The organism is Micrococcus sp. EWR3.9.1, assembly GCF_052615555.1.
Map to the genome: position 1 here is coordinate 1 of NZ_JBQXFD010000013.1, position 56064 is coordinate 56064.

Annotated in this window: 50 protein-coding genes, 2 pseudogenes and 1 riboswitch (1 of these 53 only partly in view); of the genes and pseudogenes, 30 read left to right on the forward strand and 22 right to left on the reverse strand. The window is 73.7% G+C overall.

Translation table 11 applies throughout. The features are described 5' to 3' along the window. Positions 1-14 precede the first annotated feature (14 nt). The 4 genes from ACUJ8O_RS08650 to ACUJ8O_RS08665 all read left to right on the forward strand — a co-directional run bounded on the left by ACUJ8O_RS08650 (position 15) and on the right by ACUJ8O_RS08665 (position 4918). On the forward strand, positions 15-935 hold the full coding sequence (locus ACUJ8O_RS08650) for an SIR2 family NAD-dependent protein deacylase (protein ID WP_036317446.1): 921 nt from the start codon (positions 15-17) through the stop codon (positions 933-935). 106 nt (positions 936-1041) lie between these two features. Then, entirely contained in the window at positions 1042-2133 is a 1092-nt protein-coding gene (locus tag ACUJ8O_RS08655) for an iron ABC transporter substrate-binding protein (RefSeq protein ID WP_036317448.1), read from the forward strand. A 77-nt stretch (positions 2134-2210) separates the two neighbouring features. Then, positions 2211-3758, forward strand: coding sequence for an ABC transporter permease (locus tag ACUJ8O_RS08660; protein ID WP_010079202.1), 1548 nt, complete (start codon positions 2211-2213; stop codon positions 3756-3758). Positions 3759-3763: 5 nt separating this feature from the next. Continuing rightward, complete coding sequence (locus ACUJ8O_RS08665; RefSeq protein ID WP_197458565.1) at positions 3764-4918, forward strand: ABC transporter ATP-binding protein; 1155 nt, start codon at positions 3764-3766, stop codon at positions 4916-4918. An 18-nt stretch (positions 4919-4936) separates the two neighbouring features. Here the strand turns inward: ACUJ8O_RS08665 and ACUJ8O_RS08670 are convergent, their stop codons facing one another. From ACUJ8O_RS08670 to ACUJ8O_RS08680, 3 genes are all read right to left on the reverse strand, one after another. Beyond that, positions 4937-6343, reverse strand: coding sequence for a deoxyguanosinetriphosphate triphosphohydrolase (locus ACUJ8O_RS08670; protein WP_101967287.1), 1407 nt, complete (start codon positions 6341-6343; stop codon positions 4937-4939). Beyond that, a complete protein-coding gene (gene dusB, locus ACUJ8O_RS08675; protein ID WP_445373314.1) occupies positions 6336-7646 on the reverse strand; it encodes a tRNA dihydrouridine synthase DusB in 1311 nt (436 codons plus the stop codon). Before dusB ends, ACUJ8O_RS08670 begins: the two co-directional genes overlap by 8 nt. 119 nt (positions 7647-7765) lie before the next feature. After that, on the reverse strand, positions 7766-8182 hold the full coding sequence (locus ACUJ8O_RS08680; RefSeq protein WP_010079207.1) for an ankyrin repeat domain-containing protein: 417 nt from the start codon (positions 8180-8182) through the stop codon (positions 7766-7768). A gap of 139 nt (positions 8183-8321) precedes the next feature. Between ACUJ8O_RS08680 and ACUJ8O_RS08685 the strand changes: the two genes are divergently transcribed. The 7 genes and pseudogenes from ACUJ8O_RS08685 (at position 8322) to ACUJ8O_RS08715 (ending at position 14821) form a co-directional block, all read left to right on the forward strand. Beyond that, the gene (locus ACUJ8O_RS08685; protein WP_100058355.1) at positions 8322-8576 is read left to right on the forward strand and encodes an LLM class flavin-dependent oxidoreductase; all 255 of its coding nucleotides are present in this window, start codon (positions 8322-8324) and stop codon (positions 8574-8576) included. Positions 8577-8619: 43 nt separating this feature from the next. Further along, complete coding sequence (locus tag ACUJ8O_RS08690; RefSeq protein WP_445373315.1) at positions 8620-10056, forward strand: recombinase family protein; 1437 nt, start codon at positions 8620-8622, stop codon at positions 10054-10056. Positions 10057-10449: 393 nt separating this feature from the next. Beyond that, positions 10450-10697 (forward strand): annotated as a pseudogene (locus tag ACUJ8O_RS08695) (hypothetical protein). Positions 10698-11039: 342 nt separating this feature from the next. Then, positions 11040-12461, forward strand: a complete 1422-nt coding sequence (locus ACUJ8O_RS08700; RefSeq protein ID WP_073117383.1) for a Rep family protein — start codon at positions 11040-11042, stop codon at positions 12459-12461. Positions 12462-12586: 125 nt separating this feature from the next. Beyond that, the gene (locus ACUJ8O_RS08705) at positions 12587-13048 is read left to right on the forward strand and encodes a hypothetical protein (RefSeq protein WP_225348371.1); all 462 of its coding nucleotides are present in this window, start codon (positions 12587-12589) and stop codon (positions 13046-13048) included. Then, positions 13045-13506 (forward strand): annotated as a pseudogene (locus ACUJ8O_RS08710) (relaxase/mobilization nuclease domain-containing protein); the annotation flags it as partial. The gene ACUJ8O_RS08705 and the pseudogene ACUJ8O_RS08710, both read left to right, overlap by 4 nt. Positions 13507-13918: 412 nt before the next feature. Continuing rightward, positions 13919-14821, forward strand: coding sequence for a hypothetical protein (locus ACUJ8O_RS08715; RefSeq protein ID WP_445373316.1), 903 nt, complete (start codon positions 13919-13921; stop codon positions 14819-14821). 369 nt (positions 14822-15190) lie between these two features. Here ACUJ8O_RS08715 and merA read toward each other — a convergent pair whose 3' ends face one another. Beyond that, a complete protein-coding gene (gene merA / locus ACUJ8O_RS08720; protein WP_010079213.1) occupies positions 15191-16615 on the reverse strand; it encodes a mercury(II) reductase in 1425 nt (474 codons plus the stop codon). Between the two features lie 107 nt (positions 16616-16722). Here merA and ACUJ8O_RS08725 point away from each other — a divergent pair, with 107 nt between their 5' ends. The 3 genes from ACUJ8O_RS08725 to ACUJ8O_RS08735 are packed head-to-tail and all read left to right on the forward strand — an operon-like array spanning position 16723 to position 19278. Further along, positions 16723-17112 (forward strand): heavy metal-responsive transcriptional regulator, encoded by a 390-nt coding sequence (locus ACUJ8O_RS08725; RefSeq protein ID WP_010079214.1) that lies wholly within the window; start codon positions 16723-16725, stop codon positions 17110-17112. Between the two features lie 37 nt (positions 17113-17149). After that, complete coding sequence (locus ACUJ8O_RS08730; protein WP_144919193.1) at positions 17150-17926, forward strand: LLM class flavin-dependent oxidoreductase; 777 nt, start codon at positions 17150-17152, stop codon at positions 17924-17926. Then, a complete protein-coding gene (locus ACUJ8O_RS08735) occupies positions 17923-19278 on the forward strand; it encodes an MFS transporter (RefSeq protein WP_152743831.1) in 1356 nt (451 codons plus the stop codon). The genes ACUJ8O_RS08730 and ACUJ8O_RS08735 overlap by 4 nt, the downstream gene beginning before the upstream one ends. Before the next feature lie 127 nt (positions 19279-19405). Here the strand turns inward: ACUJ8O_RS08735 and ACUJ8O_RS08740 are convergent, their stop codons facing one another. Then, complete coding sequence (locus ACUJ8O_RS08740; RefSeq protein WP_095347178.1) at positions 19406-20542, reverse strand: GNAT family N-acetyltransferase; 1137 nt, start codon at positions 20540-20542, stop codon at positions 19406-19408. Beyond that, positions 20539-21921: a glycine--tRNA ligase gene (locus tag ACUJ8O_RS08745; RefSeq protein WP_095347179.1), complete on the reverse strand. Its 1383-nt coding sequence runs from the start codon at positions 21919-21921 to the stop codon at positions 20539-20541. Before ACUJ8O_RS08745 ends, ACUJ8O_RS08740 begins: the two co-directional genes overlap by 4 nt. 141 nt (positions 21922-22062) lie before the next feature. Between ACUJ8O_RS08745 and ACUJ8O_RS08750 the strand changes: the two genes are divergently transcribed. Beyond that, entirely contained in the window at positions 22063-22305 is a 243-nt protein-coding gene (locus tag ACUJ8O_RS08750; protein WP_095347181.1) for an RNA-binding S4 domain-containing protein, read from the forward strand. Positions 22306-22357: 52 nt separating this feature from the next. On the opposite strand, the gene ACUJ8O_RS08755 is transcribed toward ACUJ8O_RS08750, so the two are convergent. Beyond that, a complete protein-coding gene (locus tag ACUJ8O_RS08755; RefSeq protein WP_095347183.1) occupies positions 22358-23050 on the reverse strand; it encodes an alpha/beta hydrolase in 693 nt (230 codons plus the stop codon). Between the two features lie 80 nt (positions 23051-23130). Here ACUJ8O_RS08755 and ACUJ8O_RS08760 point away from each other — a divergent pair, with 80 nt between their 5' ends. Continuing rightward, a complete protein-coding gene (locus tag ACUJ8O_RS08760) occupies positions 23131-24024 on the forward strand; it encodes an SGNH/GDSL hydrolase family protein (protein WP_445373317.1) in 894 nt (297 codons plus the stop codon). A 75-nt stretch (positions 24025-24099) separates the two neighbouring features. On the opposite strand, the gene metX is transcribed toward ACUJ8O_RS08760, so the two are convergent. Then, positions 24100-25230 carry a homoserine O-acetyltransferase MetX gene (gene metX, locus ACUJ8O_RS08765; RefSeq protein ID WP_166437606.1) on the reverse strand — a complete coding sequence of 377 codons (1131 nt, stop codon included), beginning with the start codon at positions 25228-25230 and terminating at the stop codon, positions 24100-24102. Next, positions 25227-26594, reverse strand: a complete 1368-nt coding sequence (locus tag ACUJ8O_RS08770; protein WP_445373318.1) for an O-acetylhomoserine aminocarboxypropyltransferase/cysteine synthase family protein — start codon at positions 26592-26594, stop codon at positions 25227-25229. Before ACUJ8O_RS08770 ends, metX begins: the two co-directional genes overlap by 4 nt. Positions 26595-26724: 130 nt before the next feature. After that, positions 26725-26840: riboswitch (SAM riboswitch) on the reverse strand. Between the two features lie 177 nt (positions 26841-27017). Here ACUJ8O_RS08770 and ACUJ8O_RS08775 point away from each other — a divergent pair. Then, the gene (locus ACUJ8O_RS08775) at positions 27018-27653 is read left to right on the forward strand and encodes a VOC family protein (RefSeq protein ID WP_158183603.1); all 636 of its coding nucleotides are present in this window, start codon (positions 27018-27020) and stop codon (positions 27651-27653) included. Positions 27654-27671: 18 nt separating this feature from the next. On the opposite strand, the gene ACUJ8O_RS08780 is transcribed toward ACUJ8O_RS08775, so the two are convergent. Further along, positions 27672-28568 carry a CPBP family glutamic-type intramembrane protease gene (locus tag ACUJ8O_RS08780; protein ID WP_158184619.1) on the reverse strand — a complete coding sequence of 299 codons (897 nt, stop codon included), beginning with the start codon at positions 28566-28568 and terminating at the stop codon, positions 27672-27674. A 144-nt stretch (positions 28569-28712) separates the two neighbouring features. Between ACUJ8O_RS08780 and ACUJ8O_RS08785 the strand changes: the two genes are divergently transcribed. Continuing rightward, on the forward strand, positions 28713-29789 hold the full coding sequence (locus tag ACUJ8O_RS08785; RefSeq protein WP_445373319.1) for a phosphotransferase: 1077 nt from the start codon (positions 28713-28715) through the stop codon (positions 29787-29789). 15 nt (positions 29790-29804) lie between these two features. Here ACUJ8O_RS08785 and gatB read toward each other — a convergent pair whose 3' ends face one another. From gatB to ACUJ8O_RS08840, 11 genes are all read right to left on the reverse strand, one after another. Beyond that, on the reverse strand, positions 29805-31310 hold the full coding sequence (gatB, locus tag ACUJ8O_RS08790) for an Asp-tRNA(Asn)/Glu-tRNA(Gln) amidotransferase subunit GatB (protein WP_078025703.1): 1506 nt from the start codon (positions 31308-31310) through the stop codon (positions 29805-29807). Beyond that, complete coding sequence (gene gatA / locus ACUJ8O_RS08795) at positions 31307-32923, reverse strand: Asp-tRNA(Asn)/Glu-tRNA(Gln) amidotransferase subunit GatA (protein WP_445373320.1); 1617 nt, start codon at positions 32921-32923, stop codon at positions 31307-31309. Before gatA ends, gatB begins: the two co-directional genes overlap by 4 nt. Before the next feature lie 8 nt (positions 32924-32931). Then, a complete protein-coding gene (gene gatC / locus ACUJ8O_RS08800) occupies positions 32932-33228 on the reverse strand; it encodes an Asp-tRNA(Asn)/Glu-tRNA(Gln) amidotransferase subunit GatC (protein ID WP_002854348.1) in 297 nt (98 codons plus the stop codon). Between the two features lie 204 nt (positions 33229-33432). Then, positions 33433-33957 (reverse strand): GNAT family N-acetyltransferase, encoded by a 525-nt coding sequence (locus ACUJ8O_RS08805; RefSeq protein WP_144825340.1) that lies wholly within the window; start codon positions 33955-33957, stop codon positions 33433-33435. Beyond that, positions 33954-34436, reverse strand: coding sequence for a hypothetical protein (locus ACUJ8O_RS08810; protein WP_144825341.1), 483 nt, complete (start codon positions 34434-34436; stop codon positions 33954-33956). Before ACUJ8O_RS08810 ends, ACUJ8O_RS08805 begins: the two co-directional genes overlap by 4 nt. Then, a complete protein-coding gene (locus ACUJ8O_RS08815; RefSeq protein WP_145951423.1) occupies positions 34433-35350 on the reverse strand; it encodes an inositol monophosphatase family protein in 918 nt (305 codons plus the stop codon). The genes ACUJ8O_RS08810 and ACUJ8O_RS08815 overlap by 4 nt, the downstream gene beginning before the upstream one ends. After that, positions 35347-37740, reverse strand: a complete 2394-nt coding sequence (ligA, locus tag ACUJ8O_RS08820; protein WP_095347192.1) for an NAD-dependent DNA ligase LigA — start codon at positions 37738-37740, stop codon at positions 35347-35349. Before ligA ends, ACUJ8O_RS08815 begins: the two co-directional genes overlap by 4 nt. Before the next feature lie 40 nt (positions 37741-37780). Then, positions 37781-38539 carry a PP2C family protein-serine/threonine phosphatase gene (locus ACUJ8O_RS08825; RefSeq protein WP_336637549.1) on the reverse strand — a complete coding sequence of 253 codons (759 nt, stop codon included), beginning with the start codon at positions 38537-38539 and terminating at the stop codon, positions 37781-37783. A gap of 11 nt (positions 38540-38550) precedes the next feature. After that, entirely contained in the window at positions 38551-39690 is a 1140-nt protein-coding gene (locus tag ACUJ8O_RS08830) for an adenylate/guanylate cyclase domain-containing protein (protein ID WP_041103544.1), read from the reverse strand. After that, a complete protein-coding gene (locus tag ACUJ8O_RS08835; RefSeq protein ID WP_158184623.1) occupies positions 39687-40214 on the reverse strand; it encodes a PH domain-containing protein in 528 nt (175 codons plus the stop codon). Before ACUJ8O_RS08835 ends, ACUJ8O_RS08830 begins: the two co-directional genes overlap by 4 nt. A 30-nt stretch (positions 40215-40244) precedes the next feature. Next, complete coding sequence (locus tag ACUJ8O_RS08840; RefSeq protein WP_129866985.1) at positions 40245-41081, reverse strand: biotin--[acetyl-CoA-carboxylase] ligase; 837 nt, start codon at positions 41079-41081, stop codon at positions 40245-40247. Positions 41082-41270: 189 nt separating this feature from the next. Here ACUJ8O_RS08840 and ACUJ8O_RS08845 point away from each other — a divergent pair, with 189 nt between their 5' ends. From ACUJ8O_RS08845 to ACUJ8O_RS08870, 6 genes are all read left to right on the forward strand, one after another. After that, positions 41271-42854 carry an acyl-CoA carboxylase subunit beta gene (locus ACUJ8O_RS08845; RefSeq protein ID WP_002854382.1) on the forward strand — a complete coding sequence of 528 codons (1584 nt, stop codon included), beginning with the start codon at positions 41271-41273 and terminating at the stop codon, positions 42852-42854. After that, positions 42851-43144 (forward strand): hypothetical protein, encoded by a 294-nt coding sequence (locus ACUJ8O_RS08850; RefSeq protein WP_235187762.1) that lies wholly within the window; start codon positions 42851-42853, stop codon positions 43142-43144. Before ACUJ8O_RS08845 ends, ACUJ8O_RS08850 begins: the two co-directional genes overlap by 4 nt. A gap of 35 nt (positions 43145-43179) precedes the next feature. Continuing rightward, complete coding sequence (locus tag ACUJ8O_RS08855) at positions 43180-44868, forward strand: DUF885 domain-containing protein (protein WP_036317347.1); 1689 nt, start codon at positions 43180-43182, stop codon at positions 44866-44868. Beyond that, entirely contained in the window at positions 44865-45560 is a 696-nt protein-coding gene (locus ACUJ8O_RS08860; RefSeq protein WP_036340598.1) for a Maf family protein, read from the forward strand. The genes ACUJ8O_RS08855 and ACUJ8O_RS08860 overlap by 4 nt, the downstream gene beginning before the upstream one ends. A 164-nt stretch (positions 45561-45724) precedes the next feature. After that, positions 45725-47581: an acetyl/propionyl/methylcrotonyl-CoA carboxylase subunit alpha gene (locus tag ACUJ8O_RS08865; protein WP_036340595.1), complete on the forward strand. Its 1857-nt coding sequence runs from the start codon at positions 45725-45727 to the stop codon at positions 47579-47581. Between the two features lie 171 nt (positions 47582-47752). Then, the gene (locus ACUJ8O_RS08870; protein ID WP_445373321.1) at positions 47753-49189 is read left to right on the forward strand and encodes an MFS transporter; all 1437 of its coding nucleotides are present in this window, start codon (positions 47753-47755) and stop codon (positions 49187-49189) included. A gap of 116 nt (positions 49190-49305) precedes the next feature. Here ACUJ8O_RS08870 and ACUJ8O_RS08875 read toward each other — a convergent pair whose 3' ends face one another. Continuing rightward, the gene (locus ACUJ8O_RS08875; RefSeq protein ID WP_186315064.1) at positions 49306-50745 is read right to left on the reverse strand and encodes an NAD(P)H-quinone dehydrogenase; all 1440 of its coding nucleotides are present in this window, start codon (positions 50743-50745) and stop codon (positions 49306-49308) included. 64 nt (positions 50746-50809) lie between these two features. Between ACUJ8O_RS08875 and ACUJ8O_RS08880 the strand changes: the two genes are divergently transcribed. The 6 genes from ACUJ8O_RS08880 to ACUJ8O_RS08905 form a co-directional block, all read left to right on the forward strand. Next, positions 50810-51655 (forward strand): purine-nucleoside phosphorylase, encoded by an 846-nt coding sequence (locus tag ACUJ8O_RS08880; RefSeq protein WP_044659714.1) that lies wholly within the window; start codon positions 50810-50812, stop codon positions 51653-51655. Then, complete coding sequence (locus ACUJ8O_RS08885) at positions 51655-53385, forward strand: phospho-sugar mutase (RefSeq protein WP_063188790.1); 1731 nt, start codon at positions 51655-51657, stop codon at positions 53383-53385. The genes ACUJ8O_RS08880 and ACUJ8O_RS08885 overlap by 1 nt, the downstream gene beginning before the upstream one ends. Positions 53386-53405: 20 nt before the next feature. Beyond that, entirely contained in the window at positions 53406-54095 is a 690-nt protein-coding gene (gene deoC, locus ACUJ8O_RS08890) for a deoxyribose-phosphate aldolase (RefSeq protein ID WP_036340586.1), read from the forward strand. Positions 54096-54153: 58 nt separating this feature from the next. Further along, complete coding sequence (locus tag ACUJ8O_RS08895; protein ID WP_063188792.1) at positions 54154-54459, forward strand: hypothetical protein; 306 nt, start codon at positions 54154-54156, stop codon at positions 54457-54459. Between the two features lie 78 nt (positions 54460-54537). Continuing rightward, complete coding sequence (locus tag ACUJ8O_RS08900) at positions 54538-55605, forward strand: acyltransferase family protein (RefSeq protein WP_145951425.1); 1068 nt, start codon at positions 54538-54540, stop codon at positions 55603-55605. Further along, positions 55602-56064, forward strand: the 5' portion of a protein-coding gene (locus ACUJ8O_RS08905) for an arsenate-mycothiol transferase ArsC (protein WP_145951426.1). It continues 413 nt past the right edge of the window; the window shows 463 of its 876 coding nt (coding positions 1-463); it begins with the start codon at positions 55602-55604; its stop codon lies off the right edge, out of view. The genes ACUJ8O_RS08900 and ACUJ8O_RS08905 overlap by 4 nt, the downstream gene beginning before the upstream one ends.

Consider the following 56064-nt stretch of genomic DNA (forward strand, 5'->3'; position numbering starts at 1 on the left):
CCTAGGCTGGGGACATGGCCGATCCGCACCCCGTCCTCGCCGCCTCCGCCCCCGTCCTCGCCGCCTCCGCTCCCGTCCTCGCCGCCTCCGCTCCCGACCTCGACCCTGGCGCGCTGGACGCCGTCCGCGCGCTCGTGGCCGCCGCCGAGCGTCCCGTGGTGCTCTCCGGGGCGGGGATGAGCGCCGAGTCCGGCATCCCCACGTTCCGTGACGCCCAGACCGGCCTGTGGGAGCGCTTCTCCGCGGAACAGCTCGCCACGGAGGAGGCGTTCCTCGCCGATCCCGCGCTCGTGTGGTCCTGGTACCGGTGGCGTGCCCGGATGGTGCGGGCCCGCCGACCGAATCCGGGGCACGACGCCGTCGCCGCCTGGCAGCGCCGCACACCCGACCTGGAGGTGGTCACCCAGAACGTGGACGACCTGCACGAGCGGGCCGGCGCCCGCGTGCTCGCGCACCTGCACGGCTCGCTGTTCGAACACCGCTGCGCCGAGTGCGGGGCCCCGGCGGACGTGGACCCGGGCGCGCCCTCGGACGTGGACGCGGCCGGCTCGGAGGCGGACCTGGAGGCGATGCTGCGTGAGGCGCCGCCGGCGTGCCCGGCGTGCGGGACGGGACGGATCCGGCCGGGCGTGGTGTGGTTCGGCGAGATGCTGCCGCAGGAGCCGTGGGAGCGCGCCTACGAGGCGCTGGAGCGCTGCGACCTGGCCCTCGTCGTCGGCACCTCGGGCCTGATCCAGCCGGCCGCGTCCCTGCCGTTCGTGGCGCTGGGAGCCGGGGTCGCCGTCGTCGAGGTGAACCCCGTGAAGACCGAGCTGAGCGGCGCGGTGACGCACGCGCTGCGCGGCTCGGCCGGGGCGGTGCTGCCCGCGCTCGTCGCCGGCGTCTGGCCCGGGCCGTCGGGGGCCTTGTCGACTGCGAGGCACGTCACATGGTGACGCAATAGACAACACACGCATGACTTAATAGGCTCCCCTTGCCGGCCCGCCAGGAACCCCTGGCCCGCGGCGCCGCCCCCGCCACTCCTCCCGAATCGAGATTGCCATGCCCCAGTCCCGCGCCCTCTCGCGTGGTGTCCGCCTCTCGGCCGTGTCCGCCACGCTGCTGCTCGCCCTGACCGCCTGCGCCGGCGGCACCGGCGGCTCCGGCTCGGACTCCGCGTCCGGCGCGGCGTCCGGCTCCGCCTCCGCCGCCGAGTCGGACAAGAAGGTCACCCTGTACTCGGGCCGCAGCGAGGACCTCGTCCAGCCGATCCTGGACGAGTTCACCGACGAGACCGGCATCGAGGTGGAGGTCCGCTACGACAAGACCCCCGCCATGGCCGCGCAGCTGATCGAGGAGGGCGAGGGCTCCCCCGCCGACGTGTTCCTCTCCCAGGATGCGGGCGCGCTCGGCGCCGTCGCCAAGGAGGGCCTGTTCACGCCCCTCGCCCAGGAGACCCTGGACCGCGTGCCCGAGACCTACCGGGACGACGAGGGCGACTGGGTCGGCCTGACCGGCCGCGTCCGCGTGCTGGCCTACAACGAGGAGAAGGTCCCCGAGGCCGACCTCCCGACGTCGGTCGACGAGCTGACCGATCCGAAGTGGAAGGGCCGCGTCGGCGTCGCCCCCACCAACGCGTCCTTCCAGACGTTCGTCACCGCCCTTCGCCTGCAGAAGGGCGAGGACGAGGCCCGGACCTGGCTCGAGGACTTCGCCGCCAACGACCCGCAGCGCCGCGAGAAGAACGGCGAGATCCTCGCCGACGTGGACGCCGGCACCCTGGACACCGGCCTGGTCAACCACTACTACCTGTTCGAGCTGGCCCGGGAGAAGGGCGTCGCCCCGGAGGAGCTGGGCGCGTCCCTGCACTTCTTCCCCGACGGCGACCTCGGCTCGCTGGTGAACGTGTCCGGCATGGGCCTGGTGGGCGAGCAGGAGGACGGCGACGCCGCCGCCCTCGTGGAGTACCTTCTCTCCGAGGACGGTCAGTCGTACTTCGCCGAGGAGACCGGCGAGTACCCGCTCGTGGAGGGCGTGGAGCAGCCGGCCGGCTTCCCGGAGCTCTCCGAGGTCAAGGCCCCCGACGTGGACCTCAACGACCTGGACGACCTCCAGACCACCATCCAGATGATCCAGGAGGCGGGCCTGCTCTGACCCCCCGAGCACCGGAGCCGGCCGTCCGCCGCACGCGCGGACGGCGCGCTCCCGCGGCGCTGACCGCCGCGGCCCTCGTGGCCGCGGCGGTCGCGCTCGTCCCCATCGGCTACCTGTTCCTGCGCACCGCCCAGGGCGGGTTCGGCCCCTGGCTGGACGCCGTCGTGAGCCCGCGCGTGGGCGCCCTGGCCGCCACCTCGCTCGCGCTCACCGCCGTGGTGACCGCGCTGTGCCTGGTGATCGGCGTGGGCGCCGCCTGGCTCGTCACCCGCACCGACACGCCCGGCCGCGGCCTGCTGGCCGTCCTGCTGGCGCTGCCGCTGGCCGTGCCCTCCTACGTGGCGGCGTTCACGTGGGTGTCCGTCTCGGACCTGCTGCCCGGCGTGGAGGCGGGGCGCTTCGAGGGGTTCTGGGCCGCGGTGACGGTGATGACCCTCTACACGTACCCGTACGTATACCTGCCGGTGGCGGCCGCGCTCTCCCGCATCGACCCCGGCCAGGAGGACGTGGCCCGCTCGCTCGGCCGCGGCCCCGCCGCCACGCTGTTCACCGTCACGCTCGCCCAAGTGCGCCCGGCGATCGCCGGCGGCGCCCTGCTGGTGGCCCTCTACGTGCTCTCCGACTTCGGCGCCGTGGCCATCCTGCGCTTGGACACCTTCACCCGGGCGATCTTCACGGCGCTCGAGGTGGGCTTCAACCGGCAGCTCGCCCTCACCCTGGCCACCGTGCTCGTGCTGCTGACGGTGCTGGTGCTCTGGGGCGAGTCCCGCACCCGCCGGGCCGACGACGGCGTCCGCTCCGGTCGCACGGTCCGCCGGGTCAGCGTGCACCGGCTGGGCCGGTCCCGCTGGGTCGGCACCGGGCTCCTCGCCGTGGTCACGGGCGCCGCGCTGGGCGTGCCCGCGGTGAGCCTGGTCCGCTGGATGGGCGAGGGCACGTCCCTGTCCGCCGTCCGGGACCGCTGGCTCGACGCCGTCTCCGGCTCCGTGGTCCTGGCGGGCGCGGGCGCGGCGCTCACCCTCGCCCTCGCCCTGCCGATCGGCATCCTCGCCGCCCGCCACCCGGGGCGCGTCTCCCGGATCGCCGAGCGCGCCGCGTTCCTCGCGCACGGGCTGCCCGGCGTCGTCGTGGGGCTCTCCCTCGTGTTCCTCGGGGTCTCCCTGGTCCCGGCGCTCTACCAGACCACGTGGATGGTGGCCTTCGCCTACGCCACCCTGTTCCTGCCGCTGGCGGTCACGTCGGTGGCCGGGGCCGTCGCCCAGTCCTCCCCTGCCCTCGAGGAGGCGGCCCGGTCCCTGGGCTCCTCGGGCGCCGAGGTGCTGCGCCGCGTGACCCTGCCGCTGGCGCTGCCGGGGGTGGGCGCCGGCGTCGCGCTGGTGGCCCTCACCGCCATGAAGGAGCTGCCCGCCACGCTGCTGCTGCGGCCCACCGGCATGGACACGCTCGCCACCCGCCTGTGGAACGCCACCAGCGTGGGCCGGTACGCCGAGGCCGCCCCCTACGCGCTCACCCTCGTGCTGCTCGCCGCGGTGCCCACGTGGGTGGTGGTCCACCGCACGGGGATCGTCGCGGCCGTGCGCGGCCGCTCGAGCGCCCCGTCGACCCCGAACGAGGTGTCAGAATGACCGCCATGCCCTCCCCCGCCGCCTCGACCCGCGCGTCCCGCCCGGCCGGTCCCCGGCCCGGCGTCGGCCACGCCGTGTCCGTGGCCGACCTCGGCGCCTCCTACGGGGAGGGGCCCGTCCTGGAGGGCGTGCAGTTCGACCTGGAGCCGGGCGAGCTGCTCGCCGTGCTCGGCCCCTCCGGCTGCGGGAAGACCACGCTGCTGCGCTGCCTGGCCGGCTTCGAGCGCATCGAGTCCGGCCGCATCAGCCTTGCCGGCTCCGTGGTGGCCCTGCCCCGCGTGCACGTGCCCGCCCACCGCCGGCACGTGGCCGTGGTGCCCCAGGACGGCGCCCTGTTCCCGCACCTGAGCGTGGCGGAGAACGTGGGCTTCGGGCTGCGCCGCCGCCGGCCCGGGCGGATGGCCCGCATCCAGGAGTGCCTCGAGCTCGTGGACCTCGCCGGCCACGGCGAGCGCATGCCGCACGAGCTCTCCGGCGGCCAGCAGCAGCGCGTGGCCCTGGCCCGGGCGATGGCCCCGCGCCCGCCGCTGATCCTGCTGGACGAGCCCTTCGGCGCCCTCGACGCCTCCCTGCGCAGCGGCCTGCGCCGGGACGTGCGCCAGGCGCTGAAGGAGGACGGCGCCACGGCCGTGCTCGTCACCCACGACCAGTCCGAGGCCCTGTCCATGGCCGACCGCGCGGCCGTGATGCGGGCCGGGCGCCTGCGCCAGCTGGGCACGCCGGACGAGGTGTACGCGCACCCGGCCGACGCCTGGGTCGCCGCGTTCGTCGGGGAGGCCTCCCTGCTGCCGCTGCTGGACGTGACCGGGCCGGAGCGCGACGGCGGCCGGCGGATCGGGCGCACCGCCCTCGGCCCGGTGCCCCTGCACGGGGCGCGTGCGGCCACGGCTGTGCCCGGGGACCTCGTGGTGGTCCGCCCCGAGCACGTGCGCGGCACCCTCGACCCGACCGTTGACGTGGACGGGGTCGAGGCCGCGCGCGTCTGGACGCCCGCCACCGTGGTGGACGTGGACTACCGCGGCCACGACTCGGTGGCCACGGTCCAGCTGGCCGACGGCACCCGGGCCCAGGCCCGCGTGGAGGGGGCGCTGCCCCCGCTCGACGCCGCCTGCGGGGTCCGGCTCGCGGGCCCGTGCGCCGTCGTCGCCCCGGGCGAGTGACCGGCCCGGGGCGGCCCCTCAGATCCAGACGCGCCGGAACTCCGCGCCCTGCACCAGGGTGTGATGCCACTCGACGGCGGTCGAATCGGTGAGCGAGGCGATCTGGTCGATCACCACGCGCCGCCGGGCGGCGTCGTCGGGGGCCTGCGCCCAGTCGAACGCGAACATCGGCTCGAGGTACCGGTCCCCCGTGGCGTCCAGCAGCGCCACGAGCTCCGCAAGCACCTCGCGCTGCCGCGCGTAGAGCGGCTGACGCTGCTCCGCGGTCATCACGTAGGCCGCCGCGATGCCCTTCATCACGGCGATCTCGGTCTCCGTCTCCTCGGGCACCACGACGTCGGCGCCGTGGCGGGTCAGCGGCTCGTTGCCGAACACCTGGCGCGTGGCGTCGAAGGCGGCGGTGCAGAACCGGCCGATCAGCTGGCTCGTCATGTCCTTCATCGCCGCCAGCGCCCGCCGGGAGCCGTCCATCTCGGAGACCCACACGTCGGTGGCCTCGAGGCGGGCCAGGGCCGCGTCGACCTCGGCCGGGTCCGTGTGCGGCAGGTACCACTGGCGGGTGGTCTCCACGACGCGCTCCCGGTGCTCCGGGATGGCCAGCCACTTGAGCTGGAACACGGCGTTGACCACGCCGTCCTCGACGTCGTGCACGGAGTAGGAGATGTCGTCCGCGAGGTCCATGACCTGGGCCTCCATGGACGTGCGCGTGCCGGGCACCCCGGCGCGGAACCAGCGGAACACGGGCAGGTCGTCCTCGTAGACGCCGAACTTGCGCGACCGCGTGCCGTCCGGGCGCAGCGGGGCGTCCTCACGGGTCCATGGGTACTTGCATGCGGCGTCGAGGGCGGCCCGCGTGAGGTTCAGGCCCGCGGAGGAGCCGTCCGCGAAGAGCTTCTTCTGCTCGAGGCGGGCCAGCAAGCGCAGGGTCTGGGCGTTGCCCTCGAAGCCGCCGACGTCCTCGCTGAGCGCGTCGAGCGCCTTCTCCCCGTTGTGCCCGAAGGGCGGGTGGCCGAGGTCGTGGGACAGGCAGGCGGTGTCCACGAGGTCGGGGTCGCAGCCCAGCGACCGGCCGAGCTCACGCCCCACCTGCGCCACCTCGAGCGAGTGGGTCAGGCGGGTGCGGGCGAAGTCGTCCGCGTCCGGGGCGACCACCTGGGTCTTGGCCCCCAGCCGGCGCAGGCCCGCGGAGTGCAGCACGCGGGCACGGTCCCGCTCGAAGTCCGAACGGTAGGAGGACTTGGGCGGCTCGGGCAGCCACCGCTCCCGGTCCCACGGCGTGTAGCCGGGGGTCTGCACGGCGCGGCCGGCATACGGGGGCCGGCCTTCCGGGCCGAACAGCACCGGCTGGTGGGCGGCGCCGGTCCAGTGCGACGACGGCGCGGCGGGCGTTCCGGCGGCGGGCACCGGCGTCGTGGGCTCAGCCACCGGAGACGTCCAGCTCGGCGGCCTGGATCATGGCCTGCTGCTCGGCGTTGAGCTCGCGGGAGTCCAGCCAGCCGTCCGGCAGGTGCGGGCGCTTGGGGGCGCCGGCCCGGCCGCGGGGGCCCTCGGCGGCCTCGCCCGGGTAGGGCTGGTCGCGGTCCACGCGGGTGAGGATCTCGCGCATCGTGGCCAGGTCCGGGACGGTGGACAGCGCGGTGCGGATCTCCGAGCCCACGGGGTAGCCCTTGAAGTACCAGGCCACGTGCTTGCGGATGTCCCGCAGCGCCTTGAGCTCGTCGCCGCCGAAGGTGTCCACGAGCAGCTCGGCGTGGCGGTACAGCGTGTCCGCGACCATGCCCAGGGTCGGCTGGAACCGGTCCTGGCGGCCCTCGAAGGCGGCCTGCAGGTCCCCGAACAGCCAGGGCCTTCCCTGGCAGCCGCGGCCGATCACGACGCCGTCCACGCCCGTGCGCTCGACCATCGCGATGGCGTCCTCCGCGGACCAGATGTCGCCGTTGCCGAGCACGGGGATGTCCGGCAGGGCCTCGCGCAGCCGGGCGATGTCGTCCCACACGGCGGTGCCCGAGTAGAACTGGCGCGTGGTGCGGCCGTGGAGGGCGACGGCGGCGACGCCGAGGTCGCGGGCCGTGCGGCCGGCGTCGAGGAAGGTCAGGTGGTCCTCGTCGATGCCGCGGCGCATCTTCACGGTCACCGGGATGTCCTTCTTGGCCGCCTCGGTCACGGCCGCCTTGACGATCGAGGCGAACAGCTCCGACTTCCACGGCAGGGCGGAGCCGCCGCCGCGGCGGGTCACCTTGGGCACGGGGCAGCCGAAGTTCATGTCGATGTGGTCGCAGCGGTCCTCCTCGACCAGCATCCGCACCGCGGCGCCGGTGGTGACCGGATCCACCGAGTAGAGCTGGACGGAGCGGGGCACCTCGTCCGGGTCGTGCTGGATGATCCGCATCGACTCGGGCTTGCGCTCCACGAGAGCCCGGGCGGTGACCATTTCGTTCACGTAGAGGCCGCCGCCGTACTCCCGGCACAGGCGCCGGAACGCGGTGTTCGTGATGCCGGCCATCGGGGCGAGCACCACGGGGACGTCGATGGTCAGCGGTCCCAGCCGCAGCGGGGGCAGGGTCAGGCGGTCCGTCGTCGGGGCGGGGTGGCGGCCCTCGTGGAGCTGGTCGTCGTCGGTGATGCGTCGACCCGCGCCGGCGGACTTGGCGTAGTGCGCGGCGTGAGGGTCGGCAACGTCGTCGGCGTCGGTCATCGCCGCGGCGGGGAGGGTGTGGGAAGAAGTCATGTCGGATCCCATTCTTCCATTCCGCCCGGCACCCGCGTCACCGTGCCCCACGACGAGGCCCGCTGGGAGGCGATCACCGAGGCACCCCGCCGGGACGGGCAGACCATCCTCCCGGCGGGTCAGGCCTCCGACGCCGGCGCCGCGTCCCCGCCGTCGAGCACCGCCAGCAGGTCAGCACCGGCGAACATCTGAGCGGTCTGACGCGCCGAGGGGGTGCCCGCGTCCGGGTCCGCCCCGGCCGCGAGCAGATGCCGCATCGAGGCGACATCCCGTTTGAACGTGGCGCAGGTCAGGGCGCGCTGGCCGCGATCGTTGGCGTGCTCGATCTCGGCGCCGGCCTCGATGAGCATCGCCACGGTGTCCGGGTGCTCGTGGTAGGCGGCGAGGGTGAGGAACGAGTCGCCCGTGTGGTTGCGCAGGCGCGTGCTCACCCCGGCGTCCAGGTATGCCTTCAGCTGGGCCGTGTCCCCGTCCCGCGCCATGTCGAAGAGCCGGTTCGCCAGCTCGATGTCCTTCTCGCTCCACTGCTCGCTCATGCCCGCCAGTATGGCGGACGCCGCGGCGATCGACCGCTCCGCAGCGACATCTCCGCGGGTCTGCCCGCAGGTGATGTCGCCGGCCGGCGGTCAGACGAGCACCGTGAACAGCCCCGCCCGCCCCGCGGTTGCACCCGGCATGACCCGCAAGCACCTCGGCTTCCTCAACTTCGGCCACTGGATCCACCGGCCCGGCGCCGAACCGGACGCGCGGCAGGCCCTCGACGACGTCGTCGCCATGGCCGTGGCCGCCGAGGACGCCGGGCTCGACGGCGCCTGGCTGCGCGTCCACCACTTCCAGCGGATGTTCTCCTCGCCGTTCCCGATCCTCGCCGCGATGGCCGCCCGCACCGAGCGGATCAGCCTCGGCACCGGCGTGATCGACCTGCGGTAGCGCATGTCGGGGTTGCAACACTCGTCCACGTAAGCTTGGTTGCATGGTCGAACTGGTAGCGCTGAGGAAGACGAACGAGGTGGCGGCCTACGTCCGCGCCTCCATGGACCGCAAAGGCGACCGCTGGACGGTCGATACACAACTGAGGAAGATCGGGGCATTGGCCGAGGCCAAGGACTGGAACGTGGTCGAGGTCTACGAGGACAACGCGGTGTCGGCGACGAAGAAGCGTCGAGCTGGCACCCGCTGGGCCGAGATGTTGGACGACGCCCGAGCAGGTCGATTCTCGATGGTCGTCGCCGTGGACATGGACCGACTGCTGCGGAGCACGAAGGACCTCAACACGCTGATCGACCTCGGCCTGCGCGTCGTCACAGTGGACGGCGAGATCGACCTCTCGACGGCCGACGGAGAGTTCCGAGCGACGATGCTCGCCGCTCTCGCCCGGTTCGAGGCTCGACGCAAGGCGGAGCGGCAGATCAGGTCGAACGAGCGCCGCCGCGCCGAAGGCATCCCGGCGTCCACCTGGAAGGCGTTCGGTTGGACGAGGGAGGGCGAGCTGATCGAGGAGGAGGCCGCCGCAGTTCGGCGGGCCTTCGATGCGTTCCTCGGTGAGCCGTCGCTGTCGATCCGTCGCATCCGGGAGGACTTGAACAGCGCTGGCCACCTCACCGCCCGCGGGTCGGAGTTCTCCGTCGATGCTGTGCGGTATCTGCTGGCGAACTCGCTCTACGCTGGCTTCATCCGCCACTACAAGACCGGCGAGCTGTACCCGGTGCAGGGCGAGGCGTTCCCGCCCATCGTCGGCGAGCAGACGTGGCGGGCCGCGGTGGCGAAGCTGGAGGACAACGTGCGGAGGTCGGCGAGGCAGGGCAATCAGCCGAAGTACCTCCTGTCCACGATCGGCCTCTGTGGGAAGTGCGGCGCGACGCTCGTCTCGGGGACGAACAGCCGCAAGCAGCCGACGTACCGTTGTGGCGAGCAGTTCCATCTCACCCGCCAGCGCGAGCCCGTCGATGCGATGGTCACCGAGGCGGTGCTCACGCGCCTGTCGTCCGTGGACGTGCACGACCTCGTGATGCCGCAGGAAGCCGCCGGGCCGGATCGCGAGGAACTGCTGACCGAACGGAACGCCCTGGTCGAGCGGGTGAAGGAGCTGAGCCCGCTGCTGCGCGACATCCATCAGCCGGTCCTGGAGATCACGGCGGCGATCAACGACGTGAAGGCTCGCATCGACGAGATCGACGCGGAGCTGCTCGACCGCTCGGTGTCGGTGGCGGCGAAGCTGCTGGCGGAGGTCGATGAGCCGGTCGGCACCGCGGAGCGCCGCGAGGTTGTCGAGTCGAAGTGGAAGGCGTTGGACATGGACCGTCGCCGGATGCTCGTGGACGAGCTGGTGACGGTGACCATCGAGCCCATCATGCCGGGTCACGTGAAGTTCGACCCCGATCTCGTGCGGATCGAGCCGAGACGCGACTGACTCATGACTCGACTCGTCATTGCACTGGTGAGTCGAGTCATGGAAGAATGGTTGCAGACTAGAAGATCCCACCGGGGCCGCGACTTAGAAGCGCGGGGTTCTGCTCCCGGATGAGTAGCCGGTCAAACAGCCCAATTACCGTGGCGGGGAACCGGAAGATACTCATGTCTGAGGACTTCCGATGTCTGTCGTTATCGACGTTCCCCGCGCATCCGCGCTCGTCCGCCCTGGCCTCGATCAGGGCTCCGCTCCTTCTCCGCAGGCAGACGGCCACGATCCCGTCATCGCCGCCGCCCGCGCCGCTGGCCGCCGAGCCGGTGAGCGCCTGGCACTCACTCCGCTGACCCCGCGCCAGCGCGCCGCCGTTGCCTCTGTGATGGGCGGTGGTCGCTGATGAGCGCGAACTCCGCCGCCTTCGATCACTTGACCGGCTTCCGCTGGCGTCAGGGCGACCCGTCCCTCGCCGACGCCGAGGCCCAGCTCTACGACCTCGGCGTGCTCCGCTCTGTGCTGGAAAGGCCGTCGAGATCGCCGTCGCCGACGCCCGAGCCGATGGGGTGACCTGGGCCAGGATCGGCGACGCCCTCGGCGTCACGCATCAGGCTGTCATCAAGCGCTACGGCCGGGGCGGTGGTCGCTGATGTACGCCGACGCACGCAACCTCAGCACCGCTCCCACCAACCTGACCCCGCCCGGAGGGCCTGGCCTGGCACCCGCCGAAGGCGGGCTGCCCGTCGTCGTGATGGCTGCCCGTAGCCGTGCTTCGCACTCCAAGAGTTACGAGACCCCCATTCGTTCCTACGGGCGCGGCAAGGGCTTGTCGATTGCCGCGCCTTGCAACAACATGCCTGGTCAGCGGCCTGTTCCGCCCTCGCTCCGTCGCGTGGTCCCGCGGGATCATATGGGGTCTCATTTGGGGGTCAATAGGGGGTCATTTAGGCGCCGCACTCCCTCTGAGGCCCTCCGCGCCGCCCGCGGCGGGGGTGGTCGCCGTGGCTAAGCAGGAGAACAACCCGACGAGCATCGGGCTCACGCAGTACCTCGATCCGTCGTACTGGGCCTGGGCTGCCGAGGACCCGAACGGGGCCGCGCTGCTCCAGCAGGGTGCCGAGGCGATCCTCGCCTACGTGGTGCAGCGGCTCGAGGCCACCGGCTGCCAGGTCGTCGAGGCCTACGGCATCGTGCACGACAAGGACGAGCGCGAGGTCTGGAGTGACACGGAGAAGGCCCTGGTGGTCGAACCGAAGCCCGAGCACCTGCACGCCGTGATCAAGTTCGCCAGCCGTGCGAAGAGTGCGCCGCTGGATCGGCTCGCGTTCGGCATCGGCGTCGAGCCCCAGTACGTCGAGAAGCCTGGCCGCGGGCGGTACGCCTTCGACAACATGCTGTCGTATCTGACGCACGTGAAGTACGCGGACAAGCACCAGTACGCGCCTTCGGAGGTCGCCACGGTGCGTGGGCCTGACTACCTCGGGATCGACGCCCAGCGCCGGGAGACGTGGCTGAAGGGCCGCGCCCACGTGAAGAAGAAGATCGTCGCCGAGAACTTCGAGGACATGCGGGAGCGCGTTCTCCAAGGTGAGATCACGCGGGATCAGATCATGCTCACGGACGAGCTGTTCGATATCTACTCGCGGCATCAGCGGGAGATCGACGACGCGCTGTCGGCCTACGGCCAGCGTCGCGCATACCGGGCGGCGGCGAAGCTGCGCGCCGGTGAGTTCTCGACGCACGTGGTGTTCGTCCATGGGGATGCCGGGATCGGCAAGACCCGGTTCGCCACGGACTTCATTACCGAGGCGATCAACGCGGCGAACGCGCACGGCGAGCGGTGGCAGGTCTACCGGGCCGCGACGGGGAACCCGCTTGATGACTGGCGGGGCGAGGAAGTGCTGCTGCTGGACGATCTGCGGGCCTCGGCGATGGATGCGAACGACTGGCTGCTGCTGCTCGATCCGTACAACGCCTCGCCTGCGAAGGCCCGCTACAAGAACAAGGGCGAGGTCGCCCCGCGCCTCATCGTCATCACGGCGACGATCGAGCCCGTCGAGTTCTTCTACTACGCCCGCCAGAAGGGCAACGTGGACGAGGCGCTGGACCAGTTCATCCGCCGGCTGGCCTCGGTCGTGAAGGTCTATCGTGCCGACGACATCAATCGTTACCTCGTGCAGCACATCGGGAAGATCGAGCCCTACGAGTGGCACCAGTGCAGCGTTCCGACCGCCGCGCACACGCCCGGTATGTACGGCAACGCGTACCACCAGAACGTCGGGTCGCGGGAACTGACCTACGGCCCGGAGACCTCGGCCGAACATGATGCGGAGGGCGCGGTTGCTGAGCTGCTGGGTGGGCTCGCGGTGCGGAGCCCTGACGTGCCGCTGGCGCTGATCGGAGGTGCCGCATGAGCACCGAACGCGATGCGCTCTTCCAGGGGGTCGAGGGGGCCGGAGGCCCCTCGCAAGCAGCCGGGGAGGACATGAGCGCCAGCGAAACGTCCGACACGGCTACTGCTTGCCACTCTGGCGTACAGGTGGAGCAGCAGACCGACTCCCAGGTGAACACCGGTCGGGCTGATGCGGAGGCTGTGCGCCAGAGTCACGGCGGCGCGAAGCGTCGTCGTGGGGGCGGCGGGAGGCTCGACACCCGCTTCGATGACGCCACGCTCGCGGCGCTTCGCACTCGTGCGAAGCGGCTCGGGCTGGCTCCGAGCACGTGGGTGCGGACCGTCGTGCGCGATGCCCTGCACGCCTCTCGGAGCGAGGAGCTGGATGCCGCCGTGGCCGCGCAGCTGCTCGGGGTCGAGGAGCGCGTGCAGGCGTCTGCTGATGCTCGGGAGCTGGCCGCCCAGGTGCGCCCGCTCGCGATCAACGTCAACGACCTGGACCGCCGTGCTCGCGCGGGTGAGCCGGTGGCGCTGTCGGCGGAGGTGCCCGAGCTGATCGAGCTGCTGCACGAGGTCCGCGCGCTGCTCGGGGATCGGGCGGCCTCATGAGCACGACGCATTACAGTCCGAGCGCCAACGCCGCCGACACCGAGCGCTACATCCGGGGCAAGGAGGACGAGCGCGGCGTCGCGATCACGGGCGACGTGCCGGGAGGCCCCGGCGCGTTCTCGGCGCGCGCCCGCGCGCTCACCCAGAACACGAAGCGTGACGTCGAGGCGCTGCACTACAGGCAGTCGTTCAGCGACGACGAGTTCGACCCAAAGAATCCTGAGGACGTGCAGCGGGTGAACGATCTGGGTTACCAGCTCGCGAAGAAGATGCACCCCAACGCGGACTGCCTCGTGGTGAGCCATGTGGACGGACGCGGGAAGAAGCCGCACAACCACATCTTGGTCATCAACCACAGCAATCGGACGGGGAAGGCGCTCTCGGACTATCGCACGTTCCACGACCGCAAGGCCGGGAACCAGCGGGGCGTTCAGTCAGCGAACGACGAGCTCATGCGCGAGCACGGTCTCTCGGTCGTGAAGCGTCTGGAGCACGCGCCGAAGGACTGGGAGCTGCGCCGCGAGGACTTCGCCGAGGGCGGGCTCGACCGCGAGATGGGCGACCGGATGAGCGCCGCCCTGGCTGATCCCCGTGCGGTGGACAAGGCCGGTCTCGAAGCGGTGATCGAGGAGCAGAACCAGCAGCTCGGCGATGACGGGGAGCGGGTGCCGCGGATGCGGTTGCACAGCCCCGTCAGCAAGAAGGGCAAGCGCGCCGGGCAGGAGACCTGGACGCTCTACATCGAGGACCGCCGCGGCGAGTCCGGACGCGCCGAGCGCCGCAAGCGCGCGAGCGCACTCTCGGCGGACTTCACCCCGGAGGGCGCGCAGGCGTTCTTCGACTATCACCAGCAGCAGGAGGAGCAGGAACATGAGCGCAGCGCTCGACAGGCTGAAGCAGCAGAACGCGCAGAGCGGATCGCAGCAGCAGCTCGACAGTCCGGAGACGATGGAGGCGTTGACCTCGATCCTCGCCGCCGTCGAGGCGCAGAACGCGAGGCTCGACCGGCTGGCCGAGCAGCAGAAGAAGCTCGCAGGGTTCGTGAAGGTCATGGACGAGGAGACGACGAGGCGGCTGGAGCGGATCACGGCCTCGGCGTCGACCTCCTCGCCCTCCAGCGACGCGTCCGCGAGGATCGCGAGTATCGAGAGCAGGCTGAACGAGATCGCGAGCACGCTCGGCGAGTTCGCGCAGAGTCTCAACGGCGAGAGCTTGAACGCCGCGTCGCAGAGCTTGGTCGCGGAGGCGCAGAGGAATCACGCGGCTACGGCATCGGCGATTGAGGGGCTCAAGGCGCGGGCCGCGGCGAACCAGAAGCTCGTCAGCCAGGTCGGCGGCGCGGTGCAGCGGATCGAAAAGCGCACCGAGGAGCGAGTCGTGAAGGCCGTCGAACAGGTCGCCGGGGAGGCGTCTGCCACGATCGCGGCAAACCTCGACGCATCGAACGAGCGCGCCGAGCGGATCATCGCTGCCACGGCGAAGCTGGAGGCCCGTCAGCTCTGGTCGGCCGCCGCCGCGATGTGCCTCGCACTCCTGCCGGTGGTGGTGGTCGTCGCCGGGCTCTGGATGGGCATCGCTGGGCTCATCACAGGCGCTCAGTGGGCGCTGGACGTGGACGGTAGCGTGTGGCTCGGGATCGGGCGCTGGCTCGTGATCGCCGCGGGCCTCGCGGCGGCCGGCTACGGGGTCTTCGCGTCCGTCCGCTGGGTTGCTGGCCTCGTGGAGACCTGGAAGGGTCGCGGGATGCCGACGTGGCCGAACTGGCGACGATGACTGGAGCCACTCGAACTACTGACCCCGGTCAGTAGTCGAACGATTGCCGCAGCAGCCGGTCGAGCGACGTCGGTGCCGCCGCAGTCGCCGGAGGACGATCGCCGCTGTGACGGCCACCCCGACTGCGATCCCGGCACCGATGAGCCAAGGGTTGCCGAGGAAACCTCCGATACCTGCGAGGGCTCCGCCCGCGGCGAGGAGAGGCAGGCCGCAGCAGATCAGCAGCGGAAGCGCGCAGCATGCCAACAGGAGCAAGCCCGTCCCAGCACCGACAAGCACGCCCGCGCGATGCGAGTCGTGGTCCTTATCGCCGCTCATCGTCTGTTCCTCTCCCAGCTGAGCGTTCCCCCCGATTGTCTGCGTGCGCGTTCACGCGCAGCACGACAGGAGCGACGGATCGGTGGTGAAGGCCTTGGCGGCGATCCGGATGCCCTCGGCCATGGTCAGGTAGGGGGCCCAGGCGTCGGCGACCTCGGCGACCGTCTTGCCGAGCACGTGGACCCCGGCGGCGGCGAGCTCGCCGGCGTCCTTGGCGACGGCGGTGATGCCGAGAATCTTCCCGGTGTCGGCGTCCACGACGATCTTGACGAAGCCGCGGGTGTCGCGGTTGACCAGTGCGCGGGGCACGTGGTGCAGCGGCAGGACGCGGCAGTCGCAGCGGATCCCGGCGGCGACGACGTCCTTCTCGGTCATCCCGACCGCGCCGATCGCCGGGCCGGTGAACGTCACCCTCGGCAGTCGGGCGTAGTCCACGGCCCGGTCGGCGTCGGCGAACGCGTTCTCGGCGACGAGGGTGCCGTGGTGGGCGGCGACGTAGACGAACTCGGGGTGGCCGGTCACGTCGCCCGCGGCCCAGATCCGCGGGTGGGAGGACTGCATCCGGTCGGAGACGACCACCTCGCCGAGGTCCCCGGTCTCGACCCCGACCCTGTCGAGGCCGAGCCCGTCGGTGACCGGTCGTCGTCCGAGGGCGACGAGCACCTGGTCGGCGCGGAACTCCTCCCGCCCCCCGGCGACGTCCGCGGTGACGACGGCCTGCCCGGTCGCGGCGTCGCGGGACACCCGCGTCGGCAGCGCGCGGCGGACCACCCGGATGCCCTCGTCGGCGAACACCTCCTCCAGCGTCCTGGACACCTCCGGCTCCTCCTTCGACGCGAGCCGGGACCGGACCAGCACGGTGACCTGGGAGCCGAGCCGGGCGAACAGCTGCGCCTGCTCCAGGGCGACGTAGCCGCCGCCGAGCACGAGCAGGGACTCAGGGAGTTCGGTCAGCTCCATCGCCGTGGTCGAGGTCAGGTACCCGGTCTCGTCCAGGCCGTCGATCGGCGGGGCCCACGGCCGAGAGCCGGTCGCCACCAGGAAGTGCCCGGCCTCGATCGTCTCGGTGCTGCCGTCGTCCCCGGCGACCTGGAGGACCGGAGCGTCGGGGGTGCCGGCGAACGCGGCGTCGCCGCGGCGGACGGCCCACCCGTAGGAGTCGGCGACGTCGGCGTACTTCTCGCCCCGCAGCGACTCGACCAGCGCCTGCTTCCCGGCGATCAGGGCGGGCATGTCCACCGGCCCCGCCGTCGTCGCGATCCCCGGGAACCGGTCGGCGGCGTCGGCCGCGGAGTGCCGTGCGTCGGCCGCGGCGATCAGGGCCTTCGACGGCACGCAGCCGGTGTTCACGCAGGTGCCGCCCAGCGTCCCGCGCTCGATCATCACCACCGACTTGCCGAGCGTGGTCGCGCGGATCGCGGCGGCGAACGCACCACCGCCCGATCCGATGATGGCGAGGTCGTACTTCGTGGGCATCGCAGCTCCTGTCAACACTTGGTCTTCCGGTCTGTCTCAGCCATACTGGACCTTCCAGTGCAGGGGAAGGTCAAGAGGACTTCTGCCGAAAGAAGAGGGGGCCTGCGATGCGCATCGGGGAACTCGCCGAGCGGGCGGGAACGACGGCGAAGACGCTGCGGTTCTACGAGGAGCAGGGCCTGCTGCCGCCGGCCGAGCGCACGCCGTCCGGATACCGCGACTACGCGCCCGAGACGGCCGCCCGGATCGACTTCGTCCACCGCGGCCAGGCCGCGGGCCTCACCCTCGCCCAGATCCGCCAGATCCTCGACATCCGCGACGACGGCGCTGCTCCCTGCGAGCACGTGCGCGACCTCCTCGACGCACGCCTCGCCGAGATCGAGCAGCAGATCGCCCAGCTCGCCGCGCTGCGCGACACCATCACCGAGCTCAGACGCGACGCCGCGCAGCCCGACCCCGACTCGTGCAGCGCGGACCAGGTCTGCCGGTACCTGTAAACGGCAGAGCCGGTCGCACCAACGCCACAAGCCCGACATGCGCTATGAGAACCCCCTGTACATGGCCGAGGCCGCGGCCACCACGGACCTCATCTCCGGCGGCCGGCTCGAGCTCGGCGTCTCCCGCGGCTCACCCGAGGCCGCCCTCGACGGCCAGGCGCAGTTCGGCTACGCCCTCGACGAGGGGCAGACCTGGGCCGACGTGACCCGAGAGCGCGGACGCCGGTTCCTCTCGGCCGTGCGCGGCGAGGGCATCGCAACGCCGGACCTCACCTCCGGCTGGGCGCACAGCTCGCAGCCGCTGCGGATCGAGCCGCACTCCCCCGGGCTCGCGGACCGCATCTGGTGGGGGTCCGGCTCTGTGGGCTCGGTGGCCGGCGCCGCCGCGGACGGCTACAACATGCTCTCCTCCACCCTGCTCCTGCAGGACGACGGCCGCCCCTTCCACGTCCAGCAGGCCGACCAGATCGCCCGCTACCGGGAGGCCTTCGCCGCGGCCGGCCACGCCGGTCCGGGCCGCACGGCGGTCACGCGCTCCGCGTTCGTCATCCAGGACCGGGAGGACGAGCTGTACTTCGGCCGGGAGCGGGCCTCGCGCGACTCCTCCGGCATGCTCGAGGGCGGCGCCGCCCGCTCCGGCCCGACCTATGCCGGGTCCGCCGAGGAGGTCGCGGAGAAGCTCGCCGCCGACGACGCCGTCGCCGCCGCCGACTGGGTCCTGTTCGCCAACCCCAATCAGCTCGGGGTCGAGTACAACGCGAAGATCTTCGCCGGCTGGGCGGAGGTCTGGCGCCTGCTCGGCTGGGATGCATGAGCCAGGCCGCGCCGCACCTCCCAGCCGCCGCCGACGACGCCGCCCGAGCCCGTCGCGCGCGCTGGGCCGTCACCGCCGCCTTCGCGACGAACGGCGCCCTGCTCGGCGCGCTCATCCCGCACTACCCGGAGGCCAAGGCCGTATTCCGCCTGGACCCGGCCGCCTTCGGCCTGCTCGTCATCGCGCTCGCCGTGGGCGGCACGCTCGCCGGGCCCCTGCCCGCGCCGATCCTGCGCCGGTTCGGCGCCCGACGCGTCATGCTCGCCGGCAGCGTGGCCATCGCCCTGCTCACGACGGCGGCCGGTCTCGTCCTCGACGTCGCCGGGGCGGGCGCGGGGGCCGGGCACGGTGCGGGCACGGCCGCGGCCTGGCCGCTGTGGGTCTTCGCGGGCCTCGTCCTGGCCTCAGGCGTGCTCGACGCCGTCGTGGACACCGCCCAGAACGCGCAGGGCCTGCAGGTGCAGACCCGGCTGGCCCGGCCCGTGCTCACGACCATGCACGCCGGCTGGAGCCTCGGAGCGGCCGCCGGTGCCGGGCTCGGTGCGGCGGTCATCACCGTGGGCGGCCCCGCGGCCCTGCACCTGGGGCTCAACGGCGCCGTGTGCGTCGCGGTGCTGCTGGGGGTCCGGCGCCTGTTCCTGGCGGAGGCGCCCTCGGACTCGGCGTCCGCCCGCGACGCCTCGGATCAGTCACCCGCGCCGTCGGAGACGTCCGCACCGCCCGCCCCGGCCCTGCCCCGCCGCGCCGCCGTGGCCGCGCTCCTCCCCGCCGTGGTGATCGGGATGGCCGGCTTCGGCGTGGAGGAGTTCGGCAACGCGTGGGCCACCCTGTTCCTGATCACCGAGCGCGGCCTGGACCCGGCCGCGGCGGTGCTCGGCGCGTCGACGCTGCTGGGCGCGCAGTTCGTCGGACGCCTCGCGGGCGACCGCACCCTCGCCGCCCTGGGCCGCCGCGGGGCGCTGACGGCGGGGCTGGGCGCCGTCGTCGTGGGGCTGGGACTGGCCCTGGCGCCGCTGCCGGGGCCGGTGGCCGTGCCTGCCGCGTTCGCGGGGCTGGCGCTGGCGGGGCTGGGCTGCGCCGTGGTGGTGCCCGTGGCCTATGCGCTCGGCGACGAGGCGCCCGGGCTCCGGCCGCAGACCGGGCTGGCGGTGACGAGCTGGTGCATGCGGCTGGCCGGGGTCGGGCTCAGCCCGGCGGTCGGGGCGCTGGCCGGCGCCGTCGGTCTGGCACCGGCGCTGACGGTGTTCCTGGGCCTGGCCGCCGTCGGGGCGGTGCTGGCCGCCCGGCTGCCCGCCTCCCCGCAGAGTGGTCACGACACGCCGTCTCGCGCGGGTGCACGCGGCGTGTCGTGACCACTCTGTGCCCGGGGTCCGGGGTACAGGGCCCGGGGTCCGGGGCAGGCAGAAACCGCTCAGTCGTCGTCGACCTCGCCGGCGAGGGCCTGGGCCGCCAGGTGCTCCTCGGTCGCGGCCGCCCGGTTCACGCGCCCGGCGCGTCGTCCACGAACACGTACGTGTCCACCAGCGTCCGCGCCGCGTTGCCGCCGATGAGCCCGTCCACGATCCGTTCCAGAGGCGCCATCGCCTCGTCCACCTCGATCTGCACGGGGTACTGGGCCACGAGCAGGGCGAGCAGGTCGGCCACGGCCTGCAGCGCGTCCTCCTCCCCCAGCTCCGGATCCCAGCCCACGAGCACGTCGGCCGGCGCGTCCTGGCGCTCCGGCGTGTAGGACACCGCGAACGCGCGGACGCGCCCACCCTCGGCCTTCGGCGCGTCGCGGAGCACGACCGCGCCCGCGGCCCCGGTGGCCGGACCCAGCAGCAGCTGCTGGGCGGCCCCGACGCTCAGGGTCGACGGGTCCCACGCGTGCACGGCGTCGTAGAACGCGGTGACCGCCTGCGTCAGCTCGACGGAGCCGGTCGAGGCCTCCTCGAGGACCACGCCGTCCGGGTGCTCCTCCCCGCGCACGTCCGGCAGGCCGATGGCGCCCGGGGCGATCGCGACGCGGCGGGAGCGCTGCACGGGGGTGAAGCCCTCGGCCACGAGGAACGCCTCGGTGCCGGCGGCCAGCGCGGCGGTCTGGGAGCGCACGGCGTCCGTGTCCACGGGCGGGCGGACGGTCGCACCGTCGGCCTCGGTCTGCGGGTCGGCGCCGGTCACGCCGGGCACCAGGGCGTCCTTGGCGAACCGGGCCTTCAGGGCCGTCGTCGGGATGGCGCCGGCGGCGTGCGCCTCCGCGGCGAGCCCCCGCAGGGCCGCCACGAGCGCCCGGCCGATGCCCCGGCGCCGCTCGGCGGCCGCGGTCTCGACGTACAGCCACAGCCGCCGCGGGTGCACGGACGAGGCATAGACGACGCCGGCGGCCACCGGCACGCCGGCGGCCTCGGCCACGAGCGCGCGGCGCCAGGGCCGTTCCGCGTCCTCGGCGAGCATCGCCCGGTCCTGGTGCTGCTGCGCGTTGGCCGGGTCGCCCCACACCTCGAGCAGGGCCAGGTCGTCCCCGGGCCGCCAGGGACGCAGCACGATCTCCCCGCCGGCGACCGCGGCGGAGTCGAACAGCGCGCCGCCGTCGTCGTGGCCCGCGGCCCCGGCCGCTCCCGTCACGTCCCCGCTCACTTGACCAGGCGCTCCAGCAGGTAGGACTTCACCTGGGACAGGGCCACGCGCTCCTGGGCCATGGTGTCCCGCTCGCGGATGGTCACGGCCTGGTCCTCGAGGGTGTCGAAGTCCACGGTGATGCAGAACGGGGTGCCGATCTCGTCCTGGCGGCGGTAGCGACGGCCGATCGCGCCGGAGTCGTCCGTCTCGATGTTCCAGAGGGTGCGCAGCTCCGCCGCGAGGGACTGGGTGGCCGGCTGCAGCTCGGGCTTCTTCGACAGCGGGAGCACGGCGGCCTTGACCGGGGCCAGGCGCGGGTCCAGCTTGAGCACGGTGCGCACGTCCACGCCGCCCTTGGCGTTCGGGGCCTCGTCCTCGGCATAGGCGTCCACGAGGAACGCCATCATGGCGCGGGTCAGGCCGAAGGACGGCTCGATCACGTACGGGGTGTAGTGCTCGTTGTTGGCCTGGTCGAAGTACTGCATCTTGGTGCCCGAGTGCTCGGTGTGCCGCCCGAGGTCGTAGTCGGTGCGGTTCGCGATGCCCATCAGCTCGCCCCAGCCGTCGCCGCCGGTGAACCCGAAGTCGTACTCGAGGTCGATCGTGGCGTCGGAGTAGTGCGCCCGCTCGTCTGCGGGGACGTCGAACTTCCGCAGGTGCGCGGGGTCGATGCCGAGGTCGATGAACCAGTCCCAGCAGTCCTCGACCCAGCGGTCGAAGTGCTGCTTCGCCTCGGCCGGCGGCACGAAGTACTCGATCTCCATCTGCTCGAACTCGCGGGTGCGGAAGATGAAGTTGCCCGGGGTGATCTCGTTGCGGAACGCCTTGCCGATCTGGCCGATGCCGAACGGCGGCTTCTTCCGGGCCGCGCCCAGCACGTTGAGGAAGTTCACGAAGATGCCCTGCGCCGTCTCCGGGCGCATGTAGTGCAGGCCCTCCTCGTTGTCCACGGGGCCGAGGTAGGTCTTGACCAGGCCCGAGAACAGCTGCGGCTCGGTCCAGGCACCCTGGGTGCCGCAGTCCGGGCACACGATCTCGGCCATGCCCTCGGCCGGCCGGCCCTTCTTGGCCTCGAACGCCTCGAGCAGGTGGTCCTGGCGGTGGCGCCTGTGGCACTGGGTGCACTCCACGAGCGGGTCGGTGAAGGTCTCGACGTGGCCGGAGGCCTCCCACACCGCGCGCGGCAGGATGATGGAGGAGTCCAGGCCCACCATGTCCTCGCGGGAGCGCACGAAGGTCTTCCACCACTCGGCCTTGATGTTCTCCTTCAGCTCCACGCCCAGGGGCCCGTAGTCCCACGCGGAGCGCGAACCGCCGTAGATCTCACCGGCCTGGAACACGAAGCCTCGGCGCTTGGCGAGGTTGATGACGTTGTCCAGCGGGGACTTGGCAGCCATGGGGGCATCACTTCCGTACTCATCGGCGGGGCGGGAGGGGATCACGACGACGACGGCACCCGGCCGCCTCCGACGCGGCGGGCCCGTTCCGGCGCGGCGCGCCGGTCGATCCCGTCCAGCCTACCGGCCATGATGGACACCATGACCGAGACGAACGCACCCGACGCCCAGCCCCTGCCCATCCGTGACGAGTCCATCCGCCTCGGCCAGGCGCTCAAGCTCGCCTCCCTCGTGGAGGACGGGGCCATGGCCCGCGACGTCGTCACCGACGGGCTCGTCACCGTCAACGGCGCGGTGGAGATGCGCCGCGGCGCCCAGCTGCACGACGGGGACGTCGTGGAGTTCGCCGGCGAGGCGTTCGTCGTCCAGGCCGGGCAGGCCTGAGCCGACGCCGCGGCGGGCGGCCGTGGCGCCGTCGTCGAACAGGTCCGGTGCGTCAGCCGCGGGGCGGCACCATGTGTGCGAGGTACTCCTTCACGTGGCCCAGCTCCTGCTCGTTGATCCCGTGGCCGAGCCCGGCGTAGACGATCTTCATGAGGTCCACGTGGGCGTTCAGCCAGGCATGGGTCTCCTCGACCCGGGGCTCGGAGATGATCGGGTCCTCCTGGCCGCGGCCCCAGAAGACCTTCGGTCGGACGCGGGCGACGTCGTCGTCGCGGGTGAACAGCTCGCGCAGCCGCGGCTCGGTGAGCTCCGGGTCCACCACGAAGCCGGACAGCGCCACGGTGCACGCGTAGGCCTCCGGGTCCAGGCGCAGCAGCGACGTGGCCATCGCCATGCCCTGCGAGAAGCCGAGCAGGGAGACGGTGCGGAAGTCCCCGCGCACCGCCTGCACCCAGGCGTGCAGGGCCTCGACGGCCTCGCGGACCGGCTCGGCGGTGGAGCCCAGCTCGCCCGTGACGGGGTCCTGGGAGAGCGGGAACCAGGCGTGGGAGCCCGGCTGCAGGGGCAGGGGCGCGCGGACGGCGGCCACCGTGACGTGCTCGGGCAGGTGCGGGACGAGGCCGAACAGGTCGTCCTCGTTCGCGCCGTAGCCGTGCAGGACGATCAGCAGGTCCTCGGTGCGCTCGCCCTCGGGGCGGGACCAGCGGACGACGGGCTCGACGGCGGGGGTGGGGTTCGCGTTCACGTCCGCCAGCCTAGCGAGCGGCACGGTCGGCCCCTCCCGGAGGTTGACCCCTCCCGCGCGACGCGGGCAGAATCCTACCCGTGGGTAACCCATCCTCCTCCCAGCCTCCGCACGCCTCCGACGCGACCCCGGTCGACGACCCCGCCGCCCATCCGTGGCGCCGCTACGTCGCCATCGGGGACTCGTTCTCCGAGGGCATCGGCGACCCGGACCCGGACCGCCCCGGCTACCACCGCGGCTGGGCCGACCGCCTGGCCGAGGAGCTCTCCCGCCTGACGCCGCCCGGTGAGGACCTGGCCTACGCCAACCTGGCGGTCCGCGGGAAGCTGCTGGACCAGATCGCCGAGGACCAGGTGGAGCCGGTGATCGCCCTGCGGCCGGACCTCATCAGCGTGTGTGCGGGCGGCAACGACATCCTGCGCGGCGCGGACCCGGACGAGATCGCGGCCCGGCTGGACGCCGTCGTCGAGCGCCTGGCCTCCGCCGGGGCCACCGTGCTGCTGTTCAACGCGACCGACGTGAAGGGCACGCCCGTCATCGGCCGCATCCGCGGCACCGTGGCGATCTACAACGAGAACGTGCGCACCATCGCGCTGCGGCACGACGCGCTGGTGCCGGACATGTGGTCACTCAAGGACCTCGCCCGGCGGGAGATGTGGGCCGAGGACCGCCTGCACTTCTCCGCGCTCGGCCACCACACGATCGCCGCGATGGTGCTGGACACCCTCGGCGTGGAGCACGGCCTCGAGCACCTGCGCCTGGCCCCGCCGGCGCCGCGCACGTGGCGCGCGGCCCGCGCGTCGGACGCCGCATGGGTGCGCACGCACCTGGCGCCGTGGGTGGTCCGCCGCCTCCGCGGCGTCTCCTCGGGCGACGGCGTCACGGCCAAGCGCCCCGTCCCCGAGCCGCTCTTCGGCGCGCCGATGCCGCAGGGCTCGGACCACACCGAGCCGCTGGACATCGTCGAGCCCTGAGCCCGGCCGGCGGGGACCGGTGGCCGTTTCCCGAACGACAGTGCCGCGACACGCCGCCGTTTCCCGAACGAAAGTTCAGAGGGCGAGGGTGCGCTTGAGCGTGTCGGCCACCTGGCCGTATTCGGTGAGGAAGCCGTCATGGCCGATGGGCGAGGCGATCGTGTGCACCGGCGGCCGCGCGGGCAGCGCCGCCGCGAGCGCCTCGGACTCGGCCGGCAGGTAGAGCCGGTCCGAGTCGACGGCGGCCACGAACGCCCGGCCCCGGTAGTCCGCGAGCGCCGCCGCCACGCCGCCGCGCCCGCGCCCGACGTCGTGGCCCATGAGGGCCTCGGTGACCACGAGGTAGGAGTTCGCGTCGAACCGGTCGGTGAGCTTGGCCGCCTGGTGGTCCAGGTAGGACTCCACGGCGTAGCGCCCGCGCCCGCCCGGCACCCCGACGACGGCGCCGAACGGGTCCTCGACGCCCTGCGGTTCCCGGCCGAACCGCTGGCCGAGCTCGCCCGCCGTGCGGTAGGTGGTGTGGGCGATGCGCCGGGCGATGCCCAGGCCGGCCACGGGGCCGGGGCCGGGGTAGTAGTCGCCGCCCTGGAAGTCCGGGTCGAGGCGGATGGCCGCGGTCTGCGCCTGGCCCCACGCGATCTGGTCGGCGGAGGAGGCCGCGGTGGCGGCCAGCACGCCCACCCCGGCGACGCGCGCGGGGTGGGTCGCGGCCCACTCGAGGGCGCGGGCCCCGCCCATCGATCCGCCGATCACGGCACGCCAGGCGCCGATCCCGAGGTGGTCGGCCAGGCGCCGCTCGGCCTCGACCGCGTCCCGCAGCGTGAGGAACGGGAACCGGGAGCCCCAGGGCCGCCCGTCGGGGGCCGGCGTCGAGGGCCCGGTGGAGCCGTGGCAGCCGCCGATCATGGCGGGGGCGACCACGAACCACCGGTCCGTGTCCACGGCGCGGCCCGGGCCGACGAGGGCGTCCCACCAGCCCGGCGTCGGGTCCTGCTCGTGCGCGGCCACGTGCGCGTCGCCGGTGAGGGCGTGCAGCACGAGCACGGCGTTGGAGCCGTCGGCGGCGAGGGTGCCCCAGGTCTCGTAGGCCAGCTCGACGTCGGGCAGCAGCCCGCCGGTCTCGGTGCGCAGCTCGCCGACCCGCAGACGGTGGCGGCCGCCGCGGGGCAGCGCGGTGCGCGACGGACGCGTGGCGACGGCGGTCATGCCCGCTCCCCCGCGTCGTCGTCGCCGCGGCGAGCGGCGGCCGCGAAGCCGCGCTCGAGGTCGGCGAGGATGTCCTCGACGTCCTCCACGCCGAGCGAGAGCCGCACCAGGCCGGGGGTGACGCCAGCGGCGCGCTGCTCGTCGTCGGTGAGCTGGGAGTGGGTGGTCGAGGCCGGGTGCACCACGAGCGAGCGGACGTCGCCGATGTTGGCCACGTGGTGGTGCAGGGTGAGCCCGTCCACGAACGCGGCCCCGGCCTCTCGGCCGCCCGCGATCTCGAAGGAGACGAACGCGCCCGCGCCCTTCGGCAGGTAGCGCCGGGCCCGCTCGTGCCACGGGCTGGACTCCAGGCCGGCGTAGACCACGTGCTCGACGTCGTCGCGACCCTCCAGCCAGCCCGCCACCGCGGCCGCGTTGGCCACCTGCCGCTCCATGCGCAGGGACAGGGTCTCCAGGCCGAGGTTCACCAGGAAGGCGTTGAACGGGGAGATGGCCGAGCCGTAGTCGCGCAGCAGCTGCACGCGCGCCTTCAGGATGAAGGCCAGGTTGGCGCCGAGCGGCGAGCCCACCCCGAGGTCCCGCGCGTAGACGAGGCCGTGGTACGACTCGTCCGGCTCGTTGAAGCCGGGGTACCGCTCGGCGTGCTGCGCGTAGTCGAATGTGCCGGCGTCGACGATCACGCCCGCGATGGCCGCGGCGTGCCCGCCGAGGTACTTCGTGGCGGAGTGGGTGACGACGTCGGCGCCGTGCTCGATCGGCCGCAGCAGGTACGGGGTGGCCAGCGTGTTGTCCACGATCAGCGGCACGCCGGCCTCGTGGGCGGCGTCGGCGACGGCGCGCACGTCCAGGACGTCCCCGCGCGGGTTGCCGAGGGTCTCGCCGAAGAACGCCGTGGTGTTCGGCCGGACGGCGGCGCGCCAGGACTCGAGGTCGTCCGGGTCGGTCACGAACGTCGTCTCGACGCCGACCTTGGCGAGGGTGTGCTTGAACAGGTTCTGCGTGCCGCCGTAGAGGCTGGCCGAGGCGACCACGTGGTCGCCGGCGCCGGCGAGGTTGAGGATCGCGAACGTCGTCGCCGCCTGGCCGGAGGCCAGCAGCAGCGCGCCCACACCGCCCTCGAGCGCGGCGATCTTCTCCTCCACCGGGCCCTGCGTCGGGTTGCCGATGCGGGTGTAGAGCGGGTCGAGGTCCTTGAGCGCGAACCGGTCCGCGGCCACCTGGGCGGACGGGAAGTCGTACGAGGTGGTCTGGAAGATCGGCAGGGCGGTCGCACCGAAGGCGTGCTGGCCGACGGCGACGCCCGCGTGGACCTGCGCGGTGGAGAAGCCCCAGGCGTCCGGGGTCGGGGTGGTCTGGTCGGTCATGGCGGACCCTCCTGAGGGGTTCAGGGGCCGGACCCGGCCGCCCCGCCCGCCGGCCGACGTGCCGATTCGCGGACCGGCGTCGTCGAGGTGCCGGAGATGACCCGGCGCCGTCGAGAGGGGCCGTGGGATCGGCCCGCGCTTGCCGGCGTCCGTTGTGGGGCCGGCCTGGTCGTCACCCGGGGCACCCCACCGCGGAAGGAGGGTTGCCGGTCAGCATGCCGGGGCCTGTTGCTGACTCTCGTGACCGTGCCTCCGAGTGTAGCCCGCCGCCCCGCCACGATTTCGTCACGCGTGTCACCCGCGGATACGCTCTCCGCACGGGGCGCCCGACCCGTCAAGGGCTCGACGCCCCGCGACTCGCACCAGGTCAACCCCCGGGGCAGCCCGGGAACGGAGAGGAACAGCGCAGTGCACACCTGTCGCATGGACCACGTGTCCTACGCCGCCGGCCCCGAGGGCCTGGACGCCACGGTCGCCCGCATCGCCGAGACGCTGGGCATCGAGCGGATCAAGGGCGGTGTCCACCCCCGCTTCGGCACGCAGAACGCCCTGTTCCCCATGGCGGGCAGGCAGTATCTGGAGGTCGTCGAGGCACTCGACCACCCCGCCTCCCTCAGCGCGCCGTTCGGCCAGCTGGTCCGCGCCCGCACCGAGCAGGGCGGCGGCTGGATGAGCTGGGCCGTGGCCACCACGGACATCGGCCGCTTCGAGCGCCGCCTCGGCCGCGAGGCCGTCCCCGGCAACCGTCGCTTCCCGGACGGCCGCGAGCTGTCCTGGCGCCAGATCGGCATCAAGGGAACCCTCGCGGACCCGCAGCTGCCGTTCATCCTGCGCTGGGCCGACGGCCAGGAGGACATGCACCCCTCGCAGGCGGCCGAGCCGCAGGCCACCATCGAGCGCCTGAACATCGCCGGCTCCCCCGAGCGCCTCGCCGAGTGGCTCGGCGACGACGAGGACGGCCAGGTCCAGGACGTGAACATCGAGTACGTCGCGCCCTCCGGCACCCCGGGCATCGTCTCGGTCACCTTCCGCACCCCGAAGGGCGAGGTCACGCTCTGAGCGCGGGGGCGGGGCCGCTCAGCCGAGCAGCCCCGCCCGCGCCAGCAGCGGGTAGCCGACGAACCCGACGGCGTCCAGCAGCGCATGCGCGATGACCAGCGGCATCACCCGGCGCACCCGCAGGAACACGAGCACGAACACCACGCCCATCAGGGCGTTGCCCACGCCCGGCCCGATCCCCTGGTACAGGTGGTACGCCCCGCGCAGCAGCGCGAGGGCGAGCACGACGACGGCCGCGCGGGTCGGCAGGTACAGCCCCTCGGCGCTCACCCACGACGACGGCACGGCCGGCGCCGGATCGTGCGCCAGGCCCGCGGCGCGCAGCCGCTGCAGATACCCGAGCCGGTCGACGAGCCAGGCGCCCACGATGACCTCCTCCAGCAGTCCGTGCCGCAGCGCGGAGAGCAGCAGGACCGGCACCTGGTACCAGCTCTCCCCGAGCGCCGAGCCGACGATCGCCGTCGTGATCCCCAGGGCCCGGCCGGCGGCGTAGACGCCGAGCGTGCCCAGCCCGATGGCCGCGAACAGGCCCAGGCCCCAGGCCACGTCGCGGCCGGGGCGGCGCAGGTCGAGGCCGAGCACACGGAACGGGTCCCGGCCGCGCAGGTGCATCAGGTGCAGCACGAGGGCCACCGGCACGAGCGCGAACCCGATGCCGAGCAGCTGATAGGTCAGGTCGAAGGCCCAGCGGTCGGCCAGGGCCGGGTTGAGGACGGTGGTCTGCTCGCCGAGCGGGACCTGGGTGGCCTTGTCGATGAGCTGGACGATCGCATAGACCGCCGACTTCCCCAGGGAGAGGCCGAGGACGATCGCGATCTCCCACCGCACCGTGCGCGCGGACGGGGCGGGCAGCGCGGGGGCGGGTCGGACGGCCGGGCCGGCCGGGGTGCGGGACGTGCGCGGGGTGGCGGGCATGCCCTCCAGTATCCGCCCGCCACCTCTCCCCCCGGGCACTTTCGAACGTGAGGGAGGGCCTATCTCCCGTTCGAAAGTCCCCATTCCCCCGATGTCACGTTCGAAAGTCCGGGAGGGGGGCGGAGGGAGGGTTAGCGTGGTCGTGTGGTCTCCCCGCCTGCCCCCAGCGAGCTCGAGCTGGTCCACCGCGCCCTGCAGCACCTCCGCCCCGGCCTCGACCCCGCTCTCGCCCGCCGGCTCCGCACAGCCGACTGGGCCGCGGCGTCCGTGGAGGAGGGCGGGCAGTTCCACCGCGTGCTCGTGCTCGAGGACGTCGGCGTCCTCCGGATGACGCGGGCCCACGAGGTCGGCGCCGCCCCGGCCGCGCGGTGGGCGCCCGAGCGGGATCCCGCGGCGCACCTGCCCCGGCGCCTGGCCCTCCTCGACGGGCTCGCCGCGGCCCTGGCCGAGCGCCGCGTGCCGTGGGCCGTCCCGGTCGCCCTCTCGGACCCCGTCTCCGCGGGCCCGGGCGCCGCGGTGCTGCAGCGCTTCCTCCCGGGCGGGCCGCATCCGCCGCACGAGGGCGATCCGGCCGTGCTGCGCGGCGTCCTCGACGACCTCGCCGCCGTGGACGTCACCGACCCGCGGGTCGCCCCCCACCTCGGCCGCCCGTTCGCGTTCCGCGGCCCGTGGACGCCGGCGCGCGCCCGGCACGTCGCGGCGCTGCCGGGGGCGGTCGCCGCGCGCCTGGGCGCATGGGAGGGGCACGACCTCGACGCGCGGCTGGGCGCCGAAGCATGGCCGGACGCGGTGGCCGCCCTCACGGACGCGGTGACGACGTGGACCGCCGCGCCGCCCGTGCCGCCGTCGCTGGTGCACGGCGACCTGGCCGGGCACAACATGCGCTGGCGTGCCGTGCCCGAGGACGAGGACCCGCGCGCCCCGCTGCGCTGGGCGCTGGCCGGTGTGCTCGACTGGGACCTCGCGTGCGCGTGGGACCCGGCCCTCAACGTCGCCTACCTGGCGTTGTGGCACGGCGAGCAGAAGGTGCCCGACCTGGCCCGGGACGCGGCCGAGGCGCGGCGGGCCCGCGTGTGGCTCGGGGCGATGGCCCTGGAGACGCTCGACGACGCGGCGGCCCGGGACGCGATCGTCGGCGGGCTGGCCGCGGGGTCCTGGCGGCGCCTGCTGCGCAAGACCCTGCCCCGCGTGGCGCGGGCCCTCACCGCCCTGGACGGCTGAGGGCCCGCGCGGTCGTCAGGACACGCCCAGGCGCTCCAGCACGATCTCGCGGACGCGGCCGGCGTCGGCCTGCCCGCGGGTGGCCTTCATGACCGGGCCGATCAGGGCGCCGACGGCGGCCATCTTGCCGCCCTTGATCTTCTCGGCCACGTCCGGGTTGGCGGCGATCGCGGCGTCGACGGCCTCGGTGAGCGCGCCGTCGTCGGACACCACGGCCAGGCCCTTCGCCGCGACGACCTCCTTCGGGGCGCCCTCGCCGTCGGCCACCAGACCGAGCACCTGCTTGGCGATCTTGTCGTTGATCGTCTTCGCGGCGATCAGCTCCTCGACCTCCACCACGTGCGCCGGGGTGATCCCCAGCTCGGCGACGGCGACCTCGCGGACGTTCGCCAGGCGGGCGATCTCGCCCATCCACCACTTGCGGGCGGCCGCCGCGGAGGCGCCGGCCTCCACGGTCGCGACGATCTCGTCCAGGACGCCGGCGTTGACGACGTCGCGGAACTCCTCGTCCGAGAAGCCCCACTCGGCCTTGAGCCGCTTGTTCCGCACGGCCGGCAGCTCGGGCATGGCCGCGCGCACGCGCTCGACCCACGCGGCGTCCACGTGCACGGGCACGAGGTCCGGCTCGGGGAAGTACCGGTAGTCGTCCGCGTCCGACTTCGGGCGGCCCGAGGTGGTGCTGCGGGTGTCCTCGTGCCAGTGGCGGGTCTCCTGCGTCACGGTGCCGCCCGCGGCGAGCACCGCGGCCTGGCGCTGGATCTCGTGGGTGACCGCGTGCTGCACGGCGCGCGTGGAGTTCACGTTCTTCGTCTCGGTGCGGGTGCCGAACTCGGTGGCGCCCTTGGGCATCAGCGAGACGTTCGCGTCGCAGCGGACGTTGCCGCGCTCCATCCGCGCGTCGGAGATGTCGATGGCCTGCACGATGTCCCGGATCGCGGTGACGTAGGCGCGGGCCAGCTCGGGGGCCCGCGCACCGGCGCCGACGATCGGCTTGGTGACGATCTCGATGAGCGGCACGCCCGCACGGTTGTAGTCGACGAGGGACGCGGAGGCGCCCTGGATCCGCCCGGAGCCGCCCACGTGGGTGAGCTTGCCGGCGTCGTCCTCGAGGTGCGCGCGCTCGATCTCCACGCGGAAGACCTCACCGTCCTCCAACTCGACGTCCAGGTGGCCGTCGAAGACGATCGGCTCGTCGTACTGGGAGGTCTGGAAGTTCTTCGGCGTGTCCGGGTAGAAGTAGTTCTTCCGCGCGAACCGGCAGGTCTCGGCGACCTGCGCGTCCAGGGCCACGCCCAGGCGGATCGCGTACTCCACGACCTTGCGGTTGAGCACCGGCAGGGTGCCCGGCAGGCCGAGGTCGAGCGGGGTCACGTTCGTGTTCGGCTCGTCGCCGAACGCGTTGGGCGCCGAGGAGAAGATCTTCGTGGCGGTGTTCAGCTCCACGTGCACCTCGAAGCCCAGCACCGGGTCGAAGCGCTCCATCGCCTCCGCGAAGTCCATGGTCTGTTCTGCGTGGCTCATGCCCGGCCTCCTGCCGTGGTCGCGGTGGTGGCGCGCTGCGCGCCCTTCTCCAGCTCGGGGGCCTCGGCCCACACCGGCCCGCCCCGGCGCTCGGCCACGAGGCGTTCGAGCGCGGCGCCGGCCTCGTACAGGCGGGCGTCCTCGCGCGCGGGCGCCATCAGCTGCAGGCCGTAGGGCAGCCCGTCGACGACGCCGCCCGGCACGGACATGCCCGGGATGCCGGCGAGGTTGGCCGGGATGGTGGCCAGGTCGTTGACGTACATGGTCATCGGGTCGTCCGTCTTGGCGCCCAGCTCGAACGCCGGGGTCGGCGCGGTGGGCGTGAGGATGACGTCCACCTGCTCGAAGGCGCGGGCGAAGTCCTCCTGCACGAGCGTGCGGACCTTCTGCGCGGAGCCGTAGTAGGCGTCGTAGTAGCCGGCGGACAGCGCGTAGGTGCCCAGGATGATGCGGCGCTTGACCTCGGCGCCGAAGCCGGCGGCGCGGGTGGCGCCCATGACCTGCTCGATCGTGCCGCCGCCGTCGGGCACCACGCGGTGGCCGTAGCGGACGCCGTCGAAGCGGGCCAGGTTGGAGGAGGCCTCCGAGGGCATGATCAGGTAGTACGCGCCGAGGGCGGCGTCGAAGCTGGGGCAGGAGACCTCCACGATCTCCGCGCCGGCCTCCCGCAGGGCGGCGACGTGCTCGTCGAAGCCGGCCCGGATGCCCGGGTGGAACGCGTCCGCCGGCAGGTCCGTCACGACGCCGACGCGCAGCCCCGCCAGGTCGCGGCCGCGGGCCGCGCCGGTCAGGTCCGCCGGCTCGTCGGCCAGGGACGTGGAGTCCTGCGGGTCGTGGCCGGCGATGACCTGCTGCAGCGCCGCGGCGTCGGCCACGGTGCGGGCGGCGGGGCCGATCTGGTCCAGCGAGGAGGCCATGGCGATCAGGCCGTAGCGCGAGACGGCGCCATAGGTGGGCTTCACGCCGACCGTGCCGGTGAACGCGGCGGGCTCACGCACGGAGCCGCCGGTGTCCGAGCCGAGGGCGAAGGGGGCCAGGAACGCGGCCACGGCGGCCGCCGACCCGCCGCCCGAGCCGCCGGGCACGCGGTCCCCGTCCCACGGGTTGCGGGTGATGCCGAACGCGGAGTGCTCGGTGGAACCGCCCATGGCGAACTCGTCGAGGTTGGTCTTGCCGAGGATCGGCAGGCGGGCCTGGCGGAGGCGGGCCACCACCGTGGCGTCGTACGGGCTGAGCCAGCCCTCGAGCATGCGGGAGGCGGCCGTGGTCGGCTGGCCGCGCGTGACGATGTTGTCCTTCACGGCCACGGGCACGCCGGCCAGCGGGTGCAGGGCGTCGGCCTCGGGGCCGCCGGCGGCGCGGATCGCGTCCACCTCGGCGGCGACGGCGAGGGCCTCGTCCGTGTTCACGTGGAGGTAGGCGCGCACGCCGCGGTCGCCGTCGGCGTCGGCGCGCACGTCGCCGTCGTGGGCCGCGATGCGGTCCAGGTGGGCCTGGACGAGCTCCACGGACGTGGTGGTGCCGGCGCGCAGGCGCTCGGCCATCTGCAGCGCGGTGAGCCGGACGAGCTCGTCGGCGCCGAGGGTCGCGTTCACGTCGAACGTCTCGGTCATGGGGGTGATCACTCTCCGTCCAGGATGGCGGGGACCTTGAACTGGCCGTCCTCGGAGTCCGGCGCCTGGTCGAGGGCCTCCTCCTGCGTGAGCATGCCGGCCGGCACGTCCTCGCGGAACACGTTCTCCAGTGCGATGGGGTGGGACGTCGGCGTCACGTCGTCGCCCGCGGCGGCCTGGACCGCGGAGACGTGCTCCAGGATCTTCTCCAGGTCGCCGGACATCGTGTCCAGCTCCTCGTCGGTCATCCGGATGTGGGCCAGGCGAGCCAGATGCTCCACCTGATCCCGGGTGATCTCAGGCATGGATCTCCTCGTGTGACGGGTCGGGGCGGGGTGGACGACGCCGGCGCGGCGGCGGCCACATCGGAATCGAGTCTAGTGCCGGGGCCTGCCCGGCCGCCGCCACCGCGTCGAGGCGGGAGATCCGCCCCACCGCGGCGCTCCGGGCCCGCATGACAGGGATTTCCCGCCCCGAATGGGGTCCCGGTGCCGATCTCCCGCCCGGGGTCAGTCCAGCGCGAGCCGGTAGACGAGGAACGGGCCGGTCTCGTCGGCCGGGTCGAGGTCCGGCACCACGTCCGCGAGGAGCCAGTCCCGCTCGGGGACACGCACGAAGCCGGCGCGCTCGTACATGCGGTGGGCGTCGGTCATGGAGGGCATGGTGGTCAGCACGACGGCGTCCACGCCCTCCTCGGCGCGGGCCCGCGCCACGATCTCGGCCAGCAGGGCGCCGCCCACCCCGCGGCGGTGGAACCGCGGGTGCACGGCGAGCATGCGGAACTCGTACTCCCCGTCGCCGGAGGTCTCGGCCAGGGGCGAGCCGGGCGGGGTGAGCACCACGGACCCGGCCACCTCGCCGTCGATCTCGGCCACGAGCACCTCCGCGCGGCCGGCCCGGTCGGCCACGTCCATGAGGGTCTTCACGTAGGCGTCGTCGGGGGCGATGTGGCCGCCGTCGACATAGGACGCCAGGGTGAGCTCGGCGACCGCCTCGTGGTCCTCGGGGCGCAGCGGGCGGACGAGGGCGCTCATGCGTCACCTCCGGCGTGCTGGCGCAGCGTGTCCTTCAGGCGGGCGCGGGTCGCGTCCGTGGCCACGACGTAGTCGCGCCGACGCAGCCAGGCGGTGGGCACGGCCTGGTGGGGGTGGCCGTCGCGCGCCTCGTGCAGCCCCTCGAGGAACGTCGCGGCCGCCGGCTCCTGCCAGATGTTCACCCAGTAGGCGCGGCCCCGCTCCTGCGCCGTCAGCTCCTTGACCAGCCGCCGCGTGAACGGGCAGCCCGGCCGCCAGAACACGACGACGCCGCCGCCCTCGACGTGCGCCTGTGCGCCGGCGAACGGCCGCGAGCGGACCCGCACCGCCCACCGGTACGTGACCGCGTAGCCGGCCAGGACGAGCCCGGCCACGATCATGCCGACCTGCTGCAGGCGCGTCCCCGCGATCATGAACGTCAGGCCACCGGCCACGAACAGGACCGGGTAGAACCACGGGTCTCCGACGATCCGCCTCATGCCGTCTCCCCCGTCACGGCGGCCAGCGCGGCCGCGTCCACGTCGCCGGCCACCATCCAGTCGGGATGTGCCGTGCCGTCCGCCGAGGCGGGCCGCGTCACCGCGACGCCGGCCTCCTCCGCCACCAGCGCGCCGGCGGCCCAGTCGTACTCCTGCGTGCCGAACTCGGCATAGGCGTCCAGGGTGCCGTCCGCGACCATGCACAGATCCAGCGCCGCCGAGCCGATCCGCCGCACGTCCCCGAACGCGGGCAGCAGGGCCGCGAGCGCCCGCACCTGCAGGGCCCGGCGAGCGGGGTCGTAGCCGAAGCCGGTGGCGAGCAGCCGCCCCGAGCGGCCCGGCACGGGACCGGTGAGCCGCACGGGGACGGCGTCCCGGTCGGGCACGTCCACGCCCGCCGTCGTCGCGTCCGCGGTGCTGAAGGCGCCCCGGCCCGCGCTCGCGAACCAGGTGCGCCCCAGCGCGGGCGCCGCCACGACGCCGGCCAGCCAGCGTTCGGTGCCCTCGGCCACCCCCAGCAGGTCGGCGGTCTCGGCGTCCACCGGGCCGGTGACGGCCACCGAGGTGCAGAACTGCGGCAGCCCGCGCACGAAGTTCGTGGTGCCATCCAGCGGGTCGATGGACCAGCGGTACCCGGACGGCTCGGCCGGACGGGTGGCGCCGTACTCCTCGCCGGTGATCTCGTCCGAGGGGCGGTAGCCGGCGACGACCTCCCGGACGGCCTGCTCGGCGCGGCGGTCGTAGTCGGTGACCCAGTCGGAGCCGGAGGACTTCGTCTGCGCGCCGATCTCCTCGATGCCCAGCGGGACGGCCGGGTGGTGACCGGTCCAGCGCCGGGCCAGGACGTCCGCGCCGGCGCGCGCGGCGGCCTTGGCGACCACGAGCAGGCCCGGGACCGTGGTGCGCGCGCTCATGCCGAGGCCTCCCCCTCTGCGGCGTCGTCGGTGGCGTCGTCCGTGCCCGCCGGGCGCACGGCGTCCGGGCCACCGGCCAGCAGCGCCGTGAACCCGGCCTCGTCCAGCACGGGCACGCCGAGGGACTGCGCCTTGTCCAGCTTGGAGCCGGCGGCCTCGCCGGCCACCAGGAAGTCGGTCTTCTTGGACACGGACCCGGAGGCCCTGCCGCCGCGCACGAGGATCGCCTCCTTCGCGGAGTCGCGGGAGAAGCCCTCGAGCGAGCCGGTGACCACCACGGTCAGGCCCTCGAGCGTGCGCGGGGTGGACTCGTCCTGCTCGTCCTCCATGGCCACACCCGCCGCGGCCCAGCGGTCCACGATCTCCCGGTGCCAGTCCTCGGCGAACCACTCGATGAGCGCGTCCGCGATGATCGGACCGACGCCGTCGATCTCGGCCAGCCGGTCCCGGTCGCCGGCCTCGGCCGCCGCGCGCAGCGCCGCCATCGAGCCGAACGCCGTGGCCAGCGAGCGGGCCGCCGTCGGGCCCACGTGCCGGATGGACAGCGCCACGAGGGTGCGCCACAGCGGCTGGGACTTGGCCTTCTCGAGCTCGTCGAACAGGCGGAGCGTGTTGGCCGTGGGCGCGGACGGCTTCTTCGCGGTGCCGGCGGTGAAGAAGTACGGCTTGAGCGTGAACACGCCCGAGGGCACCATGCGGCCGTCCACCTTCGTACGGCCCTCGCGCCACACGCGGACCTCGCCGAGGGAGCGCTGCAGGTCCGTCAGCCCGTCCTCGCCGCGGGGGCCCGTGATCTCCTCCGGCGTGCCGGAGGCGAGGTCGAAGATCTGCGCCTCCGCCGTGATGGGGCCGGGACCCTCGGGGCGCACCTGCCCCTCGTGCTCGGCCGGGTCCTCGCCGGGGCCCTGGACGAGCCAGCGGGCGGCCTCCTCGCCGAGCGCCTCCACGTCGAAGGCGCCGCGGCTGGCCAGGTGCTCGACGCGGCCGGCCAGCTGGGCCGGGCAGGAGCGGGCGTTGGGGCAGCGCAGGTCCACGTCCCCCTCCTTGGCCGGGGCCAGCGGCGTGCCGCACGAGGGGCAGTGCGCGGGCATGACGAACTCGCGCAGCTCCCGGCCCGCCTCGATCGCCTTCTCGCGCAGCGGCAGCACGGGGCCCACGACCTCGGGGATCACGTCCCCGGCCTTGCGCACCACCACGGTGTCCCCGATCAGCACGCCCTTGGCCTTGACCACGTCCTGGTTGTGCAGGGTGGCCAGAGAGACGGTGGACCCGGCCACGGTGACCGGCTCCAACACCGCGAACGGGGTCACCCGACCGGTGCGGCCCACCGAGACCGCGATGTCCCGCAGCAGCGTGTGCACCTCCTCCGGCGGGTACTTGTACGCCGCCGCCCAGCGGGGCACGCGGGAGGTGTGGCCGAGGTAGCGCTGGTCCGCGAACGCGTCCGCCTTCACCACGATGCCGTCGATCTCGTGGATCAGCTCGTGCCGGCGCCGGCCGTACTCCTCGATCACCGCGACGACGGCGGCCAACGCCTCCTCGTCCGCACCCTCCACCACGCGGGTGTAGGGGCTCACGGGCAGGCCCCAGCCCGCGAGCGCGTCGTACACCTCGTGCTGGGACTCCAGTCCGAACGCCTCGACCGAGCCGATGCCGTGCACGAACATGGCCAGCGGGCGCTGCGCGGTGACGGCCGGGTCCTTCTGACGCAGGGCGCCGGCGGCGGCGTTGCGCGGGTTCGCGAACGGCGTCTGACCCTCCTCGGCACGACGCGCGTTGAGCTCGGCGAAGGCGGCGGAGGACATGAACACCTCGCCGCGCACCTCGAACTCGGCGGGCCAGCCCTCGCCGGAGAGCTCGTGCGGGATGTCCCCGATGGTGCGCACGTTGGCGGTGACGTCCTCGCCCGTGACGCCGTCGCCGCGGGTGGCGGCCTGCACGAGCCGCCCGTCCCGGTAGCGCAGGGCGACGGCGAGCCCGTCGATCTTCACCTCCACGAGCCAGCGGGGCGCCACGCCCGGTCGCACCTGCGTCAGGGCCTGCGCCGCGCGGCGGAACCAGACCTCGAGCTCCTCGACGGAGAACAGGTCCTCGAGCGAGTACATGCGGGCCCCGTGCCGGACGGGGGCGAACGCCTCCGAGACCTCGCCGCCGACCTCCTGGGTGGGCGAGTCGTTGGCCACGAGCTCGGGGTGCAGGGCCTCGAGGTCCTCGAGGCGGCGGTACAGCGCGTCGTACTCGGCGTCCGAGATCTCCGGGGCGTCCCGCTGGTAGTAGGCGGTCCGGGCGGCGCGGACCCGCTCCACGAGGTCCTCGTACTCCTCCCGCAGGTCCGCGGCGGGGATGTCCTGCGGATCGGGCTGGGCGGCGGATTCCTTGGGGGTGCTCACCCGGCCCAGCGTAGTCGGCGTCCCGGACGGCGCACCCGGGTCAGGGGATGCGCACGAGCACCGCCGTGATGTTGTCCCGGCCGCCGCGCCACAGGGCGGCGCCGATGAGCTTCTCGAGGGCGTCCTCGAGGGTGTCGGCGTCGTCGATCAGCGCGCGGATCTCCTCGTCCAGCAGCTCGCCGGTCAGGCCGTCGCTGCACAGCAGGACGAGGTCCCCGGAGGCGAGGGGGACCTCGTCGACGTCCACCGTGAGCGCCTCGCGCGAGCCGAGCGCGCGGGTGATGACGTTGCGGCGCGGGTGGACGCGGGCTTCGGCGGGGGTGAGCTCCCCCGCGTCGACGAGCATCTGCACCGCCGAGTGGTCCACCGTGAGCTGCTGGAGCACCGGCGAGCCGACGGGCCGCAGGTACACCCGGGAGTCGCCGACGTTCGCCACGGCCCAGCGGCCGCGCTCCGTGTCCAGGCAGGCCAGGACGGTCAGGGTGGTGCCGGAGCGCCCCAGCCCGGCCTCGACGACGGCGGCGTCCGCCTCGTGGATCAGGTGGCCGAGCTCCTGGGGCGTGTGGGCCGTGCCCGGGGCGAGCACCTCGGGGGCGCGGCGGCGCAGGGTCTCGATCGCGGCGGCCGAGGCCACCTCGCCGGCCTCGTGCCCGCCCATGCCGTCGGCCACGGCGGCGAGCACCAGCGGCTCCCCGACGAGGGTCCACGCGTCCTCGTTCAGGTCGCGGACGGCGCCCACGTGGGTGGCGCCCGCGGCCTGGGGCCGCGGCGCGGACGGGGTCTCGGGGCGGGGGTCCACGGGGTCCTCGATCAGTCGGCGAGCAGGGTCTGGGCCGACCCGTCCAAGAGCAGGGAGGGGCGGACCTCTCCGAACCCGCGGACGATCCTGGGCGGCTGCGGGACGAGCACGAAGCGCTCGTCCCGGGACAGGGCCGCAGCGGTCATGGCGTCCACGAGCACGGTACCCGGATCGGCCAGGGACGTCAGCCGCGCGGCGAGGTTCACGGTGGGCCCGTAGATGTCCCCCATGCGGGAGAGCACCCGTCCCCATGTCAGGGCGACGCGCGCCGAGGGCAGCTCCTCGTCCGCGGCGATGGTCTCGGCCAGGGAGAGCGCGATCGCGGCGCCGGCCTCGGGGGTCTCGGCGTTGAACATGACCTCGTCGCCGATGGTCTTCACGAGCCAGCCGCCGCCGGCCGAGATGGTCTCCGCGGCGAGGGACTCGAAGCGCAGCACCATGCGGGCCAGCGTCCGGTCGTCCATGGTCCGGGAGAGCGTCGTGTAGGAGACCATGTCCGCGAAGCCGACGGCGCGGGCCAGCGGCAGCGGCGCATCCGACTCGGAGCCGTCGCGGCCCTGGGCGCTGGCCGCCAGCCCGGCCTCCACGCGCACGGTCAGGCGCTGGACGGCGCGGTTGAGCTGGCGCCGATAGACGATCCGCATGGCCTTCTCGAGCGGTCCGACCATGTCCGGGAGCATGTCGACGACGGCCCGCCGTGCCTCCGGGTCCGTCAGGCCCTCGGAGGCGATCTTGTCCTCCACGAGCGCCTCGATCTGCCACACCACCATGCGGTCCGTCATCTGCCCGATCGAGCGGGCCAGCGAGATGGCGGTGTCCTCGTTCAGCGTCCCCGAGCGTACGAGCGTGAGCACGGACTCGAACGCCTCGATGTCCGCCTCGGTGAAGGCCTTGTGCCCCTCCGGCGACGTCGGATAGCCCAGCGCACGCCAGATCTTCCGGGCGGAGGCCATCGAGACGCCGAGGCGCTGCGCCACCTCCCGCGAGGTGTAGGCGCGCGGGCCCACCACCAGGCCGGCGTCGAGCGTGCGCATCGCGCTCGTCCAGCCGGCGGGCTGGGCGGAGCGCTCCTCGACGTCGCGGGCGGTCTCGTCCTCGGCCGACGGGACGATCGGCAGCGGTGCGGTGTCCGGTGTCTCCGGACGGCTCATCGGAGGTCTCCTGTCGGGACGGGGGCGGGCCAGGTTGCGGTGCGGGCCTGGCGGGTGAGGTGGGCCAGGGCCTCCTCGAAGCGCGCGGCCTCGGGGACGTCGCGCAGCCGCCAGTGGACCTGGCGGGCGGGCTCCTGGAAGAGGATGTGCAGGTCTCCGGCACCCGAGCCGCGGCGGCGCCGCTGCACGTCGGCGATGGACACGAGCGGCATGGCGGCACCGGAGCCGCCGACGCCGGCGCCCTGGAGGATGCGGCGGTCGGTGAGCACGGTGCGCCGGAAGACCCAGCGCCACAGCGGGCGGATGGTGCCGGGGAGCAGGACGAGCGCCGCGACCACCCACGCGACCGCCTCGAGCACGGCGCGGTTCGCGGCGACGATCCCGGGCAGGTCGGGGCGTGCGAGCACGCCGACGGCCAGGCCGAGCAGGAACGCGACGGCCACGAGGACCGCGGCGGGGCGCAGCAGCGCACGCGGGTGGGTGCGGGTGCGCACCATCACCTGCTCACCGGGCTCGAGTCGCACGGCGGTCACCTCCTGACCGGGACGGATGTGTCATGCGCCGCGATGGACGTCTCCACGCAGGTGGGCCACGTCCCCCGCACTGACCTCGGTCTCGATTGTGCCACGATCCGGTGTGACGTGCCTCACCCGCAGGGTGCCGCCGGGGCCGAGGCCCACGGCCGTGCCCTCCAGCACGCCGCCGCCGGGCAGCTCGGCGCGCACCGCGCGGCCCAGCGTGGAGAGCCGGTCCGCCACGGCCGCCACGGCGGGGTGACGCCCGTCCACGGGCGCCGTCTGCCCCGCCACGCCCGCGGCGAAGCGGTCCACGGCCGCCACGACGGCGTCACGCAGCTCGACCGCGAGGTCCCGGGGCGCGGGCACGGCGTCCGCGCCGATCCACTCCGCCAGGTCCGTGGCGGTGTCCACCGGGGCGGCCCCGTGGTGGTCCAGGTTCACGCCCATCCCGACGGCGACGCCGGGCCCCTTGCCATCCGAGGACAGCGCCACCGTGGCCAGCACGCCGCACAGCTTGCGCCCGTCCGTGGCGAGCACGTCGTTCGGCCACTTCACGTGCGTCGGGACGCCCCGGGCCGCGAGGCGCTCGGCGACCGTGGCGGAGGCGACGAGCGAGAGCCAGCTCAGGTGGGCCGGAGAGACCGGCACCCCGCCGGACTCGGGACGCAGGTACACGGACAGGGCGAGCGCCGCCCCCGGCGCGGCGCTCCACACCCGGGAGTGCCGACCCCGGCCGGCCCGCTGGTCCGCGGTGGCCACGGCCGCACCGTGCCGGTGCCCCTCGCGGTCCAGCCGCGCGAGGAGCTCATCCTGCGTGGAGCCGGCGGAGTCCAGCCAGGTCAGGTCCGGTGTGGGGGCGTCGTCGGGGTGCATGCCCCTAGATATACACGGCGTCCCCGGGGGCGGGCTGGGCGGGCCGATCCGCCGCCGGGGCGCGCGGACGGGCAGTCCGGGCCGACGTCCTCGCCGTTTGTGGGCTTCCTCCAACCGTGGGCGTCCGCGGCGGCCCGTACACTGGCCGACTGAGCCTCCGCATCTGGCGGACCACCACAAGGAGGACGTGTGACCGATCCCGACCTGACCACCACGGCCGGCCGGCTGGCCGACCTGCATCGGCGGCTCGAGGCGACGGCCGCGCCCGGCGGCCCGGACGCCGTCGAGCGCCAGCACGCTCGCGGCAAGCACACCGCGCGCGAGCGGATCGACCTCCTCCTGGACGAGGGCTCCTTCGTGGAGCTGGACGCGCTGGCCGTGCACCGCACCACCGCGTTCGGCATGGACGCCAAGCATCCGGCCGGCGACGGCCTGGTGTCCGGCTTCGGCACCGTGGACGGGCGCCAGGTGGCCGTCTACTCGCAGGACTTCACCGTGTTCGGCGGCTCGCTGTCCGAGCGCAACGGCCAGAAGATCGTGAAGGTCCAGGAGTTCGCCGCGCGCAACGGCTGCCCCGTGATCGGCATCCTCGACGGCGGCGGCGCGCGCATCCAGGAGGGCGTGGCCTCCCTCGCCCAGTTCGCGGACATCTTCCGGAACAACGTCCTGGCCTCGGGCATGATCCCGCAGATCTCGCTGATCATGGGCCCCTCCGCCGGCGGCGCGGCCTATTCGCCGGCGCTGACGGACGTCGTGGTGATGGTGGACCAGACCTCGCACATGTTCATCACCGGCCCGGACGTGATCAAGACCGTCACGGGCGAGGACGTGGACATGGAGACCCTCGGCGGCGCCCGCTCGCACAACGCCACCTCCGGCACCGCCCACTACATGGCCTCCTCGGAGGAGGACGCGATCGCCTACGTGCAGGAGCTGCTCGAGCTGCTGCCCTCCAACAACCTCGCGGAGGCCCCGACCTTCGAGGCCGCGGACCCGGAGCCCACGGACGAGGACCTCGCCCTGGACGAGATCGTCCCGGACTCCGCCCACCAGCCCTACGACATGCTCGAGGTCATCGCCTCGATCGTGGACGAGGGCCACCTGCTGCAGCTGCAGGAGCTGTATGCGCCCAACGTGATCACCGGCCTGGCCCGCCTGGACGGCATGAGCGTGGGCGTCGTCGCGAACCAGCCGATGCAGTTCGCCGGCACCCTGGACATCGCCGCCTCGGAGAAGGCCGCGCGGTTCGTGCGCTTCTGCGACGCGTTCAACATCCCGATCATCACCCTCGTGGACGTGCCCGGGTTCCTGCCCGGCACGGACCAGGAGTTCAACGGCATCATCCGCCGCGGCGCCAAGCTGATCTACGCCTACGCCGAGGCCACCGTGCCGAAGCTGACCGTGATCACGCGCAAGGCCTTCGGCGGCGCGTACATCGTGATGGGCTCCAAGAAGCTCGGCGCGGACCTGAACCTGGCCTGGCCGAGCGCCCAGATCGGCGTGATGGGCGCCCAGGGCGCCGTGAACATCCTGTACCGGCGCGACCTGAAGGCGACGGCGGAGGCGGGCGGCGACGTCGACGCGCGCCGGGCCGAGATCGTGGCCGACTACGAGGCCGAGCTGCTCAACCCATACCAGGCCGCCGAGCTGGGCTACGTGGACGCCGTGGTGCCCCCGCACGCCACCCGCGGCCAGCTCATCCGCGCCCTGCGCGCCACCCTGCACAAGCGCGAGGCCCGCCCCGCCAAGAAGCACGGGAACATGCCGCTGTGAGCGCCCTGCTGGGCCCGGGCGCCCCGGACGAGAACGACGAGTCGACGCAGGCCACGCCGCCGTCGGCCGACCCGCTGCAGCTCAGCGGCCCGGAGTTGGAGCCGGAGGAGATGGCCGCACTGGCCGCCGTCCTCGAGGCGGCCGCCGCGGCCCGGGCCGAAGCCGCCCGGCTCGCCGCCGAGGCCGCCGACCCCCGCCCCCTGGACCGCACGCTCCGCCGTCGCGGCGACCTGGGCCTGTGGGCCCGGCCCGGCCGCGGTCAGTGGCGTCAGGGCGCGGGCCCGCAGTGAGCCGGGACGCGGGCGCCAGCGCCTAGAGTGCCGGTATGACCCAGCACACCCCTGAGGCCGCCGTCGACGGCGCCCGCACCCCGTCCGCCATCGACGCGCTCGCCGAGCGCTACGTGACCGACCTCCTCGCCCTGCATCCGGACACCGCCACCGAGCTCGGCTTCCCGGGCCGAGAGACCGAGTACACGGACTTCTCCCCCGCCGGCGCCCGCGCCGACGACGAGCTCAACGCCCGCCTGCTCGAGGACTTGGCCGCGCTCGAGCCGCAGGACGAGACGGACCGCGTCACGAAGGCGGCTATGCAGGAGCGCATCGGCCTCGAGCGGGAGATCCACGCGACCGGCCGCACCGAGCTGAACAACATCGCCTCCCCTGCCCAGGGCATCCGCGCGGTCTTCGACCTCATGCCCACGGACACCGCGGAGCAGTGGGGCCACATCGCCGGCCGCCTCGAGAACCTGCCGGCCGCCCTGCGCGGCTACACGGAGTCCCTGCTCGCCTCCCGCGACGCCGGCCACGTGGCCGCGGTGCGCCAGGTGGACATCGTGGTGGAGCAGGCCCGCGCCCACGGCGCCGCGGGCGGGTTCTTCCCGGGCCTGGTCGAGCGGGCCGAGGCAGCCGACGTCGTGGACGGCGCCCTGGCCGCCCGCATCCGCTCCGGCGCGGACACCGCCGCGCAGGCCTACCGCGACTTCGCGGACACGCTCGAGGCCGAGCTGCGCCCGCACGCCCCGGAGGCGGACGGCGTCGGGATCGAGTACTACCGGCTGGCCTCCCGCGTCTTCCTCGGCGCCGAGATCGACCTCGAGGAGACCTACCGCTGGGGCCAGGAGGAGCTGGCCCGCATCATCGCCGCGCAGCAGGCGGACGCCGAGCGCATCCGGCCGGGCGCCACGATCGAGGAGGCGCGCGCGATCCTGGACGCGGACCCGGAGCGCACCCTGAAGGGCACCGAGGCCCTGCGCACATGGATGCAGCGGCTCTCCGACGACGCGGTCGAGGCCATGAAGGAGCACTTCGAGATCCCGGCCCCGATGGACCGGCTCGAGTGCATGATCGCCCCCACCCAGGAGGGCGGCATCTACTACACCGGCCCCTCGGACGACTTCTCCCGGCCCGGCCGCATGTGGTGGTCCGTGCCCCCGGGCGAGGACGAGTTCACCACGTGGGCGGAGACCACCACGGTCTACCACGAGGGCGTGCCGGGCCATCACCTGCAGATCGCCACCGCCATGATGAACCGGGCGAACCTCAACCTGTGGCGCCGCAGCTTCTGCTGGACGTCCGGCCACGGCGAGGGCTGGGCGCTGTATGCGGAGAAGCTCATGGAGGAGCTCGGCTTCCTCGACGACCCGGGCGACCACCTCGGCATGCTGGACATGCAGCGCATGCGCGCGGCCCGCGTCGTGTTCGACATCGGCTACCACTGCGGCTTCGACGCCCCCGAGTCCGAGGGCGGCGGCGCGTGGACCCCGGAGAAGGGCTACGCGTTCCTGGCCAAGCACCTGATGATCTCCGAGGGCCAGCGCCGCTTCGAGTTCACGCGCTACCTCGGCTGGCCGGGGCAGGCGCCGGCGTACAAGGTGGGCCAGCGCATCTGGGAGCAGATCCGCGCCGAGCACGAGCAGGCCGAGGGCGCCGACTTCGACCTCAAGGCCTTCCACACCCGGGCCCTGCGCCTGGGCGGCATGGGCCTGGACACCCTGCGGGAGGCGCTCGCGTGATCCCGCACGACGACGGCGCGGCCGGCCCCGGCATGAGCCTGCGGCTGGTGCTCGGCTCGGCCTCCCCCGGCCGGGCGGAGGTCCTGACCCGGGCGCGGGTGCCGTTCCGCGTCGTCGTCTCGGGAGTGGACGAGGCGGCCGTGGGCGCGGCGGCGGGCGACCCGTCGCCGGCGGAGCTGGCGGGCCTGCTGGCGGAGGCCAAGGGCCGCGATGTGGCCGCCCGTGTGGCGGGCGCCGGCGTCGAGGCCCCCACGCTCGTGCTCGGCTGCGACTCCGTGTTCGAGTTCGAGGGCCGCGCCCACGGCAAGCCCTACGAGCCCGAGGTCGCCGTCGAGCGCTGGCGCGCCCAGGCCGGCCGGGAGGGCGTGCTGCATTCGGGCCATTGGCTGGGCCTGGTGCTGCCGGAGCCCGGGGTCGGGTCCGGGATGGCCGCGGAGGCGGGCGTGGTGTCCGCCGTCGTGCGCTTCGGCGCCGTCACCGAGGCCGAGATCCAGGCCTACGTGGCCACGGGCGAGCCGCTGCACTGCGCGGGCGCGTTCACGGTGGACGGCGCGGGCGCGGCCCTCGTGGACGGCGTGGACGGGGATCCCAACGCGGTGATCGGGCTGTCCGTGGCGTGGCTGCGGCGGGCCGCGGCGGCCCTGGGCCAGGACTTCACCCGGTTGTGGGAACCCTCCAACGCGCAGCGCTGATCCGGCGCGACAGGGCCGCGTGCCTCGGAGGGTTCCGCCACAACGAGTAGGGTGCTGGTCAGAGTCGGCGCCGTCCCGCGCCTTTCGCCCCACCGGGTGAGGGGCACGACCCCGGACGTGGCGCCCGCACCCCCAGCCGTGATCGTCCGAGGAGTCCATCGCCCATGAGCATCGCCGACGCACCGCAGGCCTCGGTCGTCCCGCCCGTCGACCCCGCGGCGGAGCGCCGGTTCTCCCGGGTGCTGATCGCCAACCGCGGCGAGATCGCCGTGCGCATCATCCGGGCCTGCCAGGACGAGGGGCTGACCTCCGTGGCCGTCTACGCCGAGCCGGACCGGGACGCCCTGCACGTGACGCTCGCGGACGAGGCCGTGGCCCTCGGCGGGGAGACCGCCGCCGACTCCTATCTGGTGATCGGCAAGATCCTCGACGCCGCCGAGCGCGCGGGCGCGGACGCCGTACACCCCGGCTACGGCTTCCTCTCCGAGAACGCGGACTTCGCGCGCGCCGTGGCTGACGCCGGCCTCGTGTGGATCGGCCCGCCCGCCGAGGCGATCGACCGGCTGGGCGACAAGGTCTCGGCCCGCCAGCTGGCCACCAAGGTCGGCGCCCCGCTGGCGCCGGGCACCACCTCCCCCGTGACCGGCACGGAGGAGGTCGTCGCGTTCGCGGACGAGTTCGGCCTGCCGGTGGCCATCAAGGCGGCCTACGGCGGCGGCGGCCGCGGCATCAAGGTGGCCCGCACGCGCGAGGAGATCTCCGAGTTCTACGAGTCCGCGGTCCGTGAGGCCGTGGCCGCGTTCGGCCGGGGCGAGTGCTTCGTGGAGCGCTTCCTGGACAAGCCGCGCCACGTGGAGACGCAGTGCCTGGCGGACGTGCACGGCGACGTCGTCGTGATCTCCACCCGCGACTGCTCGCTGCAGCGCCGCAACCAGAAGCTCGTGGAGGAGGCCCCGGCGCCGTTCCTCACGGACGAGCAGAACGCCCGCCTCGTGGAGTCCTCCAAGGCGATCCTGCAGGAGGCCGGCTACGTCGGCGCGGGCACGTGCGAGTTCCTCGTGGGCCAGGACGGCACCATCTCCTTCCTCGAGGTGAACACGCGCCTGCAGGTGGAGCACCCGGTCTCCGAGGAGATCACCGGCATCGACCTCGTGCGCGAGCAGTTCCGCCTGGCCCGCGGCGAGGCCCTCGGCTACACGGACCCGCAGCCCCGCGGCCACTCGATCGAGTTCCGCCTCAACGGCGAGGACCCGGGCCGCAGCTTCCTGCCCGCCCCCGGCCGGCTCACCACGTTCCGCATGCCCAGCGGCCCGGGCGTGCGCGTGGACTCCGGCGTGGTGGAGGGCGAGACCGTGTCCGGGGCCTTCGACTCCATGGTCGCCAAGCTGATCGTCACCGGCGCGGACCGCCGCCAGGCCCTGCAGCGCGCCGCCCGCGCCCTGCGCGAGGCCGAGATCGTCGGCATGCCCTCGGTGCTGCCCTTCCACCGCGCCGTGGTGCGCGACCCCGCCTTCGCCCCCGAGATCGCCGGCTCGGAGGAGCCGTTCTCGGTGCACACCCGGTGGATCGAGACGGAGTTCGCGAACCACATCGAGCCGAGCGCCCTCACCCCGGCCGAGCCGGCCCCCCGCGAGGCACGCCACACCGTGACCGTGGAGGTCAACGGCAAGCGCGTGGACGTCACCCTGCCCACGTGGGGCGAGGCCCTGCACACGATCTCCGGCGCCGCCCAGCGGGCCGGTGCGGGACGACGCCGGCCCCGCGGCAAGCGCGGCGCACCGGTGGCCGCGGCCGTCAGCACGGACGCGCTGACCGCCCCGATGCAGGGCACCGTGGTGAAGGTCGCCGCCGAGAACGGCCAGACCGTGGCCGAGGGCGACCTGATCGTGGTCGTGGAGGCCATGAAGATGGAGCAGCCGCTCGCGGCCCACCGCGCGGGCGTGGTCAGCGGTCTCGAGGTCGAGCCGGGCCAGACGGTCACGGCCGGCACGGTGATCGCCACCATCGCCGACGCGGAGTGAGCCGCCGGCGACGACGGCGGGGAGCGCCGGCGTCGTGGGCTGGTTCCACATGGTGGACGACGGGGACATGACTCTCGCAGATCGGCGTGACGAGGCTTAACCTGACACGCATCTTCGTCTCACATCGTGGTCGTTCGCGACCCCCTGTGCCCGTCATACCAGGGAGACACCATGTCCCACTCCACCCCGCCCGCGAACCCGGGCGCCCCCACCGATCTCACGTCGGACGCGGTCGCCACTGCGGAGGAGGTGCCCCGCTCGCGGGTCATCATCGCCTCGCTCGTGGGCACCTCGATCGAGTTCTACGACTTCTACATCTACGCCACGGCCGCCGTCTCGGTGTTCCCGCTGATCTTCTTCGCGGGCGGCGACGACAACACGGCCCTGCTGGCCTCCATGGCCACCTTCGGCGCGGCGTTCGTCGCCCGGCCGCTGGGCGCCGTCGTCTTCGGCCACCTGGGCGATCGCGTGGGCCGCAAGACCACGCTCATCGGCTCGCTGCTGACCATGGGCATCGCGACGTTCCTCATCGGCCTGCTGCCCACGTACTACCAGATCGGCCTGTGGGCGCCGGCCATGCTGACGCTGCTGCGCTTCTTCCAGGGCCTGGGGCTCGGCGGCGAATGGTCCGGCGCCGCCCTGCTGGCCACCGAGTATGCCAAGGACGGCAAGCGCGCGCAGGCGGCCATGTGGCCGCAGCTCGGCGCGCCGATCGGCTTCCTGCTGGCCAACGGCCTGTTCCTCGCGCTCGTGCTCGGCTTCAGCCACGACTCCACGAGCCCGGTGCTCGACGGCCCGTTCCTCACGTGGGTGTGGCGCGTGCCGTTCCTGCTCTCGATCGTGATGGTGGCCGTGGGCCTCTACGTCCGCGTCAAGCTCGAGGAGACCCCGGTCTTCCAGCGCGCCCTCGACCGCGACCAGCGTGTGAAGGCGCCGCTGGGCGAGGTGTTCCGCCGCAACTGGTGGGAGCTGATCCTGGGCACCTTCGTCATGTACGCCACCTACGTGCTCTTCTACCTGATGACCACGTGGATCCTCTCCTACGCGATCGGCAAGCCGGCCAACGGCTTCCTGGGTGTCCCCTACGCCGAGTTCCTCGTGCTGCAGCTGGTCGGCATCCTGTTCTTCGCGGCGTTCGTGCCGGTCTCCGGCCTGCTGGCGGACCGCTTCGGCCGCCGTCCCACCCTGATCGTGATCTCGGTGCTCATGGTGCTGTTCGGCCTCTCATTCGGCCTGTGGCTCGCACCGGAGAACATGGGTGTGGGCGCGGAGCTGAACGTGCCGCTGATGCTGACGTTCCTGGCCACCGGCATGACGCTCATGGGTCTGACCTTCGGGCCCATGTCCGCGGTGCTGCCTGAGCTGTTCCCCACGAACACGCGGTACACCGGCTCCGGCATCGCCTACAACGTGTCCTCGATCCTCGGCGCGGCGCTGACCCCGTTCATCGCCGCCTGGCTGGTGCAGAAGTTCGACGTCTCCTACGTCGGCTACTACCTGGCCGCCGCCTCGGCGATCACCGTCATCGCGCTGGTGCTCTCCCCCGAGACCCGCCACACGGACCTCGACACCGTCACCTCGGCCCGGGAGCGCCGCGCCGCACGCTGACCCCGCCCGGTTCCCCGCCCGGGGCCCCCGCCCCCACTTTCGAACGTGACATCGGGGGAATGGACGCTTTCGGTCGTGAGATAGGCCCTATCTCACGACCGAAAGTCGTCTCTGGGTCAGATGCGCACGTGCAGGCGGCGCGCCGCCTCCGCGATCGACCCGGACATGGACGGGTACACGGTGAAGGTGTCCGCGAGGTCGTCCACGTGCAGCTTGTGCGTGACCGCGAGCGCGAGCGCGTAGATCAGCTCGGAGGCGCGCGGCGAGACCACCACACCGCCGATCACGGTGCCGGAGCCCTGGCGCGCGAAGATCTTCACGAACCCCTCCTCCGCGCCGGACATCTTGGCGCGAGGGTTGGTGTGGAAGTCCAGGCGCAGCACGTCCGCCTGGTACTGGCCGGAGTCCACCTGCGCCTGCGTGACGCCCACGGTGGCGATCTCCGGCGAGGTGAAGATGTTCGAGGCCAGCAGGTGCGGGCGCAGCGGCTTGAGGGCGTCGCCGAGCAGGTGGGCGACGGCGATGCGCCCCTGCATGGCCGCCACCGAGGCGAGGGCGAGCTTGCCCGTGCAGTCGCCCGCCGCGTAGATGCTCGGCACGGACGTGCGGGAGACGCCGTCCACGAGCACGTGGCCGGAGCCGGTCAGCTTCACGCCCACGTCGTCGAGGCCGAGGCCCGCCGTGTTCGGCACGCCGCCGACGGCCACGAGGGCGTGGGAGCCCTCGATCGACGGGGTGTCCTCGGCGCCCTCGCCGGAGAGGTGCACGCGCACGCCGGTCTCGGTCCGCTCGACGGACTCGGCCCGGGAGCGGGAGACCACCCTGAGGCCGTTGCCCTCGAAGACCTTCTCGAGCAGCTCGGCGGCGTCGGCGTCCTCCCCGGGGAGCACGCGGTCGCGCGAGGAGACGAGGGTGACCTTGGCGCCGAGGCGGTTGTAGGCCGAGGCGAACTCGGCGCCGGTGACGCCGGAGCCCACGACGATCAGGTGCTCGGGAAGCTCCTTGAGGTTGTAGACCTGCTTCCAGTTGAAGATCCGCTCGCCGTCCGGGACGGCGGTGGGCAGCTCGCGGGGGCTCGCGCCGACGGCCACGAGGATCGCGTCCGAGGTGATGATCTCGGGCTCGGCGCCGGCGTCGGCGTCGTCGAGGGCGCGGACGGACACCTCGTGGGGGCCGACGACGCGGCCCACGCCGTCGATCACCCGGACGCCGACCCGCTCGAGGCCCGCGCGGATGTCCGAGGACTGCTCGTGGGCCAGGTTCAGGATGCGGTGGCCGACCCGGCCCATGTCCGCGTGGACGTCGCCCCCGCCGAGGTCGACGCCCAGGTCAACGGAGGCGCCCACGCGGCGCATCGAGTCGGCGGCGGCGATCAGCGTCTTGGAGGGGACCACGTCCGTGAGGACGGCCGCGCCGCCCACCCCCTGGCGCTCGACCAGGGTCACGCGGGCGCCCAGCTTCGCGGCCACCATGGCGGCCTCGTAGCCGCCGGGGCCGCCGCCGATGATGGTCAGGGACGGGATGAAGGTGCTGTTTTCCTCGCTCACGGGCTCCATTGTGTCCGCCGCGGACGGGAAAGTCCTAGCCCGCGCTCACGGGACACCGCCTAGACTCCACGACGTGACCGACCAGACCAGCATCCCCTCCCCCGACTCCCCCTTGACCGGCGACCATCCGGGCTTCGCCGAGGCCCGCGCGGCCGCCGACACCATCGCCCGGGCGACGGGCGTGGCGGAGCACCGCGTCGCCGTCGTCCTCGGCTCCGGCTGGGGCGAGGCCGCCGGCCTGATCGGCGACGAGGTCGCCGCCGTGCCGCTGGCCGAGGTGCCCGGCTTCCACGCCCCGAAGGTGCCCGGCCACAACGCGGTGATCCGCTCGGTCCGACTGCCGGACGGCACGCACGCCCTCGTCTTCGGCTCGCGCACGCACTTCTATGAGTCCCGCGACGCCCAGGCCGTGGCGCACACCGTCCGCACCGCCGCCGCCGCCGGGGCGCGCACCGTGGTGCTGACCAACGGCTGCGGCGGCCTGGACCCGGAGATCGCCCCGGGCACCCCCGTCCTGATCGCGGACCACATCAACCTCACCGGCGCCACCCCGCTCGTCGGCGCCACGTTCGTGGACCTGACCGACCTCTACTCCCCGCGGCTGCGTGCGATCGCCCGTGAGGTGGACCCGTCCCTGCGCGAGGGCGTGTACGTCCAGTTCGCCGGCCCGCAGTACGAGACCCCCGCCGAGGTGCGGATGGCGCGCACCCTCGGCGGCGATCTCGTCGGCATGTCCACGGCACTGGACGCGATCGCGGCCCGTCACGCCGGGCTGGAGGTGTTCGGCATCTCGCTGGTGACCAACCTCGGCGCCGGCATCTCGGAGACGCCGCTGTCCCACGCCGAGGTCGTGGAGGCCGGTCAGGCCGCCGGCCCGCGCATCGCGCGCCTGCTCGCGGACATCGTGGGGCGGCTCTGATGCCCGCGCATCCCCCGCACGACGACGTCGCCGCGCTCCCGGAGGACGTCCTCGCCCGGGCTGAGCGGTGGGCGGCGGAGGACCCCGACCCCGCGCACCGGGACACCCTGCGCGCCGAGCTCGACGCGGCCGCCGGCGTCGGCCCGGAGGCCGCGGCCGCCCGGGCGGCGCTCGCCGACCGCTTCGCCGGGCCGCTCGCCTTCGGCACCGCCGGCCTGCGCGCCGAGGAGGGCCCGGGCGAGTCCCGCATGAACCGGCTCGTGGTGCGCCGCACCGCGGCGGGTCTGGCCGCCCACCTGTGGGACGGCGTCGGGCGGGACGCGGCCCCGCCGCTGGCCGTCGTCGGGTACGACGCGCGGCGCGGTTCGGCCGCCTTCGCCGCGGACACGGCCGCCGTCCTGACGGCCGCGGGCGTGCAGACCGTCCTGCTGCCAGAGGCGCTGCCGACGCCGGTCCTCGCCTTCGCGGTGCGCCATCTCAGCGCGGACGCGGGCGTGATGGTCACCGCCAGCCACAACCCGCCCGCGGACAACGGCTACAAGGTCTACCTCGGCGGGCGGCTCACGGACGAGGCGGGTCGGGGGGCGCAGATCGTCTCCCCCGCGGACGCGCAGATCGCCGCCCGCATCGACCACGCGGCGTGGACCGCGGACATCCCGCTCGCCGACGACGGCTGGACCGTGGCCGGGCCGGACCTGCTGGAGGCCTACCGCGCGGCGGCCCTCGGCGTGCTCGACGACGACCGGCACGGCCACCGCGACCTGCGCGTGGTCTACACGCCCCTGCACGGGGTGGGCGGCGCCGTGGTCCCGGGCCTGCTCGAGGACGCCGGCTTCGGCCCCGTCCACGTGGTGGCCGAGCAGGCCGCCCCGGACCCGGCCTTCCCCACGGTCGCGTTCCCCAACCCGGAGGAGCCGGGGGCGATGGACCTCGCCCTCGCCCTGGCCGCCGAGGTGGACGCGGACCTGGTGATCGCCAACGACCCCGACGCCGACCGCCTGGCCCTGGCCGCGCCCGTCACCGACGCGCACGGCGTCCGCACGTGGCGGATGCTCTCGGGCGACGCCGTCGGGACGCTGCTGGGCGCGCACGCGATGCCGGCCCTGCACGCGGCCGGCCGCAGCGCCGCGAACTCCGTGGTCTCCTCCCCGCAGCTGGCCGCCCTGGCGGAGGCGAACGGGGTGACGCACCACGTCACGCTGACCGGCTTCAAGTGGATCTCCCGCGCCCCGGACCTCGGCTTCGGCTACGAGGAGGCCCTCGGCTACTGCGTGGACCCGGACATGGTGCGGGACAAGGACGGCATCACGGCCGCCCTCATGGCCGCGGAGCTGGCCGCCGCCCTCACGGCGCAGGGACGCGGCCTGATGGACGCCCTGGCCGACGTCGACGCGGTCACCGGCGCCATGCCCAGCGCCCAGGTCTCGGTCCGCGTGGCGGACCTGTCCCTGATCGCCCGCACCATGACGGCCCTGCGTCAGCAGGCGCCGGCCACGCTCGCGGGCGAGCCGGTCACCGTGCGCCGGGACCTGGCCGCCGGCGGGGACGGGCTGCCGCCCACGGACGCGCTGCTGTTCGCCACCGACTCCGGCACCCGCGTCCTCGTGCGCCCCTCCGGCACCGAGCCGAAGCTCAAGTGCTACCTCGGCACCCGGGACGCCGACCCGGCCGCGGCCGCCGAGCGGCTCGAGGCGCTGCGCGCCGAGGTGACGGCCCTCGTGGGCGGCTGAGCCTCGGTAGGCTGGCGGACATGACCGTCTCCCTCACCACCGCCGAGCTGGCGAAGTACATCGACGCGACCGCCCTGAAGGCCGACACCTCGGAGGCGGACGTGCGCCGCCTCGTGGCCGAGTCCCGCGAGGCCGGGGTCAAGAGCGTCTGCATCAACCCCGTGTGGGTGCCGCTGGTGGCCGCCGAGCTCGCGGGCTCGGACGTGCTGACCTGCACCGTGATCGGCTTCCCCCTCGGCGCCAACGCCTCGGAGGTCAAGGCCTTCGAGGCCCGGCAGGCGATCGACGCCGGCGCGGACGAGGTGGACATGGTCCTCGACGTCGCCGCGGCCCGCGCCGGGGACCGCGACCGGCTCGTCGCGGACGTCCGCGCCGTGGCCGAGGCCGCGCACGCGGACGGCCCCGCAGGCGACGGCGGGGCGCTGCTCAAGGTGATCGTGGAGACCGCCCTGCTGGACGACGACGCGATCGTCCTGGCCTGCGAGGCCGCGGTCGAGGCCGGGGCGGACTTCGTGAAGACCTCCACGGGCTTCTCCACCGCGGGCGCCACCGTCGAGCACGTCGCGCTGATGCGCCGCACCGTGGGCGAGCGCATCGGCGTGAAGGCCTCCGGCGGGGTGCGCACCCGCGCGGACGCCCTGGCGATGATCGAGGCCGGCGCCACCCGGATCGGGGCCAGCTCCGCGCTTGCTATCCTGGGATCCGACTGACTCGCATCACTTCGGCCGGGCGTCCGCCCCGGCCGGGACCGCACCGAAGGAGCATCACGTGATCCGCAACGGCAAGGCCATCGACCACTCCAACGTGGGCGGCGTCTGGGGTTCCCTGATCGCCTTCATCGTCGCCTTCGGCGCGTTCCTCGGCTGCCTCTACGCCATGGGCTTCTGGACGCTCGAGTCGGTCTGGATCCCCGGCCTGATCGCGCTGGCCCTGGCCACTGTGGCCTTCATGATCCCCAAGGCGTTCCTGGGCCGCAGCGACACCGTGGACACCACCGCCATCCACACCCGTCCCGTCGTCGAGCACGCCGCCTCCGGCGCCCACGCCGTCGAGACCGGCGCCGCGCACCGCTGAGCCGTCCCGGAGCCGAGGATCGCTGACACAGGTCGTCCGGCCGCCGCGCGCCGAAGGGCGTCCACCCGCAACACGGGGGTGGACGCCCTTCGGCTTGTCTCCATCGCGGCGGTGGTGCTGGGTCACGCGTACCTGACGGACCTCACCTTCAGCCGGTACCTGGAGATCTGGCGGATGCCGCTGTTCTTCTTCCTCACCGGCTACTTCTGGACGCGCGGCCGCCCCTGGGCCACGGACGTGCGGGGCCGCTTCCGGAGCCTGATGGTGCCGTACCTGGTGTGGGCGGCGCTCATGTCCGTGGCCGCGTTCGCGTGGTTCGCCGACGACCCCGACCTCCTGAGGCGCCTGATGATCACCGGCTGGTACGGGGGCGCGGACCAGGAGCCCCCGTGGTGGGCGTTCTGGTTCATCTCCGTCCTGTTCTTCACCACGGTGCTGCGCCGATTCCTCGAGCGCTTCCCGTCCGCCGTCGCCTGGGCCGTGGGCCTGGCCGGGCTGGCGTGGGCCCACTTCGTGCCGGACTCCGCGATCGCCCGCACGCCACTGGGCGTCGGGCTGGCCCTGCCCTGCCTGCTGTTCGTCCTCAGCGGCGAGACGTTCCGCCGCCGCGTCCAGCCGCACGTGCGGCGCCATCGGACGCTCATCGGCGTCGGCCTGGTGCTGCTCGGGCTGGGCGCGGTCCGGCTGGGCCTGGAGCCGCCCAACATCAAGTTCGGCGGCTTCGGCACGCCGGTGCTCACCCCTGCCGTGGGCGTCCTGATGTCCGCGGGGATGGTGCTCGTGTTCGGTTCCACGGTGGAGGGGCTGCTGCGCTCCTTCGCCCGACGCACCGGGACGGGGCAGGCCCTGCGCCGCGTCATCACTGCCCTGGTCCGGACGGGCACGGTGGTGGTGCTGCTGCACGGCTGGGTGCTGATGTGGGTCACGCGCCACGGCGTGGAGGACAACGCCGTCAAGTTCGCCCTCGCGCTCGCCCTCAGCTGGCTGGCAGGCCTCGCCCTGCTCGCCACCCCCCTGTCCAAGCCGTTCACGGGGGCGCGCCGCCGCTGGCACCCGGTGCACCGCCTGCGACGCGTGGAGCCCCCGCACCCCGTCACGTCCGCGCTGCCGCGCGTCACGACCGCCTCGGAGAGGACACACCCATGAGCAGGGATCATCGCCCCCCGATCCGCAATCCGTTCCTGCCGCCGACGCCGGAGGAGCCCGAGGTGCCGACCCGCGACGGCGGCCACCCGGCGGGTGACGGCGGTGACGCCGGCGCCCCGGCGGCCGCCACGGCGCGGGAGGATCGCCTCGCCGAGTTCCGGCTCGGCCCGGCGTTCCTCCCCCACCCGGCCGACCCCGCCGCGCCGCGGCAGCATGCGACGCCGGCCGGCCGTGTCCCCGGCCCCCTGCCGAGCGCCCGCGTCCTCGTCGTGTGCACGGGCAACATCTGCCGCTCCGCCTACGTGGAGTACGCGCTGCAGGCGCAGCTCAACGCCCTGCTGGGCGACCGGGGCCGCGCGGAGGTCACGAGCGCGGGCACGGAACCGAACCAGGCGCTGACCGTCCCCGGCCCGCTGCTCGACCTCGCACCGAGCCGCCGAGTCCGCGCCGCGTTGACGC

What these genes read in the sequence shown, in the direction of transcription:
- ACUJ8O_RS08650 (WP_036317446.1), top strand. Translation starts at nt 15, where the DNA reads ATGGCCGATCCGCACCCCGTCCTCGCCGCCTCCGCCCCCGTCCTCGCC.
- ACUJ8O_RS08655 (WP_036317448.1), top strand. Translation starts at nt 1,042, where the DNA reads ATGCCCCAGTCCCGCGCCCTCTCGCGTGGTGTCCGCCTCTCGGCCGTG.
- ACUJ8O_RS08665 (WP_197458565.1), top strand. Translation starts at nt 3,764, where the DNA reads ATGCCCTCCCCCGCCGCCTCGACCCGCGCGTCCCGCCCGGCCGGTCCC.
- dusB (WP_445373314.1), bottom strand. Translation starts at nt 7,646, where the DNA reads ATGACTTCTTCCCACACCCTCCCCGCCGCGGCGATGACCGACGCCGAC.
- ACUJ8O_RS08680 (WP_010079207.1), bottom strand. Translation starts at nt 8,182, where the DNA reads ATGAGCGAGCAGTGGAGCGAGAAGGACATCGAGCTGGCGAACCGGCTC.
- ACUJ8O_RS08685 (WP_100058355.1), top strand. Translation starts at nt 8,322, where the DNA reads ATGACCCGCAAGCACCTCGGCTTCCTCAACTTCGGCCACTGGATCCAC.
- ACUJ8O_RS08690 (WP_445373315.1), top strand. Translation starts at nt 8,620, where the DNA reads ATGGTCGAACTGGTAGCGCTGAGGAAGACGAACGAGGTGGCGGCCTAC.
- ACUJ8O_RS08715 (WP_445373316.1), top strand. Translation starts at nt 13,919, where the DNA reads ATGAGCGCAGCGCTCGACAGGCTGAAGCAGCAGAACGCGCAGAGCGGA.
- merA (WP_010079213.1), bottom strand. Translation starts at nt 16,615, where the DNA reads ATGCCCACGAAGTACGACCTCGCCATCATCGGATCGGGCGGTGGTGCG.
- ACUJ8O_RS08725 (WP_010079214.1), top strand. Translation starts at nt 16,723, where the DNA reads ATGCGCATCGGGGAACTCGCCGAGCGGGCGGGAACGACGGCGAAGACG.
- ACUJ8O_RS08730 (WP_144919193.1), top strand. Translation starts at nt 17,150, where the DNA reads ATGCGCTATGAGAACCCCCTGTACATGGCCGAGGCCGCGGCCACCACG.
- ACUJ8O_RS08735 (WP_152743831.1), top strand. Translation starts at nt 17,923, where the DNA reads ATGAGCCAGGCCGCGCCGCACCTCCCAGCCGCCGCCGACGACGCCGCC.
- ACUJ8O_RS08745 (WP_095347179.1), bottom strand. Translation starts at nt 21,921, where the DNA reads ATGGCTGCCAAGTCCCCGCTGGACAACGTCATCAACCTCGCCAAGCGC.
- ACUJ8O_RS08750 (WP_095347181.1), top strand. Translation starts at nt 22,063, where the DNA reads ATGACCGAGACGAACGCACCCGACGCCCAGCCCCTGCCCATCCGTGAC.
- metX (WP_166437606.1), bottom strand. Translation starts at nt 25,230, where the DNA reads ATGACCGCCGTCGCCACGCGTCCGTCGCGCACCGCGCTGCCCCGCGGC.
- ACUJ8O_RS08770 (WP_445373318.1), bottom strand. Translation starts at nt 26,594, where the DNA reads ATGACCGACCAGACCACCCCGACCCCGGACGCCTGGGGCTTCTCCACC.
- ACUJ8O_RS08775 (WP_158183603.1), top strand. Translation starts at nt 27,018, where the DNA reads ATGGACCACGTGTCCTACGCCGCCGGCCCCGAGGGCCTGGACGCCACG.
- ACUJ8O_RS08780 (WP_158184619.1), bottom strand. Translation starts at nt 28,568, where the DNA reads ATGCCCGCCACCCCGCGCACGTCCCGCACCCCGGCCGGCCCGGCCGTC.
- gatB (WP_078025703.1), bottom strand. Translation starts at nt 31,310, where the DNA reads ATGAGCCACGCAGAACAGACCATGGACTTCGCGGAGGCGATGGAGCGC.
- gatA (WP_445373320.1), bottom strand. Translation starts at nt 32,923, where the DNA reads ATGACCGAGACGTTCGACGTGAACGCGACCCTCGGCGCCGACGAGCTC.
- gatC (WP_002854348.1), bottom strand. Translation starts at nt 33,228, where the DNA reads ATGCCTGAGATCACCCGGGATCAGGTGGAGCATCTGGCTCGCCTGGCC.
- ACUJ8O_RS08805 (WP_144825340.1), bottom strand. Translation starts at nt 33,957, where the DNA reads ATGAGCGCCCTCGTCCGCCCGCTGCGCCCCGAGGACCACGAGGCGGTC.
- ACUJ8O_RS08810 (WP_144825341.1), bottom strand. Translation starts at nt 34,436, where the DNA reads ATGAGGCGGATCGTCGGAGACCCGTGGTTCTACCCGGTCCTGTTCGTG.
- ACUJ8O_RS08815 (WP_145951423.1), bottom strand. Translation starts at nt 35,350, where the DNA reads ATGAGCGCGCGCACCACGGTCCCGGGCCTGCTCGTGGTCGCCAAGGCC.
- ACUJ8O_RS08830 (WP_041103544.1), bottom strand. Translation starts at nt 39,690, where the DNA reads ATGAGCCGTCCGGAGACACCGGACACCGCACCGCTGCCGATCGTCCCG.
- ACUJ8O_RS08840 (WP_129866985.1), bottom strand. Translation starts at nt 41,081, where the DNA reads ATGCACCCCGACGACGCCCCCACACCGGACCTGACCTGGCTGGACTCC.
- ACUJ8O_RS08855 (WP_036317347.1), top strand. Translation starts at nt 43,180, where the DNA reads ATGACCCAGCACACCCCTGAGGCCGCCGTCGACGGCGCCCGCACCCCG.
- ACUJ8O_RS08865 (WP_036340595.1), top strand. Translation starts at nt 45,725, where the DNA reads ATGAGCATCGCCGACGCACCGCAGGCCTCGGTCGTCCCGCCCGTCGAC.
- ACUJ8O_RS08870 (WP_445373321.1), top strand. Translation starts at nt 47,753, where the DNA reads ATGTCCCACTCCACCCCGCCCGCGAACCCGGGCGCCCCCACCGATCTC.
- ACUJ8O_RS08875 (WP_186315064.1), bottom strand. Translation starts at nt 50,745, where the DNA reads ATGGAGCCCGTGAGCGAGGAAAACAGCACCTTCATCCCGTCCCTGACC.
- ACUJ8O_RS08885 (WP_063188790.1), top strand. Translation starts at nt 51,655, where the DNA reads ATGCCCGCGCATCCCCCGCACGACGACGTCGCCGCGCTCCCGGAGGAC.
- deoC (WP_036340586.1), top strand. Translation starts at nt 53,406, where the DNA reads ATGACCGTCTCCCTCACCACCGCCGAGCTGGCGAAGTACATCGACGCG.